Origin of the sequence: Paenibacillus puerhi (assembly GCF_009846885.1) — a bacterium.
In the GTDB taxonomy this organism is placed as follows: Bacteria; Bacillota; Bacilli; order Paenibacillales; family NBRC-103111; genus Paenibacillus_G; species Paenibacillus_G puerhi.
Genome location: NZ_WUWM01000021.1, coordinates 1 through 57,671 on the forward strand (window position 1 = coordinate 1; position 57,671 = coordinate 57,671).

Annotated in this window: 37 protein-coding genes and 4 pseudogenes; 30 read left to right on the top strand and 11 right to left on the bottom strand. The window is 51.2% G+C overall.

What is annotated here, in order from left to right; translation table 11 throughout:
- Positions 1–223: pseudogene (locus tag GSF01_RS29740) on the bottom strand (IS4 family transposase); the annotation flags it as partial.
- Between the two features lie 343 nt (positions 224–566).
- Positions 567–977: pseudogene (locus tag GSF01_RS18630) on the bottom strand (transposase); the annotation flags it as partial.
- 215 nt (positions 978–1,192) lie between these two features.
- Between GSF01_RS18630 and GSF01_RS18635 the strand changes: the two are divergent.
- Complete coding sequence (locus GSF01_RS18635; RefSeq protein WP_159886704.1) at positions 1,193–1,777, top strand: TetR/AcrR family transcriptional regulator; 585 nt, start codon at positions 1,193–1,195, stop codon at positions 1,775–1,777.
- A 499-nt stretch (positions 1,778–2,276) separates the two neighbouring features.
- Entirely contained in the window at positions 2,277–2,735 is a 459-nt protein-coding gene (locus GSF01_RS18640; protein ID WP_159886706.1) for a nuclear transport factor 2 family protein, read from the top strand.
- A gap of 513 nt (positions 2,736–3,248) precedes the next feature.
- Here GSF01_RS18640 and GSF01_RS29745 read toward each other — a convergent pair.
- A pseudogene (locus GSF01_RS29745) lies at positions 3,249–3,488 on the bottom strand (IS4 family transposase); the annotation flags it as partial.
- 147 nt (positions 3,489–3,635) lie between these two features.
- Positions 3,636–4,585 (bottom strand): annotated as a pseudogene (locus tag GSF01_RS30600) (IS110 family transposase); the annotation flags it as partial.
- A 909-nt stretch (positions 4,586–5,494) separates the two neighbouring features.
- On the opposite strand from GSF01_RS30600, the gene GSF01_RS18655 reads away from it, so the two are divergent.
- Positions 5,495–5,836: a PadR family transcriptional regulator gene (locus GSF01_RS18655; RefSeq protein ID WP_159886710.1), complete on the top strand. Its 342-nt coding sequence runs from the start codon at positions 5,495–5,497 to the stop codon at positions 5,834–5,836.
- Positions 5,837–6,595: an HAAS domain-containing protein gene (locus GSF01_RS18660; protein WP_159886712.1), complete on the top strand. Its 759-nt coding sequence runs from the start codon at positions 5,837–5,839 to the stop codon at positions 6,593–6,595.
- 49 nt (positions 6,596–6,644) lie between these two features.
- On the opposite strand, the gene GSF01_RS18665 is transcribed toward GSF01_RS18660, so the two are convergent.
- The 5 genes from GSF01_RS18665 to GSF01_RS18685 all read right to left on the bottom strand — a co-directional run bounded on the left by GSF01_RS18665 (position 6,645) and on the right by GSF01_RS18685 (position 11,823).
- On the bottom strand, positions 6,645–7,481 hold the full coding sequence (locus GSF01_RS18665; protein WP_159886714.1) for a MurR/RpiR family transcriptional regulator: 837 nt from the start codon (positions 7,479–7,481) through the stop codon (positions 6,645–6,647).
- Between the two features lie 89 nt (positions 7,482–7,570).
- Positions 7,571–8,338 (bottom strand): PHP-associated domain-containing protein, encoded by a 768-nt coding sequence (locus GSF01_RS18670; protein ID WP_159886716.1) that lies wholly within the window; start codon positions 8,336–8,338, stop codon positions 7,571–7,573.
- 18 nt (positions 8,339–8,356) lie between these two features.
- Entirely contained in the window at positions 8,357–9,196 is an 840-nt protein-coding gene (locus GSF01_RS18675; protein ID WP_159886718.1) for an energy-coupling factor transporter transmembrane component T family protein, read from the bottom strand.
- Positions 9,197–9,385: 189 nt separating this feature from the next.
- Positions 9,386–10,957 carry an ABC transporter ATP-binding protein gene (locus GSF01_RS18680; RefSeq protein ID WP_159886720.1) on the bottom strand — a complete coding sequence of 524 codons (1,572 nt, stop codon included), beginning with the start codon at positions 10,955–10,957 and terminating at the stop codon, positions 9,386–9,388.
- Positions 10,954–11,823: a cell division protein FtsQ gene (locus GSF01_RS18685; RefSeq protein WP_159886722.1), complete on the bottom strand. Its 870-nt coding sequence runs from the start codon at positions 11,821–11,823 to the stop codon at positions 10,954–10,956. The genes GSF01_RS18680 and GSF01_RS18685 overlap by 4 nt, the downstream gene beginning before the upstream one ends.
- Before the next feature lie 227 nt (positions 11,824–12,050).
- Here GSF01_RS18685 and GSF01_RS18690 point away from each other — a divergent pair, with 227 nt between their 5' ends.
- The 17 genes from GSF01_RS18690 to GSF01_RS18770 all read left to right on the top strand — a co-directional run bounded on the left by GSF01_RS18690 (position 12,051) and on the right by GSF01_RS18770 (position 41,989).
- Positions 12,051–12,803, top strand: a complete 753-nt coding sequence (locus GSF01_RS18690) for a PHP-associated domain-containing protein (RefSeq protein WP_159886724.1) — start codon at positions 12,051–12,053, stop codon at positions 12,801–12,803.
- 596 nt (positions 12,804–13,399) lie between these two features.
- Positions 13,400–13,633 (top strand): hypothetical protein, encoded by a 234-nt coding sequence (locus GSF01_RS18695; RefSeq protein WP_159886726.1) that lies wholly within the window; start codon positions 13,400–13,402, stop codon positions 13,631–13,633.
- Positions 13,634–14,026, top strand: a complete 393-nt coding sequence (locus GSF01_RS18700; RefSeq protein ID WP_159886728.1) for a type II toxin-antitoxin system VapC family toxin — start codon at positions 13,634–13,636, stop codon at positions 14,024–14,026.
- 394 nt (positions 14,027–14,420) lie between these two features.
- Entirely contained in the window at positions 14,421–14,870 is a 450-nt protein-coding gene (locus GSF01_RS18705) for a UPF0158 family protein (protein ID WP_235941598.1), read from the top strand.
- Between the two features lie 481 nt (positions 14,871–15,351).
- Positions 15,352–20,517 carry a cohesin domain-containing protein gene (locus GSF01_RS18710; RefSeq protein ID WP_159886732.1) on the top strand — a complete coding sequence of 1,722 codons (5,166 nt, stop codon included), beginning with the start codon at positions 15,352–15,354 and terminating at the stop codon, positions 20,515–20,517.
- A 70-nt stretch (positions 20,518–20,587) separates the two neighbouring features.
- Entirely contained in the window at positions 20,588–22,240 is a 1,653-nt protein-coding gene (locus GSF01_RS18715; protein WP_159886734.1) for an S-layer homology domain-containing protein, read from the top strand.
- A 196-nt stretch (positions 22,241–22,436) separates the two neighbouring features.
- Positions 22,437–23,756 carry an ABC transporter substrate-binding protein gene (locus tag GSF01_RS18720; RefSeq protein WP_159886736.1) on the top strand — a complete coding sequence of 440 codons (1,320 nt, stop codon included), beginning with the start codon at positions 22,437–22,439 and terminating at the stop codon, positions 23,754–23,756.
- A 100-nt stretch (positions 23,757–23,856) separates the two neighbouring features.
- Positions 23,857–25,923, top strand: a complete 2,067-nt coding sequence (locus GSF01_RS18725; protein ID WP_159886738.1) for an alpha-glucuronidase family glycosyl hydrolase — start codon at positions 23,857–23,859, stop codon at positions 25,921–25,923.
- Positions 25,924–26,084: 161 nt separating this feature from the next.
- A complete protein-coding gene (locus tag GSF01_RS18730) occupies positions 26,085–27,044 on the top strand; it encodes a carbohydrate ABC transporter permease (protein ID WP_201305431.1) in 960 nt (319 codons plus the stop codon).
- Positions 27,041–27,883, top strand: coding sequence for a carbohydrate ABC transporter permease (locus GSF01_RS18735; RefSeq protein WP_159886740.1), 843 nt, complete (start codon positions 27,041–27,043; stop codon positions 27,881–27,883). Before GSF01_RS18730 ends, GSF01_RS18735 begins: the two co-directional genes overlap by 4 nt.
- A 99-nt stretch (positions 27,884–27,982) precedes the next feature.
- Positions 27,983–29,719, top strand: a complete 1,737-nt coding sequence (locus GSF01_RS18740; RefSeq protein ID WP_159886742.1) for a cache domain-containing sensor histidine kinase — start codon at positions 27,983–27,985, stop codon at positions 29,717–29,719.
- A 185-nt stretch (positions 29,720–29,904) separates the two neighbouring features.
- Positions 29,905–31,524 carry a response regulator transcription factor gene (locus GSF01_RS18745; protein ID WP_159886744.1) on the top strand — a complete coding sequence of 540 codons (1,620 nt, stop codon included), beginning with the start codon at positions 29,905–29,907 and terminating at the stop codon, positions 31,522–31,524.
- A 136-nt stretch (positions 31,525–31,660) separates the two neighbouring features.
- Positions 31,661–32,362 carry an RNA polymerase sporulation sigma factor SigK gene (gene sigK / locus GSF01_RS18750; protein ID WP_159886746.1) on the top strand — a complete coding sequence of 234 codons (702 nt, stop codon included), beginning with the start codon at positions 31,661–31,663 and terminating at the stop codon, positions 32,360–32,362.
- Positions 32,363–32,615: 253 nt separating this feature from the next.
- Positions 32,616–40,040, top strand: a complete 7,425-nt coding sequence (locus GSF01_RS18755) for an S-layer homology domain-containing protein (protein WP_159886748.1) — start codon at positions 32,616–32,618, stop codon at positions 40,038–40,040.
- Between the two features lie 172 nt (positions 40,041–40,212).
- Positions 40,213–40,740, top strand: coding sequence for a family 4 glycosyl hydrolase (locus GSF01_RS18760; protein WP_159886750.1), 528 nt, complete (start codon positions 40,213–40,215; stop codon positions 40,738–40,740).
- A 17-nt stretch (positions 40,741–40,757) separates the two neighbouring features.
- Positions 40,758–41,771: an aldo/keto reductase gene (locus GSF01_RS18765; RefSeq protein WP_159886752.1), complete on the top strand. Its 1,014-nt coding sequence runs from the start codon at positions 40,758–40,760 to the stop codon at positions 41,769–41,771.
- Positions 41,768–41,989: a hypothetical protein gene (locus tag GSF01_RS18770; protein WP_159886754.1), complete on the top strand. Its 222-nt coding sequence runs from the start codon at positions 41,768–41,770 to the stop codon at positions 41,987–41,989. Before GSF01_RS18765 ends, GSF01_RS18770 begins: the two co-directional genes overlap by 4 nt.
- 76 nt (positions 41,990–42,065) lie before the next feature.
- On the opposite strand, the gene GSF01_RS18775 is transcribed toward GSF01_RS18770, so the two are convergent.
- Positions 42,066–43,850, bottom strand: coding sequence for a glycoside hydrolase family 36 protein (locus GSF01_RS18775; protein WP_159886756.1), 1,785 nt, complete (start codon positions 43,848–43,850; stop codon positions 42,066–42,068).
- 52 nt (positions 43,851–43,902) lie between these two features.
- Positions 43,903–46,113, bottom strand: a complete 2,211-nt coding sequence (locus GSF01_RS18780) for an alpha-galactosidase (protein WP_159886758.1) — start codon at positions 46,111–46,113, stop codon at positions 43,903–43,905.
- 240 nt (positions 46,114–46,353) lie between these two features.
- Between GSF01_RS18780 and GSF01_RS18785 the strand changes: the two genes are divergently transcribed.
- From GSF01_RS18785 to GSF01_RS18825, 9 genes are all read left to right on the top strand, one after another.
- Positions 46,354–47,535 (top strand): glucuronate isomerase, encoded by a 1,182-nt coding sequence (locus GSF01_RS18785; protein ID WP_159886760.1) that lies wholly within the window; start codon positions 46,354–46,356, stop codon positions 47,533–47,535.
- A gap of 131 nt (positions 47,536–47,666) precedes the next feature.
- Positions 47,667–48,626 carry an ABC transporter permease gene (locus GSF01_RS18790; RefSeq protein ID WP_159886762.1) on the top strand — a complete coding sequence of 320 codons (960 nt, stop codon included), beginning with the start codon at positions 47,667–47,669 and terminating at the stop codon, positions 48,624–48,626.
- A 21-nt stretch (positions 48,627–48,647) separates the two neighbouring features.
- Positions 48,648–49,517, top strand: a complete 870-nt coding sequence (locus tag GSF01_RS18795; protein ID WP_159886764.1) for a carbohydrate ABC transporter permease — start codon at positions 48,648–48,650, stop codon at positions 49,515–49,517.
- 39 nt (positions 49,518–49,556) lie between these two features.
- Complete coding sequence (locus GSF01_RS18800) at positions 49,557–51,122, top strand: type 2 periplasmic-binding domain-containing protein (protein WP_159886766.1); 1,566 nt, start codon at positions 49,557–49,559, stop codon at positions 51,120–51,122.
- 74 nt (positions 51,123–51,196) lie between these two features.
- Positions 51,197–52,168 carry a Gfo/Idh/MocA family protein gene (locus GSF01_RS18805; RefSeq protein WP_159886768.1) on the top strand — a complete coding sequence of 324 codons (972 nt, stop codon included), beginning with the start codon at positions 51,197–51,199 and terminating at the stop codon, positions 52,166–52,168.
- A complete protein-coding gene (locus GSF01_RS18810; RefSeq protein ID WP_235941599.1) occupies positions 52,165–54,303 on the top strand; it encodes a TIM-barrel domain-containing protein in 2,139 nt (712 codons plus the stop codon). Before GSF01_RS18805 ends, GSF01_RS18810 begins: the two co-directional genes overlap by 4 nt.
- Before the next feature lie 107 nt (positions 54,304–54,410).
- Positions 54,411–55,433, top strand: coding sequence for a response regulator transcription factor (locus tag GSF01_RS18815; protein ID WP_159886770.1), 1,023 nt, complete (start codon positions 54,411–54,413; stop codon positions 55,431–55,433).
- A complete protein-coding gene (locus tag GSF01_RS18820; protein ID WP_159886771.1) occupies positions 55,430–57,253 on the top strand; it encodes a cache domain-containing sensor histidine kinase in 1,824 nt (607 codons plus the stop codon). Before GSF01_RS18815 ends, GSF01_RS18820 begins: the two co-directional genes overlap by 4 nt.
- A gap of 21 nt (positions 57,254–57,274) precedes the next feature.
- Positions 57,275–57,622, top strand: coding sequence for a cupin domain-containing protein (locus GSF01_RS18825; RefSeq protein ID WP_159886772.1), 348 nt, complete (start codon positions 57,275–57,277; stop codon positions 57,620–57,622).
- The last annotated feature ends 49 nt before the right edge of the window (positions 57,623–57,671 follow it).

Below are 57,671 nucleotides of genomic sequence, written 5' to 3' on the forward strand. Positions count from 1 at the left end.
CATCTTTCCCCGGGTAATTCGTGGCCCGTTGGCTTTCGAGCAGACGAAACCAATTCTTTTGTTGGAACAGGAGCACAAATATGATTCGGAACAATGTTGCACAGGTGAAGCCGAATTTCTTCTTAAAACCCGCGCTATTTAGGTGTTGGATCACTTTCAGTTCCTGAAAAGCTGGTTTTATCTCGTTTGGTAGTTGATCGAATGGCTGATTTTGCTCTATCATAGAGAGGACACCTCTTCTGTGTGGTAGTGATTGGTCGCACTTTCACTTTACCAAACGAAGTGGTGTTTTTCTATTTTTCAAGCAAGGTACCTCATGAGCCGCTACCATAGAAGGCGCGCGGACTTAAACTGGTTTTTTGGGTGCGAAAGTTGAGTTATTAACTCAACTTTCGCAGCTTGAAATTGGCAGATAAGCCTTGATGTAGTTGGGCAAAGCAGCAATCCATTGCTGGAGTTGACTCTGAATCATTTTCGTGATCTTCTTTCCTGCTTTCGTAGCGACTTCGTTGATCAGTTCAACCAATTGCTGCAGGGCTACGGCCCAATCGAGGGTACCTACTTCAAACGCCTGCCTCAAAGGCACGGTCCAGCATGGTTGCGATCACGTGAGGCGCGGAAAGAAACGCTTCTTGACGGCGCTTGTATCCGATCGTACGTTTGTCGATTCCCTCCATGATTCCGTTAATGCCGGACTTCTTGGAACTAAGCAAAGCAAAGTCCATCGGGATAAAGGAATGGCCGTCCGACCAGCCCATAGTTAACATACGATAGCCCTTGTAAAACGCACCCGTTGCATGATCCTTAAAGCGAGCTAGCATTTCGACAGCCTTACTGCGGTTACGCTCGAACATGGAATCGTCAAAGATGAAAACCGTCTCTCTTCGATCCGACGTCAATTTCTCGACCCGCTGAACGGTGTTGGCACTCAAAGACAACAAAAATCGCCGCCACGAATACCCGGTGTGATTCAGCCAGCACCAAAGCGGCTGATCCGGACATTTCTGTTGTTCGTCCGTTCCATAGTAGTACGCAGCTCTCCGACAGGAAGTTTTTCCTTAGGCAGCTTCTCCGAGGATAGAATCTTAGAACTACTCTTGGGAGCGTACCGTGGCTAAATAAGAGACAATCGCTTATTCTTGACCAAATGATCTATTTTGCGTAATATGGGAATAGAAAGGAGGATAACGTAATGGCAAGAAGCAAGGAGTTTGATACTACTGAGGTCCTTCATAAGGCGATGGAAGTTTTCGGTCATTATGGCTATGAGGGTACAACGCTCCAAAACTTGCTGGATGGATTGGGGATTGCTCGTCAGAGTCTTTATGACACTTACGGGACGAAGAGAGATCTATTCATCAAGGCTGTGAAGCATTATATAGATGAGAAATCATCTGGAGTTGTTACCTATTTGGACCGTGCGGAGTCCGCTAAAAAAGCGATCACCGAAATTTTTCAAACTAATGTATCTGCGCTGCAGGATGAAGAGCGGCGAAAGAAATGTTTGATCTTATACAGTGCCATTGACCAGGTACCTCACGACCTCGAAATCGCAGCGATTTTTGAAAGAGATCGCATGCTACTGGAAAACGCCTTCTATGGAGCATTGCTTCGTGCTCAAAGTCGGGGAGAGATAGGTCAAAAACAGGACTTACATGCGCTTGCGCGATATTTATATCATGCACGAAACGGGTTGATGCAAGTCGCAAAACTATCGAATGACCCTAAAGTTTTAGAAGATGTTTCAGCCGTTGTCCTCTCAACGCTCGATCATTGATGGAGCAAGAGTGGACGCTTTATTCGTCTTTGTTCGTAATGTTTGATTTTAGAATGAAAAGTAATTTTTTACTAATTTCGATTGGCAACTCCCTATGCCATAGGGGCGATTCCATACGCCGGATGAAGCTGCTTATTAACTTTTGAAAAGACTGGTTGAAATATGAGTAAAAAAGCTTTAGAATGGTGAGAAATTTATTATTGACTAAATGGTCTGTAAATGATTAAATTGGACTGAACAGTCTGGAAAACGAATGTGGGATTGGAGGGAATGAATGTGGCAACAATTTTAAAGTTACACAAGCGATTTGTAAGCTGTAGTAATTTCGGAGAAACTTCATTTTTTTGATTAAAACAGACTGTTTAGTCTAGAAAAGAAAGGGGCGATTCAACAATGAGTGTAAGCAAGTATAAAGGTCTATCGTGAACGACCTATTTTTAAGAGTATTGGATCAAATGATCTAATATATATTATTACAAAACGACTGGAGGAAAAAACAATGACTAAACAAGATCTGACACAAGAAGAAATCCAGGCAAGAGCCCAGGAAGCATTTCGGAATCACCTGAAACATTTGTCTGGTGGAGATGCTGAGGCGTGGATGAATTTATGGCAGGAAGACGGGGTACTTGAGTTTCCTTACGGTCCTCCAGGTTTTCCGGCATTTAAAAAAGGGAAGGCTGATCTATTCGAGCACGCGCAGTACTTTTTGAAAAGTTTCGAAGTGCAATTCACGGACCTGGTGTTCCACCTGACAATAGATCCGGAGTTAGTGGTTGCCGAATTCAAATCGGTCGGGAAACATCGGGAAACAGGCAACTCGTACGATCAGGCCTATATCAACGTCGTTCAAACGAAAGACGGTCTTATCGCGCGATATCGCGATTACTGGAATCCGCTTGTCGTGATCGAATCCTTTGGCAGCGTGAATGATGCAGTCCCTGTCTCGGAAAAATAATTCATTACTCTCGACCAGTCAAGGGATTCTGCTCCCTTGACTGGTCGAACTTGTTATGGGCTTTAGCCTGTTGAGCTCGCATAGTGTGCGAAACAATGAACCACCCGCTATGCGGGCAATGTCGTCAACTTAAGGTTCCGCTACATCTGTGGACGGAATATAACTCGGATTTTGAAATCTTTTATCGGAAGCATCTTTTTTGTATCCTCAAGGCACGGCACATCAGTGGAATAGACAATGACCAAGGCAAAAACGACTCCAGTGACTTCGGATCACGGGGATCCTCGAGCTACGGCGATTTCTCGAAAAGATGCATAAGGCACTCAACTTTCGCAGCATGAAATCGGCAGAAAAGCCTTGATGTAACTGGGCAGGCGGAAATCCAGTGTTGGAGTTGACGCTGAATCAGAGCCGAAAGCTTTTTCCCAGCTTTCGCGGCGACTTCTTGGATCAGATCGAGCAGTTGTTACAAAGCTACCGCCCAATCGAGTACCCCCACTTCGTCGCACAACAAATAAAACGGTACACCGAATCTTTACCTGGAAACGACTCGCCCTTCTTACTCTCCAGGAGTCGAAACCAGTTCTTCTGATGGAATAAGAGCACAAACACGAGGCGGAATAAACAGGCACAAGTAAAGCCAAATTTTTTCTTAAAACCCGCGCTACGCAAGTGTTTTAGCACATTCAGTTCCAAAAAAGCCGGCTTAATTTCGTATAACAGTTGATCAAATGACGGTTGTTGGTCTATCATGGAGAAGACACCTCTTCTGTGTGGTAGTGGTAGCTCGACACTCTCACTTTACCAACGAAGCGGTGTTTTTCTATTTTTACAAGAATGTTATCTAATCACTCTCTACCCCAAGCTGCACATAGTCCTATGTTGATTTTCTAGGTGCGAAAGTAAAGCAGTGTAGGGATGAGGAGGGATCTGTTTATCCTTATCTCCATGTAATAAAACTGAAATTTGTTTATCGATGCTTTCGATTGCTTCTTCAATTCGAAGGGCTTCCTCGATAAGCCATGTTTGTCTCTCAATTAAATGTGGTACTTGGACGGCTAAGGTTATGCGGTAAATATTCACTTAAAGTTGCTGAAGCCTTTGTCGCTATCGTTTTGGCTCCAACAGAAATAAGAGCTTTCCGTAGCTCTTCTTGTGTTGCTTGAGACATGTCTTTTGCTGTTGGGTACTGCAAAACTAATTTCATAACAGTTGTTGAGCCAGGCTTTTTAAATGCTCGCTTTAGCTCAGGATTCGTAACTGAAAAAAGCTGTTGTACCTGGTTCTTCCTTCTAGTTAATTGAGTAGAAAGAAGCCATCTATCCCTCGTTAAAGTTCGAAAAAGAATCTGTGTAGGGGTTTGCAGGTTTTACTAATCGTATACCCTTCATATCTGGGTGAAGTGTTTTATGCCAGCCCATGTAGGCCATGATCCTAGCATCGATCTCATCAGATTTTTCATTAAGGCCTAGTTGACGTTCACGAAAATCCTTTACCGATTTATTTTCAACTTGGAACAAATGATACCCTTCGTCCAAAAGAACTTTCATCACTAAATACGAGTAATGACCACCAGTAGGCTCTAACAAAATAAAAAAGTCTGATGGATCTAATCCAAAACCTTCGCGTATATTCCTTAACTGTGCTAGGAAATCAATAATTCCTTTACCATCGGAGTAAAACTTCATAGTCTTTTGCCGTTTCCATTCCTTTTCACTACGGAATTTTTCAAAGGGAATACAAGCAGCAACATGAAAATCTGCACCGATGTCTAAGCCCACATAAAATTGGTACCATTTATTAAGTTCTGATTTGTGCTTTTCAACTTCAATGGAAATTTGTTTGTTCATAACTCCTCCAAAGATTGTTGGAGTTAAGCACTATCTATCCAAGTTTTCTTTAGAGCTCCTAAGGGCCCAATGTAGCATGTCAGGATTTAATGATAGTGCAGTAAAACCCACATTATACAAAGAGGTCATGATATGCCCCAATTATTTCAAGGGTTACTGCATGTTCTTCTATAAGGTTCTTAAATAAAAATAAAACTTGCCTGATTACGGCAAGTTTGGTTTGAATATTGAGGTAAGAGTGCAGTTCCATTAAATGGAGTGCCCCAAATCTATAATAGAAGTCCAGGTATATTAATTAGCCGGCTCCGTGCCTATGATGGTGGCTTCCCTAGAGGTCACTGCACAAATATAATTTCAACATCTATACTATGATTTCCTGCACTACATAGGAAATTGAACCAGTTTTCCGCAAACTTTATTCAGAAGTCTTTTGAGGCTACACGTTGTAGACAGGGGCAAAACTGGTTCATTTATATAAAACATAAACAATTAGAAAATTAAATTTCCATTTTTCAATCTAAGCTTCTACGATAGTAGCATGTAGTTTTTAGTTTGAGCTATAAAGCACTAAGAAAACTTATTTATCAAAAGCTGACGATTCATCAATTCAAAAACCGCGTTAAATCAACGACTCCAGTCTAAAACTTTATTTTCACCGAACAGCCGCGAACACCCGCTTCTTCACGCCCTCGACAGGTGACAGTCGGGGGCTTTACCGCGTAACGGTATACCTTCCGGTGCACCGCCGCGTAATTCGTATACCGTCTCACTCATGGCACTTTTCATTGTTGGGTACCAGAAAAAGCCGAAAAAAGAGGTTGACTTTTGGCTGCTCGACAGCTATTGTGTATTACAAGATACTTAATTATTTTTTTGCTATACTAACTTGCAATACAAGGGAGTGGAACTATGTCGACTTCCACCCAGATGCTGAAGGGTGTTTTGGAGGGCTGCTTGCTTGCCGTTATTGCGCGCGGTGAAACGTACGGGTATGAGATGATCGAGAAGCTCGGTCAATACGGCTTCCATATGGTAAGCGAGGGGAGTATTTATCCCGTACTGCTTCGTATGCAGAAGGAGGGCCTGGTGACTACCGTCATGAAAGCTTCTTCAACGGGGCCCAAGCGCAAATACTATTCGATCACGCAAGCGGGTCTTGAGGATCTGGCTGATTTTCAGACGCGGTGGAGAGAGCTTTCGCAAGCGGTAAATGTCTTATTTGAAACGGATTATACGAAGGAGGATGACTAAATGCTGTCCCAAAAAGCGACCGATTTTTTGACGGATTTGAAGGTTTATCTGAGAACCTACGGCAAAGACGAGAAGGAAATTCAGGAGATTGTAGATGAGCTGGAGGATCATATCCTACAAGCGGAGAAGGACGGAAAGCGTATCGAGGAGATTACAGGAGATTCTCCCAAAGCCTATATGGATCAGCTGAGAGCCGAGATGAAGACTGACCGAAAGGAAATTCAATCCGTGCTGCTGCTCTTCTTCCCGCTGGCCTTGGCTTTTGTTGTACTGCCGGATGCCTTGAGAGGGAAGGCGGCTTACACGCTGCTCGATATTGTCGGAAACCTGGCTGCCTTCTCGATCGGGCTGGGGATGTTCATCCTGTTTCTGCGTATGGAAAGCTCCCGGACGTTGTCAGCCTTCACACGTATCCTGATGTATGGGCTGATCGGCGCCGTCCCGCTGGGGATGTTCCTGGGTATCAAGCTCGCAAACGATTATATGGAGATTAGCCCGGTCTTTGTAGCGACTCCTCTTCAAAATGTGCTTATTGCTGCGGCTTGCGCAATATTTTTAATCGGGTATGCCATCTTCGCCCGCACCTGGGTCGTTATCGTTGTACCCTGCTTGTCTATTGCACCTAACTTCATTGCGGATATCTTCACCTCCACGCCTCAAAATCATGCTATGGTCAGTCTCGGCATTATGTTTGCCGGCATTGCGCTCTTCCTCTGGTATTTATCGGCCCAGAATAAACGTAAATCAAAAGCTTCTTAAAAACGACAAAGCACCGCCTCGGTCGAGACGGTGCCCTTGATGGAAAAGGCTATTTCGGCAATAAAGCGGAATATTGCTTGCGAATCTCATGCAGCTGCTGCAGCTTAAGCATGGCCTTGTCTCCACGCAGGCCGGCTAAGGAGATCGAGAGGCTGTCGATGATCGCCATCGGCGCAACCAAGGAATGAAAGGCATCTCTCTCGCCGCGGTCGACCTGCAGAACGATATCGCTGCCGTCAATCATATCGGAAAGCAGCAGATCCGTTATCAATATGGTGGTATAGCCCGCTGCAGCGGCATGGTCTATAATAACGGCCGCTTCAGGTGACTTTCGGACGAAGCCGAAGAAGAGGACGACATCTCCTGCGCCCGCGTGCACTAAGCTCTCGAGCAAAGCATGGCCGCTCTCAGCCATAATATGCACGTGAATTCCGATCCGATTCAACCGGAACTGGAACAATTGGGCCAGACAGGCTGCGGAGCCATGTCCGTGTATAAAAATGCACTTTGCCTCATGCAGAGCGTCAACCGCTTCCTGATAGGCGTCCAGGCTCGTTCGATGCATCGTTTCAGACAGATTGGATTGAGCGGAAGTGATCATTTTCGCTACGATATCCTGCTCGTTTTTCTCGAGCGCCTGCTTCATTTTGATCGCGGGAGTCGAATACTGGGCTTCTTGCAGATGCTTTTTAAAAGATTTTAAATTATCAAATCCAGTAATCGTCCAGAACCGGGAAACGGTTGAAATGCTGACGCCTGATTTTCGGGCAATATCCTCTTCGGTATAAAAAGGGATGTGCTCCATCGACTTTAGGAGAAAGTCGGCGATCTTTTGCTGGCTCTTGGACATTTGTTCGAGCGGAACAAGAAATTCGATGACGTTCATAGGTATCCTTCCATTATTCGAGTTGTAAACAATGGCGACCATCAGTCGGTTCAGCCTCTATTGTACCGTTCCCTATATCGTTGAATCAACTAAATAGGAGGCAGCAGCACTTCTCCGCGTTCCTTCAGCAGCTTTTTGACGATTGTCGCAGCCTTCACGTGTATAGGCAGGGAATCGGATATCTCCATGCTGTACTGAGCTTGCCGGATGCAGGCTCTAATATCGGCATAGCTTGCGCACTCGTGCTCCAACCGGTTGATCACACAGCCGTACTGCAGAGGATGATGCGTATCGCTGCCGGCCGTGACCGGGATTCCGATCTGCTCCGCCAATGCCTTCACCTCATCCCTCATAGACAGGCCATAGGAGTACAGATCCTTGCCGTTCATATCCAATGCGTCCAAGCGCTTTAGCAGATGAGCCGGATGCTGAGTGAGCGGATTGCTGTCCCGATGCGGATGAGCGCCGATGCGCAGGAGGTCTAGTTCATCGCACCAGTCAAGCAGCTTCTCAAGCGCTATGAAAGCACCCTTCGCCGTAAAGGGCTCCAGCCTTTGCCGCAGCTCCAGGATGGACGCTCGATCCCCAATGACGAGAATATGCCCCTTCTGGTCGACATCAACCTCCATACCGGGAAACACTTTAAATCCGTTTATGTCATAATAGTGATCCAAGTAAGGATAGTGGCGGTCCAGCTCCTCGTAAATATGAAAGAAATGATCCGTATTAAAATGCTCGGTCATCGCGATGGCGTCCAATCCGGCGTCTCTTGCGTCCTGAATGGACTGGTCGAAATAGGCTAACGAAAACGGCGTTTTTTTCGAAAGCTTGACGTGGGCGTGAAGGTCTATTTTCATGGTCACTTTCTCCCTAGATTAAAGTTGATAGAGCTGTCCCAAAATAAATAACAAGCCTAAATAAACCGTTGTAACCGCGAGGAAAACGTAATCGCGAAGGCAAATCTTTAAATACGATAATTTGATTTTTTTTACCTTCGGGTTATTCATAGCGTATGTGAAGCCTTTAATCTCCAAAGCCTCGACCGTCGTACGCGTTCTTTTGGCCGTATTCAAGATGAGCGGATAGAAGGCAAGTATGGACAGCTTACCGGTATAAAGGATCATTCTCCAGCCTAAAAAGCCTTTTCTTTCGGGAGCTTTGCCGCGCAGGCGATAGGAATACAATATATTGTTGTACTCTTCAATTAAGATCGGCAGCATCCGATAGCCATAGGCGACACCGAAGCTGAACTGCGCGGGCATGCCTAGACTTAAGAGGCCGTCGCTCAGCTTCTCGGGGTCCATACTGGAGAAAATCGCTATACTGGCGAGCGTAATAATAAGCAGCTTAAGCGTAAGCGTGCTAAGCGCCCAGGCAGCAGACAGGCCGCCTCCGAACAGCAGCGACACAACGAGCATATAAGCGGCATCGGAGACAAGACCTAAAGCGAGCACCAGCAAGACCAGAATACTTGGCTTGGAGGTATAAGTTAGGATAAGGATCGGCAGCAGCATGCCTAGCAAAATGACTTTGTTGTGGATGAACCAAGGCGCAATAGCGAAGAAAGAATACCAGGCTATTAATATACGCGGATCGAATCTGGACAAAAAGGTCAAGGAGTGGCCATATGCGGTCCGCAGCAATTCTACCTTGATCCGCTCCACGCTTATTTTTTCCCATAAGGTAGCTTTAGGCGCTGATTTCGTTAACTCCACGGTATACCTCCTAAAGTTCTAAGCGTATTAATATGGGCAACAAATTCAGATACGGACAAGCATGCCGGTGAAATGCCAGCGACATGGCACAATTCTACGATTTGCGGCGGTAGGAGCGCAGCGAGCTTTAATACGTCCTTCTGTTCAAAAACGGCTCTGCTGTTCGTATCCAGAACGATGGTTCCTTCATTACATCACGATAACCCTTGTGGCCCAGTCTGCCACTAATTGCATATCATGGGTCGCGACGACGATGGCCTTGACATGGTCTCTCAGCTCATCGAAGAGTTGGGTCATTTCGCGGCGGCTGGCAATGTCGAGGCTCACGGTAGGCTCATCCAGCAGCATCACGGCCGGCCGCATCGCCATGCCGATCGCAAGCGTAGCCCGGCGCTGCTGTCTGCCGCTGAGCAGACGACCGTCGCGCTGCTGCAGGTTCTGCAATTTGAACGTTTGCACAATACGATCGACGAATGGCCCGATAGGCTCCCGCTTTCTAGCCTTCAGAAAAAACTCGATATCGGAACGGATGTTATCGGCGATAAACATTTCCTCGGGATTTTGAACAATAAACGAAACATGCTCCGACAGCTTCTCCGGCGACGTCTGCTTCGTGTCGGTATCGCATACCGTAACCGTGCCTTGCCATGGACGGCGAATGCCCGCTATGAGACGAAGCAGGGTCGATTTGCCCGCTCCGTTATTGCCGATAAGCGCAATCCGCTCGCCCTCGTGGATGTGCAGGTTAATATTTTGCAAAGTAGGCCGCTGCTTGCGATCCATGCTTGGATAGCCGCTGAACACTCCGTCAAAATGAACAAGCCGTTTGCCCTTCGCCGTATTCGTCTTCTCTGCGCCCAAGTCAATCTCATGCTTTCGATAGTCCGGAAGCGAAGCCAGGTGAAGTGCATGAGCTGCTTCCTGGATCGTAACGGGGTACACGCCGGGCTTCTTTGATTCAAACAGGTGCCCGCGAAGCTCATGGAAGGCCTGAGTAACCTGCGGAGGCTGGATATGAAGCGAAGCAAGCTCCTCCACAGCGGACAGCCCTTCCCGAACATCCTTTACCCATCGAACCCTTCCGCCTGCCTCCATTAAAACAACCTTGTGGCAGAAGTCTGCGATATACTCGGTGTGATGCTCAATGACGATAATGGTCTTGTTATACTTTTGATTAAGCAAGGTCAGCTTTTCATAGATCATGCGGGCATGGGCAGGGTCCAATTGTGCGACGGGCTCGTCGATGATAATAATGTCCGGATCCAGGGACAGCGCAGCCGCGAGGGCGGTCATATGCTTTTGTCCGCCGCTCAGCTGCCAGATCCATTTTCCTTGAAGGTCTTCCATCTCAAGCATTTGCAGTGCTTTTTTTCCGCGTTCCTGATAATCCTCGTAGCCAAAGTTCAGAGGAGCAAAGCAAACCTCGTCAAGCACTGTCGGACGAACCAATTGGTTCTCGAAATCCTGAAACACATAAGCGACATGCTTGGAAAGCTCGGCAATGCTTGTTTGACTGGTGGGGAGTCCGTTAATGGCAACGCTGCCCTCCATATCGCCGGCGTAGTAGGTCGGAATAAGGCCGTTCAAGCATTTGCAGAGCGTAGACTTGCCGCTGCCGTTGCTTCCGATAATAGCCGTAAAATCGCCGCGCTCCAAGGTCAGGCTCACTTGGCTTAAGGAGTCATAGGCAGCGCCCGGGTAGCGGAACGTCACCTCTTTTATATCGATGATGGGCCCCTTATCCCTCTTCGTTTCGGTCATGCTGCCGTATCTCCTTTTTTTGCGAGCTTTCTTTTGTTTGTCGCCCAAACCATCGCCGCGATGAAGATAAGGGCAGCAACGGCTAAGCTCATCCAAAACGCGGTATTGCCAAAGTCAGCCTCCCACTCCCACGAGAAAAACGTAAGGTCAGACTCGGATAAAAATTCAGCAGCACCGGCAATGACGAACAGTACGATGGCCGTAATAATTAAGCGAGGCGTAACAAAGTCGCCCATCGAGCCGGCTGCGCGTCCGTCGCGCGGCTTCATGCCGAGCAGGGGCTCTACTTTTCCATACAAACGGGGAACTAAATATAAAATCGGCAGCAGCGAAAACAGTGTTCCGGAAATAATCATAGCGTTGAGGAAGGAGAAGCCTTCGATGGCAAGGATGCTCTCGGGCAGTCCAGGCACAGTCTCCAGGTCTTCGATGCCCACATATACTTTTGCAATATCGACAAGCGTTCCAAGCAATTGGTCAATACCGATAGCGACGTAAGCGGCAATTGCAAGCTGGCGCCTGTTTCTTGGATCGGTAACCAGCATGCCGGCTGTGAATATAGCAAGCGAGAATTCAATAAATTTCTCCAGCTCGCTAATACCGCCGAATTGTCCCAGCAGCAGCTCTCCGAACACGATTTCACCTACGCACGCTCCTAAAGCCGCATAGAGCGGATTAAACAAAATAGCGAACAGCAGTGGAATAAAGATGAAATATTCAACCTTGATTTCGACAGGTCCTAATCTAAACTCGGGAAGCAGCTCGGTAATCATGTTGGAAATTCCGTACAGCGACATCGACAAGACAAAGATCATAAGCTTCTGCTGCGAGGTTAATACCGGGCGTTTCGATGCGAGAGCTTGCATGTTTCATTCCTCCTAAAGGTTATTGAGATTTGGTTGGCAATGGCAATGCTTGGCCTATGAAGTCTGGATGAAGAGCTTTCAAGTATAAGCATAGGTTCGAATTGTTAGAGCAGTGTTATCGCTATGTTGATTATGAGTTAATTATTTTCAAAAATATATAAATGATAATTAATTTTCATATATAATAGGAAGGCTAGAATGAATAAGGATTGCAGGAGGGGCAGCGGATGAGAATTGACTTTCATACCCATGGCAAGTGGTCGAAACATATAGCGTTTTCCTATTCGTATTATTCGGAGATGATGAAGCAGGCGTCCCGCTATTTGGATGCTGTAGCACTGACGGAGCATTTTAATACGATTAACTTCCATCATATCTTTGAGGTGCTGGACACAGAGGCTCTCTATGAAGAGGGATATTATGTAGTAGAAGGCGTTAAGGTTTTTCCGGGGATCGAAGTGGATGTAGCGGAGAAAAGTCACATTCTTGTAATTGGCGGGCGTGAGAGCATTAGGGCGATCAGCAGCCAGTTGGACAGCTTTAGAGCGTCAGGTGACTTCATGCCTTTAGAGCAATTGATTGATTTATGCGATGAGCACCGCTGTCTGAAGATCGGCGCGCATCCGTATCGGGAAGAGAATCCCTTGTATCAGGTAGACAAGAGCCTGCTCAAGCGTTTAGATGCTCTTGATATTAATGGAAGAGATCTCCATAAGTACGGTTTGGATATGGAGCATCGAGTGAAGCAATTGGCGGACGCTTTGGAATTGTCGGCGGTTGCGGGCAGCGATACGCACCAGCCCTTGCAGTTTGGCTGCGTCACCAATGTGCTGGATGACGAATGCGCTAATGCAGCTGAGCTGAAGGAAGCGATTAGAAGAAGGCAGTACCGCTGTACTGTCTCAGAGGATTTGCACGCTAAAGTCAGCAGCGCCGAAGAGGAGCAGATGAAGTATAAGAGAGGGCTGCTGCTGCGATAGTTGAGTTAATAGTTTTATTGGTTAGGTAGTAAGCAGTAGCTCCGGACGGAATATGATCCTATGGATGCATCGGGAACAAAATTTGCCATGTATTGTTGGATATCCAACGTGCAAGTGCGGTAGTGGATTTGCTTCCATTGCCCGTATCTATTCTTAATCTGCTTAAGAAAGAATCGATGGAAAAAACGGTCATTTTGGCATATCTGGATGAAGCCGAAAGAAGGAAGCTTCCGGTCACAGAGGAATTTATTAAATAGCTGCATGCCATTATCAGCGGTTTGTTAGGTGAGGATGGACGAGCTATATGGGGGGATAGGCCGGTCCGGTTGGGCCGGCTATATGCTTTATATGAGTTCATGGTGGTGTATGTTATACTGTTGATAACACTATATGAACACACTGCCTAGCATGCTCCCAATAGGAGTGAAATGTTATCGAAGAGCTGCGATTCATTCAAGCCGATGTTGAAGCGAATCCGGAACTAAGCTTCATGATTGAACAGAGCAGAATCGTTTATAAGTCTGGCAAGGCCTTGTGCACGTCGGAAATATTGAAATTTCTTGAAACTCTTTAATCGGAAGGTTGGTGTTCAACCCATGTCTTTGCCCAAAAAGATGGATCAACAAACGGCTATGGAACTTCGCTCCATACTGACAAAGATGAATATTACGCAAAGCAAAGTAAGAATCAACTTAGAGAATGATACGATTGAAGTCGAGGATGACTATTCCATTGATGACATCCTTGAGTCGGCTGGGGTCCTAACACCGGAACAAGCAAAACAGTTAGCGAATGAAGTTAAGAAAATGCGCGAGGAAGAGTGGAACTAAATGGGCGGTTATTTACTCGATACGAATATCGCGATTGCACTGCTTGCTGGGGAGCATGCCTCGTTGAATTTTGTCAGGCAGGCCAGTGACGATCGGATGTCGATTTATTTCTCTGTAATTACGGAGTGTGAAGTATTCAGCGGGCTGGAATCCGCTTATCGCTTGCAAGGAATCAAGCTGTTTAATTCACGAAGATGTATTGAGGTAAGTTCCGGTGTTGCTCGACTTGCCGGAGACATACGTAGGGAACAGAAATCGAAAGGACGGAAGCTCAAAACTCCGGACACAATTATTATTGCAACTTCTATTGAGCACCAACTTGGTCTTGTATCAAGGGACCACGATATGAGCTTTGTTCGGGAAGCATTCGGTTTGCCGCTGTTTACTATTTAGCCAACCCATTGTAATTCCGTCCGGGATACAGTGGTTTTTTTATTTGCTCGGAATACTAATGGAAACTGACGATCGTCATTAATAACTGGCTCAATGCACGGAGAGAAGCCGTTGTTCCGAAAACAGAAGGGATCGGCCAAGGTTTTCATGCAATTTGGCTGAACTGTATGCTCAAATACGTTGGATATAGGTGAGGGGCTTTATGCGCGGCAGGAAGAAAAAGAAGCGGACCGATCATAAATCGGAGTCAGCGGAGCTGTTGGAACAAGACGAGAATTTCTACTCTATCGCTGGACATACGGATGGCGGCTTCCCCTATGGGTTCACGTCGGAGGAATATGAGACTGAACTACGTGCCGAGTCGATAAAAGTGATAGCAGCTGGAGGAGAGCCTATGAAAGAATTGAAATTGTCCAAGCAGCAGCTTCAGGAGATCGTGGATGCCTACGATATGTACGTAGAAGGAATAGAGTCCTTCCTGAATATTGAAACCGGCGAAGTTGTCATATTGAGAACGTTTGATAGGGATGATGAGGACGAGGAGTTAAGCGAAATTATTGAGGAAGGCTTCAATGACGTATACTTTCGGATCCCTGGGCGGGAGTCGAATGAAGGGTACGAGGATATGATGGATTTTGCAGTAACGATTGAAGATGCGAAGCTGCAGTCCCGTCTGATGCACATATTAAGCGGCGGTAAGCGAATATTCCGAAGATTCAAGGATGCATTATCTTCCGATGGCGAGCAGTTAGAGCGATATTACCAGTTTGTAGAAGAGCGGAATCGCAAACGTGTTTCTGATTGGTTGAAATCCATTGAGGTGAAGTTGATTCTCGAGCAATAAAGAAATGTTTAGGTAGGGTTAGGTTATCCCAATGTTCAAGCTAAAGACGGAGTATCCCATAGAACGACCAATCAGCCCCCCGACTAGTCGGGGGGCTGATTGGCGATCCGTTCTGATATAGGGTTATGCGCAACCGGGCGAAGCTCATCGCTTGCCGAAGCATGCTTCTGACGCATGCATATTCGGTCTATATTATAACAAATCGTGCATCCTTCATATATAAGTCTTATTCCCAAGTTGCTACTATAGGAACAGGCAAGATAAATGAATAGAATATGCAGGAGGGGTGAAAACATGCTGGTTGAAAGCGCTCTCTGATCGCTTTGACTGTAACAGCTGCTTTCCGCTATCCGAGGGCATCTAGAATCAAGTCAGAACTTCCTCGCTTAATGAAAGCGTATTCAAATTGAAATGAATTTCGTAAGGAAATCTGCTCCATGCATGAAAAAAGTTAAATGAAGGCTAAGGAGGAACACGAAGAATGAGTAGAATGATCTGGCGAAAGACACTTGGGATCAAGATGGCCAGCGCGCTGTTGCTCTCCATGATAACCCCGGTGATGACTTCCACTCCCGTTCGGGCTGCAGATCAAGTCGCTTCAGCAACAGCCAACTGGTACACGACCTATCAGACGATGGATGGTGTAGGCGCCGCCTATGCATACACCGATTCCATACATATGATGCAGCTTGCTTCTGCGGGTCATCAGGACAAGGTAAGACATCTGCTTAATCTGACCTTCAGTGAGAAGGACGGTACCGGCCACGATATCGTGCGTGTGATCATCGGCGATAACGGCGGTCTCACCACCTCTGGCGCCACAGCGGCGAGTCCGGGCTTCAACCCGGTTACGGGCTTGCTTGCGGACGTCGCCAAGCCCGGCTTCGACATCCAGGGGAATCCTATTCCCATGAGAGGATCGGCCGGCCAGTACGGATATAAGATCGAAGCGGAGAACCGTTACTACGACGGCAATACCGATAGTATCTGGCCCGTCGAGCCCGAGCATGCTCCAGGTACGCTGGTGCCCGTGGAGGGCTTCGTATGGGATTACCCGTCTTGGAACCAACCGATTGCCAATGATGTCGGCGGCCCTACCAACCTCCTCAGCGCAATCGGCAGCGATCCTGTCGTGATCAAAAATGGTCCGCGTACTCGTAAAGAGCTGTTCGACTTTGACCAGGTATGGACGATGCGCCAGGCGATGCAGTATGGCGTTAAGCAATTCTACGCCTGCACGTGGACAGTGCCTTACTGGATGAGCAATTCGTCGACCAATACGCCAAACAAGATTATACGCGGCGACATAGCCACAATCGACGGTAAACAAGTCAAGATATACTATCAGGCTTATGCGGATTATCTGGTCAATTATATCCGGGGCATGTGGGAGCAGTGGGGCATTCCCATTACCCATATCAACCCCTTTAATGAGGTAGACCTTGCAGGCGGAACCGCTGCATATGTCACCGAGCTTATTAATGGCTATATCGGTCCTACTTTGAAAAAATCCATGCAGCCGGGCGGAGCGCTCTACGACATCCAGAATCCGGACGGAAAGATCATTGACTTTATCCCTCAGCTTGCTGCCGTAGACGGCACCAATCTCAGTGCTTCTCTAAGCCGAGGCGGCGAGGTTTTCTCGCAAACGGACCCGGATAATGCCTTGGATAAAAACCCGTACCTCGACGTGTTCACTACCCACTTGTATGGTACGGTCGGCATCGGAACGGATGAAAATAAGCTGTACCATACGGGCGACTTTTCCCAGGCTCCTTTGGATTACACGAAGGATGGCTCCAAATATCCGGAATATTTGACCAAGTATAAGCTCTGGCAGGCAGAGTTCATGAATCAGGATACCGCCGACGGATCAGCCGGTGCTTATACCAACCGGTACGGCAACCAGAATATCAATGATTCCGTGCGCTGGTCCAACCTGCTGACCAATATGTTCACCAGCAATCCGGGCTTTAACGGCTTCGTCTGGTGGAGCATGTGGGACAGCAACGGCGTAGACGGTTCCGACCTGATTCGCTTCGTAACGACCAACTCCCAGCAGGAGCCCGGACGCATCAGTACGCTGACCGGCGAATACCGGATATTCAAGCGCTTTTACGGCTATGGCCATTTCTCCCGCTTTATGAATCCGGGCGACGTGCGCTTCGATGTAACACGTGTACCCGCGCAGGATCTTAATGTCGTCGCTTTCAAGAACCCGAACACGAATGATTTCTCCATCACCATCACCAATGCCAGAAACGATGACAGCATCCAGCCTCTGGAATTCACGCTGAAGGATTTCCCTGCCGGTACTGCGAGCGTAACCGTGTTCCGTACCTCAGGCAGCGAGAACCAGAAGAAGGTGGGCACAATTCCTGTAAGTAACGGCAAGTTCGTTATAGACATCCCATCGGCCAGCACCGTCACCGTCGTACCGTCCCAGGGCACTTTTGCAACTTTTAACGGTCTTGACGGCGAGCGAGACATCTTCTCCTCCCTGGAGGCGGAAGGCAATGACAACAGTGTGCCAGGCGACGCTGCTGGACGTGCCGGTCGTGCCAACGAGGCTGTCACACTTGCCGACGGCGGATACCTTGCTTATAAAAACATTAACTTTGCCGATGGCTCCGCTAATGGCGGCGTTGTCCGCAGACATCTGTTATACCTGACCGCGCTGACGAAGTCGGCAAAGGGCGGCGAGCTGCATGCCTACGTCCTTCCTGTGGGCACTGCCGTAAACAGCATGGCCGAACTTATATCCAAGGGTACGCGTGTAGCTGGAATCTCCGTACCGGCCAATCTGAATTACGGCAACTATCAGAGTAGGGTAGAAACGGGCGACCTTAGCGCATATGGCCACAAGGATCTTTATATCGTAGCTGCAACGAACGAACCCGGTGATGCGATCACCGTGGACCGCTTCTTGTTCGGGGCTAACGATTCCGACTGGAGTACCGCTGCCAACAACTCGACCGTATCCATACCGGGCAATCTATTGCTCAATGGCGACTTTGACACGACTACGGCTTCCAATACCAATAATTGGTCCACAGGTCGTTACAAGCAGGGAACGTTTGAACCGTCCGTCACAGGACCGGTTTTAACAGCAGATACCATCCAGAGCTACTCGGGTCTTTCTCGTTACTTGAAAAACAACTCCACATCGAAGGTTGCCGGTTCTGCCAAACTATCCGGCCGCATCGAGGCCGCGGACCAGTATGACGGCATGTGGCAGGATGTCACCGGGAAGCTGACCCAGGGGGAGAAGTACAACTTCAAGGGATACTTCCTTGCCATGAAGAGTCGTCCGGAGAGCTACGACGTGGCTGCCGAAAACCCGGGTGACGTGGAAGTCGCACTGGTATATTACGACAGCAACGGCAATCAGCTGGGCATGACCCCGATCAACGGTCGTGACATGCCTGAACCTTACGCCGCTCGCGAGGGGGGAGATCCTGCTTATTGGAACGCAAGCGGTCAATTCATCGGCCGCATTCTGGAAGGCGGACCGATGACCTTATCCTCCTTCCAGCCTGTATACGTCAAGGTGGCAGACTGGCATGAGACTCCGAACCAGCCGTTCACCTATCAGGAGCCCGCTGGCACGGCCAAGGTGGTTTTGGCGCTATATGCGAAGGATTCCAACATCCTCTACGCCGATCAGCTTTCGCTAACGCCTGAAGCCGTACCCTCCTATAATATCTTCGTGGATGGCAAGCAACCGTCAAATTTTGATGTCAGCAAGACGGAATATTCGTATACCGTAACGGGAAGCGCCATCCCCGTAGTCACGGCATCTACGAGTGATAAAACTGAACAAGTAAGTATTACGCAAGCTGCCAGCGCTCAAGGGACGGCTACTGTACGGTTTATTAAAGGGCAACAGGTGAAGACGTATACAATCGCATTTAGTACGCATGAAGTCATCAATTTTGCGAACGGTCTTCCGGCGGGCTGGCAGATCGTAAACCCGGTAGAGCCTGATACTGCTGTAACCTATGGTGCAGCCGGGGACGTAACGATTGCTACCGCTAAGGGGGATGCCGACTATCCCAATAGCCGCAATGTGCTGCAATTCCCGGGTTCAGCGAAAGGCAACTGGACGCTTACCGCGAGACTTACCGTGAATAAACCACTGAATGATGCTACGATCGCTGAGCTTTCGCAAGCAGGTCTTGCTATCCATCGAGCTTCAACCGGCGAGTTCTATAGAATCAATGCGAGAAAAGTGGCGCCTAATATTAAGGTGAATTATTCGGGTAAAACCGGCAGCACCCCATACTCCGGCAATACCAATCAAACCAATTTGACGGGTACAAACTATGATCTGCGCATTGAGAAGAATGGAAATATCGTTCAAGGGTATTTCTCGACGAATGGCGGTATAAGCTGGCTGGCTATGGGCAGTTCGACGACGTTTACTCCCGCATTCTTCGAGGATGCAAAGGTGCAATTGTATGGAACAAACTTTAGTGCCACAACTGACTTGACCGTGAAATTCTCTAATGTAACTTTAGTGAAGACATTAGGGGAAGCTGGGGAAGACACAGCTCCGCCGACATGGGCGCCAGGAAGCGCGCTTCAGGAATCCAATGTGACAAGCACGGGACTCACCTTAACGTGGCCGGCGGCTCAGGATGCAAGCGGGGTAACGGGTTACCGGATCTACACGGGAGCAGATGGTACACCGATTACGGTAGCTGGAACGGTAACTAGTCATGTTATGACTGGATTATCGCCGCATACTTCCTATACCTTCAGGGTTGAAGCCGGAGATGCAGCGGGGAATTGGAGTACGAACGGACCCGTGAAATCGATTACCACCCTGCCTTCAAACGAATTTTCGGCGACATTAACCGGCCCAGGCAGTGTGACTATTGGCCAGTCGTTTAGTTTGAACTACGGCTTGGTAAACGTAACCCAAAGCGTATATGCCCAGGATATGACCGTGAACTATAATGCCTCCCAGCTCGAGCTTCAGGACATTCAATCCCTGAAGGCCGGATTCGCCATAGTTGATAAGCATGAAGTGGCGCCTGGCCAAGTGCGAGTTCTGGCTTACTCTCAAGGGGCGGAGAATGCGGTGAGCGGCAGCGGGGACCTTCTTCAGCTTCGGTTTACGGCACTTCCTTCGTCCGGCACGGTCACTAGCTCCGTGTACCTGACGGATGTGAAGGTATCCGACGATAAGGGGGCTGTCACGATCGTAAGCGGCGGTTCCGCGCATAACGTTGTCATAAGCGCGATAGCAATCGATTGGACCGCTTTGAATGGCGCGATTGAAACAGCAGTCGCGGCCCTGGTCGATGCAACGGAAGGCTCGCTATGGGGACAATATCCTGCCGGCTCCAAGGCCGTCTTGCAGGCCGCGGTCAGCGCTGCACAAGCGACGGCCTCGGATAACGCCGCTACTCAAGCGCAGGTGGATCAGGCCGTCTTGAAGCTTAACAGTGAACTGCAAGCCTTCAACAGTTCCTTTAACACTGAAGCTACAATCGGCGACTTGGGCGTCCTGGCTAAGTACTACAATCAAACATCCGCTTCACCGGACTGGAGCCTCTATAAGCGTTACGATACCAATGGCAACAGCCGGATTGATATCACCGACCTTGCGTCTATCGCAAGACTTATCTTGAAGAAATAAACAGTCATTTCCGAAAGGAAGGTAGCCCTTACCTTCCTTCCGGTATTTTGGCGGAGAGGACGGAGAAGCTATGCCTAGAAGACAAGGCTTGTTGGGAAGGGTTCTTGCGATCATGTGCTTTTTCACCATAAGTATGAGTTCCCTGTCTCTTGCACATGCAGAAGGCTCACCCCAATTTATTTTGACAACGAGCGAGGGCTCGACTGCGGTTGGCAACGAACTGAAGGTTAGCGTCAAAGGATTGCAACTGAACGACTTATATGCCAAGGAGATAACCCTTACTTATGATTCGACGAAGCTGCGCTTCAACAGTGCCGTAAGCGATGTGTCAGGCGGATTTACAGTCGACCCCATCCTTGAGGGCAATAAGCTCCAGCTCGCGCATACAAGCTTAGGCGACCAACCGGGAGTGAGCGGGGATCGTAGCCTTTTTACCCTTAGCTTTACAAGCATTGCCGCTGGAACAGCCGACATTGAGCTTGACAAAATCATATTGGTGGATTCTCGCTTGCAGTCTTCGGAAGCAGCCGGGGGCGCTCGGGCAAGCGTCAGCATTGGGAGTGGCAGTAGCGGCGGAAGCGGTGGCAGCAGCGACAGTTCGAGCGGCCCTGTCAGCCCTGCCAGCCCGACCCCTGATCCTCTAAAAATTACCGATAATGGTCAGGGCAAAAAAACCGTAGAGCTTCCGCCTGCTGCGAATGGGGTGAAAATCGCGATGAGTCAGATTGGTTCGGACCCCAAAACCCGCCTAGAAATCAAGAAGGAGGGTCTTAGCGTGGAGATTCCTCCTGAGGTACTGCTGCAACTGAGAGGAACAGTGTCCGAGGAACAGCTGAGTAACAGTATACTCTCCTTTACTATGAAGCCGCTGCCTCTCCGTGACGCCGACACGCTGATCGACCGGGCACGGCAGTTGCATCAGGCTGGGATAAAGCTGTCCGGCCACATCTACGAATTCAGTTTGCAATTGATCACGGGTGAGCATCAGGCCGCTTCCTTGACCGCTTTCACAAAGCCAATCACGTTGCGATTGAAGAGTGATCCTTCTTTAAACGCCAAGCTGGTCTCCATGTATTACATAGCGGATGACGGAAAGCTTGAGTATATCGGGGGAACCTACGTAAATGGGGAACTTTCAGCCGAGATCTATCACTTTAGCAAGTATGCCGCCTTGGAATATACCAAAACGTTCGCGGATGTTCCCCATAATCATTGGGCGAAGCCAGTCATCACGGAGCTTGCTGCCAAGCATATTGTATCGGGCACAAGCGACACGGATTTTGAGCCGGAACGGATGGTCACTCGGGCTGAATTCACCGCCTTGCTGGCGAGAACCCTTCATCTAACCGCCAAAGGAAACGTCGACTTCACGGATGTCTCGGCGGCGGACTGGTTCTACCCTGAGGTCGCCATGGCCGTGAAGGCGGGAATTGTTCAGGGAAAAAGCGAAACGACCTTCGCGCCCGAGGCCTCGATTTCGCGAGAAGAAATGGTCGCCATGCTCGTACGCGCATACCATATGCAGCATAAAGAAGCTATCCTGCCCTCGGGAGCCGCATTTGATGACGAGGATGCCGTATCGCCATGGGCCCTAGCCTATGTCAAGAATGCCAGAGCTCTGCGTCTGATCGAGGGTCGGGAGGCTAATCTATTCGTACCTCACGGAGTCGGAACACGAGCGGAGGCCTCTCAGCTTATCATGAATTTCTTGGGGCTGCAGTAGCCCCGGCCCGAAGGATGCACCGGAATATCCTCTCAAGCCTCGCCGGCAGTCGGTGAAGAAGAAGAAACTGTCGGCGTGACCAATTTTCGGTCTATTTTATAACAAATCGTGCATCCTTCATATATAAATCTGATTTCCTAGTTGTTACTATAGGAACAGGCAAAACAAATATATACGACATACAGGAGGGGTAACATTGATTAAATGGAAGCGTTCTCTGACCGTTTTAGCTACAACAACGGCATTGGTAGGGTCGCTGGCCGCTTGTGGCGGCGGAGGCGGCAAAGAACCCGCAAGCACTCCGGCATCGCCATCAGCAGCGCCGTCGGCAGGGGCATCCACGGAACCGGTTAAGCTGCGCATTATGTGGTGGGGGGCGCAGAATCGTCATGACGCAACACTGAAAGCACTTGAATTGTACACCAAGAACAACCCGAACGTAACGTTCGAGCCTGAATACTCCGGTATGGACGGTTACCTGGACAAATTGTCCACGCAAGCGGCTGCCAACAACGCGCCCGATATTGTGCAGCTTGATCCGGGCTGGACTCCTGACTGGGCTGCCCGCAAACAATTGGCTGAATTGACTCCGGCTGTGGATGTAAGCAAGTTCGATACCAAGCTGATGGCAGGCGGACAATCCGGCGGCAAGCAATACGGAATTCCCCTTGGTTCTGTTGCCTTCGGTATGATCTACGACAAAGCGGCGATGGATAAGGTGGGCATCAACAATCCTGCCAATGGCTGGAGCTGGGACGATTTCTTTGCGCTAGCCAAGGAATCCAAGGCGAAGCTGCCTAGCGGAACTTATTTCACCAAGGATTACGGCGGCAATTACTTTGTATACTCCGCTTATCAATATGCAAAGGGGAAAGGCCCGGTAGTCTCCACGGACGGCAAATTTAATGTGGATCAGGCTACTTACCTGGAGTGGACCAAAAAATTCGAAGAGCTGCGCAAGGAAGGTCTTGTTCCACCGGCTGACGTGAACGCGTCTGACAAAGAAAATGATCCGAAGCTGGACCTGATGGTTTCCGGTAAAATTCTGGTGCGCTATGCCTTCTCCAATGGATATGGCACCTATGATAGCCTGAAAAAAGGCGCTTATGCCCTGGTGACGATGCCCCGTTCCTCCGATCCGGGCGGCTGGCTTAAGCCTTCCATGTACCTGGCTGTGACTGCAGGCTCCAAGAAGCAGGAAGAAGCCAAGAAGTTCGTAAACTGGTTCGTCAATGATCCTGAGGCCGCTAAGATTTTGGGAACCGTACGCGGATTGCCGGCTAACAAGGACATTTCCAGCCTCCTTCAAGCCAGCTTCAGCGATGCGGACAAGATCGGTTTGGAGCTGCTCCGCGCTACGGAGAAGGACGGCCAAACTTGGGATTCTACAAGCGGCTGGACCAACTTCGTGGACAAGGATTGGGCTCTGGTTGGCGATCAGCTCACCTTTGGCAAAATCACCCCTCAGCAGGCCTTTGATCAATTGAAGTCTGCTTCGAAGTCATACGAGAAGTAATCCATACCAGATGCTCTGGAACAATCCCTTGTTCCGGAGTGTCTTTTAATTTTGGGTACCGTACGTAACTCATAAGACGACAAGGGAGGATTTACTTTACATGGGCACATTATCTACCTTTCAAACCGGCAGCGGCTATGAAGCGTGGCTGGGCTACCGCCGGTTGGCTTCGGGAGAACACGGCAACTCCTATGCCATTTTTAACCGGATTGTCGTAACGGAAAAGGATGAGGTTATCCAAACCGCCGTATCTGAATTGACCCGGGGCCTGGAGGGGATCCTTGGCATTCAGCCGGAAATAACGGACCATGGGGAGCATGCTATTGCCCTTGGAACCTTCGGCAACCATCCACTTATAGACCGTGTATTCGGAGCGGAGATCATCGCACAGGTCGGGCCGGAAGGCTATGTCATCAAAGCCGATAAAGAAAAAGGCTGTTTGGCAATCGGCGCCGTTTCCCCCCAAGGCGTGTTGTACGGAGCCTTCCATCTGCTTCGTCTGCTTGGGATAGGCATGTCCGTCGATGAATTGGAGCTTGTCGAGAATCCGTACAATATGCTGCGGATGATCAACCAATGGGATAATATGGACGGCAGCGTGGAGCGGGGCTATGCCGGTGAATCCATCTTTTTCAAGGACAACCGGATTACCGAAGATTTGGACCGTATCCGGGACTATGCCAGAATGCTTGCTTCCGCAGGGCTGAATGCCATTGTTATCAACAATGTGAATGTTCACAAAGTGGAAAGCAAGCTGATTACGGAATTTTTGCCGGAGGTGGCCAAGCTCGCTGCTATTTTCCGCCGGTATGCGATCAAGCTGTTCCTATCCGTCAACTATGCCAGCCCGATCGAAATCGGGGGTCTGGAGACGGCGGATCCCCTTGACCCGGGAGTCCGCCAATGGTGGAAGGAACAAACCGCCGGCGTTTATGCGCATATCCCTGATTTCGGCGGCTACCTGGTCAAGGCGGATTCGGAAAACCGTCCGGGGCCGTTTACTTACGGCCGGGATCATGCTGACGGCTCCAACATGCTGGCAGAAGCGCTGAAGCCATATGGCGGCATCGTAATTTGGCGCTGCTTTGTTTATAATTGCCAGCAAGACTGGCGCGACAGAAAGACGGACCGTGCCCGGGCCGCTTATGATCACTTCAAGCCTTTGGACGGGCGTTTTATGGATAACGTCATTTTGCAGATCAAAAACGGACCCATGGATTTTCAGGTCCGGGAGCCGGTTTCGCCGCTGCTTGGAGCCATGCCGTCCACCAACCAGGTGCTCGAATTCCAAATTGCCCAGGAATATACGGGACAGCAGCGCCATGTGTTTTATTTAATTCCGCAATGGAAGGAAATCCTGGACTTTGATACTTACGCCAGAGGCGAAGGCTCCTCCGTCAAGCGCATTGCCAGCGGTTCCCTTCATGGCAACCGGCTTGCAGGCATTGCCGCTGTTTCCAATATCGGCGATAACAGCAACTGGACAGGCCATGTGTTGGCACAGGCGAACTTATACGGCTATGGCAGACTGACCTGGAATCCGGACTTGACTTCCGAGACGATTGCCGATGAATGGATCAGGCTTACCTTCGGCGATAAGGAGAACGTTGTTGCGGCCATCAAGAGCATTCTATTGGAATCGCCTGCCATTTACGAATCGTACACGGCGCCGCTCGGCGTCGGCTTCATGGTTACTCCCCATTCTCATTATGGCCCTGATGTGGACGGGTACGAGTACTCCAAGTGGGGAACTTATCATTATGCCGATTGGCAAGGAATCGGAGTTGACCGAACGCTGGCCACAGGTACCGGATATACGTCCCAGTACAACGCTCCGAATTTCGAACGGTATGAATCCCTCGCGGATTGCCCGGATGAGCTGCTGCTGTTCTTCCATCATGTTCCCTATACCCACGTCCTTCAATCGGGCAAAACCGTTATCCAGCATATTTACGACACTCATTTCGAAGGGGCGGAGAAGGCCGAGCAGCTCATTAGCCTATGGGACAGTCTAGAGGGATCCATAGACGAGGGGCTGCATAAGCAAGTCGCCGAGCGTATCGCGGGGCAAGCGGAGCATGCTAAAGTATGGCGGGACCGGATCAATACGTATTTCTACAGAAAAAGCGGGATTGCCGACCAGGCCGGACGTTTGATCTACGCCTAATTCATGTCCAAACCCAACGGGGAAGCGGCTCAGCCGGCTTCTCCGTTTTTCGTTATATTTTATAATAATTCGATGATTTCCCTACTATAGACCGGGGGGCGCGACTTATATAATAGAGCTATATCATACAGACTATAAGGAAAGTGCAGAGGTGATCATACTTGGACCATTCTACAGCCGCTGCTGCAAACGTCGCAGAACGGAAAAAGAAGCGCAGGTTTCTCAGCCGTTGGGATGCCCCGATCGCAGGCTATATGTTCATTGCCCCATGGTTAATTGGATTCTTCGGACTGACGGCATATCCCATGTTCTTGTCCCTGTATTATTCGCTTACCAATTATACGTTGCTGGAGCCGATCAAATGGGTTGGTCTTAAAAACTATACCCGCATTTTTACGGATGATACGAGATTTACCGAATCCGTCAGCGTAACCTTTCAATATGTGCTGGCCTCCGTGCCGTTAAAGCTGATCGCAGCCTTGCTGGTAGCCGTTGTGCTGAATAAGGCTATGAAAGGGATTTCCTTTTACCGGACAGCGATTTATTTCCCTTCCCTTATTGGCGGAAGTATTGCCGTATCGATTCTGTGGCGGAATATATTCGGGGTTGACGGAATCTTCAACGAGATTCTTTCCATGTTCGGTATCGCGGGTAAGGGCTGGATCACGAGTCCGGATACGGCGCTAGGGACGCTTATTCTCTTGACGGTCTGGCAGTTCGGTTCGGCCATGGTTATATTCCTTGCGGGCTTAAAGCAGATTCCAAACGATCTTTATGAAGCATCTTCGGTAGACGGCGCGAATAAGCGAGTCCAGTTCTTCAAGGTTACGCTGCCGATGCTTTCACCGATTATTTACTTTAACTTGATCATGGGTGTCATCAACTCGTTCCAAATGTTTACCTCCGCTTTCGTTATTACCAACGGCGGTCCGATGAATTCCACCTATGTGTACGCCTTGTATCTGTATGAGCGAGCCTTCAGCCGGTATGAATTGGGCTATGCTTCCGCTCTGGCCTGGGTCATGCTGATCATGATCGTCATAGTAGCGGTCATTATTGCCGGCACCTCGAAGTATTGGGTCTTCTACGAAACGGAGACAGGAGGTAAGAAAAGGAAATGACCGTAAAATGGAGCTCTTTCGCCCGCCAAATCTTCATGTTCGTGTTCAGTGTGATGATGATCTATCCCTTAATCTGGTGGGTGGGCGCCTCGCTTAAATCGAATGAAGAGCTTGGATCGCCTGGAATTTTCCCTTCCGAACCGAAATGGAGCAACTACACGGACGGCTGGAATGCTATTCCCGGACGCACCTTCACCGACTTTTACTTGAACACCTTGGGTCTTGAAGCGATGGTTCTGATCGCAACGCTGATTTCTACCACCTTGGTTGCGTTCGGCTTTGCCCGTCTGGATTTCCCGTTAAAGAAATTTTGGTTCTCCATTCTCATGATGACCTTGATGATGCCTGGTCAAGTGCTGATTATTCCGCAGTACGCCATGTTCCACCAGCTGGGTTGGGTGAACACTTATCTTCCGTTCGTGGTTCCTCACTTGGTAGCCAGCGGCGCGGGCGGTACCTTCTTCGTCTTCCTGCTGATTCAATTTATCCGGGGGATCCCGAAGGACCTGGACGAGTCCGCCAAGATCGACGGCTGTTCCTGGTTCGGAATATTCTGGCGGGTAGTACTGCCGCTGACCAAGCCTGCTATCATCACGATCATGATCTTCTGCTTCCTATGGAACTGGGACGACTTCCTCGGTCATCTGCTGTACCTGAACTCGGTTGACAAGTACACCGTAGGCTTGGCGCTGCGGATGATCAACGACGCTCAATCCGCTCAGGAATGGGGTCAATTGCTGGCCATGTCCCTGGTTTCCGTATTCCCAGCCACCTTGGTATTTATGTTCCTGCAGCGCTATATCGTGGATGGCATTGCAACGACTGGCATTAAAGGTTAAGATGAACTTGAATATGGACATGGCAAACGGTAACGCGACGAATCTCCTTCGCGCTTACCGTTTCTTTCACATGAATCCAAGGTTAGGGAGACGCCCAAGATGACGAACCCGTTCAAGAAGTTTCGAATTGAGAGCTTATTTTTTCGCAGCTTTTTCGTTCTCATCGTGGCGGTTCTCGCCTGTATTGTTTGGACGAGCTACCATATTTCCTCCAATGCTCTGGTAAAGACCACCTCTCATTATCAGCAGCAGCTGCTGGATGAATTGAATAATGAAATTTCGACGCGGCTTACGATGATTGAGCAAATTTCCTTGTCCACCACCCGGGACAACGAATTAATTAGACTTCTTCGCAACATTTTGGATGAATTTGACCGGCACCGCCAAGCCGATAATGTCCAAAATACGATGGCTAATCTGACTTATTCCATTCCGCTCATTCAAGGGATAGATTTGTATATGGAGCGTCCTTTCCGCAAAGAGGAGAACAGCTACATTCAATTCTGGGATTTGAAGGACCTGCCTGCGCAAGGATGGGACCAGTATTTGGCCAAAAATGATTATGCCTGGACCGCAGAGCATGAAATCCCGAGCTTTCAGGGGAATGTTCCGGTTCTCAGCTTTGGGCGAAAAATTTTATTTAACGATACTTTGCTCGGCGTTCTAGTCATTCATGTGAAAGCCAAGGAAATCCGGACCTTGTTATCGGGTCGTTCAACCGACTCCAATCGGATCATGTCAGACAGCAACGGTCAGGAATTCCTAAAAATCGGCGAAACGCTGGAGCAGCTGGAACTGAGCCAATGGGTGAATCGAACAACCGAGCAATCCGGCTATGCCCACATCCGCGGAAATTCTCAAATGGGAGATTCCCTTTTGGTGTATTCGAGGCTAGCCAATTCCAACTGGACCTTGGTGGAATTGACATCATGGGATCAGATTACAGCCAGCAGCTTTCATCTGGCAGAGGTGATCGGACTCATCGGCGCCGCCGCCGTCCTGCTGATGCTGATGCTTACCCTATATCTAAGCAGACAATTTACGAAGCCCATCCATAAGCTGGTCTCGGCCATGAGCTCCTATTCCATCGGAGGCAAAAACGTGGAGTTGCCTGGCGATTACGAGAACGAGTTTGGCTATTTATTTGCCGGCTACCGCAAGCAGAACGAGCGAATCGAAGAATTATACCTGTCACTCCAGCGGCGTTATGAGCAGCAGCGCAAAGCCGAGATCGAAGCGCTCCAGGCCAACATCAACCCGCACTTTCTGTACAACATGCTGGACCAGCTGAACTGGATGGCCATTGAGGCGGGACATGACGAGCTTAGCCGGATTCTGGAGCTGATGGGACGCATGTTTCGGATCGGCCTATCCAACGGCGACAGCTTCATTACGATCGAAAAGGAATTGGAGCATATCGAATGCTACCTGGAAATCCAGCAGCTCCGCTGGGGGAGCGGGCTTACTTATTCCATCGATGTGCCGGCCGATATGCGGGAACTGTATATCCCCAAGCTGACCTTGCAGCCCTTCGTGGAAAATTCCATCGTACACGGGTTTAACGCAAGGCTGACCGGCAATGTCCATATCCGGATGAACCGGATGGAGAACCTGCTTCAGATCATCATCGACGATGACGGCATCGGTCTTCAGCAGGGGGCGGAGAATAAGAAGAAGCGCCATACGGGAGGTTACGGCATCCGCAATGTTAAAGAAAGAATTGCTGGCTATTTCCGCGATATTTATGGAGTGGAGCTGTCTGAGCGGGAAGAAGGGGGAACCCGGGTCGAAATCACCCTTCCGTTGTTGACGGAACCTCCGGTGAACGAGCCCTGAGAGATGGAAATTGGACGATATCGTGATATTTTATAATAAATGGTGCATCCTTCGTATTTAAACGTTGCCGATAGGCAGGTATTATGAAGATGGTAGAAGCCCGGGATTCATATGTTCCGGGCCATACGTCTTGGGCGTATCACTCAGGAATGCGGATCGTTGTTCCCAGCTAAGGAGGTAAAAATGTGTGGAAGATCGCTATAATCGACGACGAACGTCAGGTGCTTCAAGGTATGAAGCGCGCCATCCCCTGGGATGACCTGCAAGCGGAGTGGGCCGGGGAAGCCTTGAACGGCGCCGACGGGCTGCAGTTGATCCGGAGTACGCAGCCGGATATCGTGATTACCGACATTTATATGCCGCTTATGAACGGCTTGGATATGATTGAGCAGTTGAGAAAAGAAGGATTCGACGGCAAAATTATCATTTTGAGCGGCTACTCCGACTTTGAGCATGCCAGACAGGCTCTGAGGCATAACGTCAGCGATTATGTGTCCAAGCCGATCAGCGTGCCGACGTTGAAGGTGATTCTGCACAAGGTTATCCAGGAACTGATCGATGAGGAAGAAAGACGGATGAAGCAGGGCGAGCTGGAGCAAAAGCTGATGCTGTACGAGCCGTTTATTGAGAAGGAATGGGTGCGTTCAGCTGCCGTAGGCACATTGGACAGCTCTTACCGAAACGGAGAGCTTCTGCCTCAGCCGTACCGTTTTTGGTCCGATACTAACCATGCGGTGATCGGGATCGAGCTGGTTCGCGATGAGCGGGCCCGTCAATATTCCGTGTCCGACTGGAACCTGTTCCGCTTCGCTGTGGGCAATATCGTATATGAGCTGACCCGCAAAGTATTTCCTTTCGTGGAGTATACGGAGCTTCACAGCACCCGGGCCGTCTTGATTATCCATCCCGAAGCAGACAACAAGGAACAGGCGCAGAAGGCCATTGAAGACTTGGGTATTCGGATTATGGAAAGCCTTGTAAGTTATCTGAAGCTGAATAGCCGCGTAGGGATCGGCAGCATCAAGCCTGCCTGGAACCAAATTCCGGATTCGACGGAGGAAGCATTCCGTGCCATCGATATGAGACAGCTGCGCGTGTCCCCCGCCTTGGAGTTGTTTGTTTACCGAGGGGAAGTGACGAAGGAGCAGGAGCAGGTCGCCCTGTTTCCGGTAAAATTCTCCTACGAGCTGGCCAACGCCATGAAGGCCGTCCAGGAAACGAAGGCGCAGCAGCTGGTTGCCGATTATATCGGCGAGCTGGAGGATCAGGCGGGGATTACGCCTTATTATGTTCAGATGCTGGGCAGCGAATTATGGGGCATTATCTCGTATTGTCTTTATGAAGCTGGACATGTGCTGGACGATCTCTGCACGAACGATCAGATTGCCAAGGAGATCAAGGGCTTGACCCAGCCGGATCAGCTGCAGAACTGGCTCTCGGAGAAAATCTCCATGATCTGCGGCAGCAGGCAGTGGAAGGGCAGCAGCAAGCACCGCCAAGTGGTCGATTTTATAACGAACTACATTCACGAGCATTATGCGGAGGAATTGACGCTGGCTGATCTGTCGGATAAAGTGTATATTTCCCGGAACCATCTGTCCATCATTTTCAAGAATATGACCGGTGAAACCTTCAACACCTATTTGACCCGCGTCCGGATTGAAAAAGCCCGCGAGCTGCTTCTGGAGCGGAATATGCTGGTCTACGAGGTTGCCGAAAGCGTCGGTTACAAAAACATCCCCTACTTTAGCATTCTCTTCAAGAAAATGACCGGCATGAACCCGACAGACCTTATAAAACAGTAACATCGGAGCAGAATTAGGGAATTTTAAGAGAAATTGTCGAACTTGCTCGTAAAAAAGTTTCTTTTTTATGAAGACAGGCACAAATAGGCCAATACCCACATATGATTGAGTAATCTCAACTTTGGGGGTGGCATTTGTGCCTGGATTTTTTTCAGCAATAGCTCTATTCATCAAAGAAATCATGCTGTTGGTATCCTATGTAAAAAACAATGCGTTTCCCCAACCGCTTGCGGAAGCTGATGAAGAAAAACATCTTCGATTAATGGCACAAGGAAACCAGCACTCTCGAAACCTATTAATTGAGCATAACCTCAGACTGGTAGCTCATATCGTCAAAAAATTTGACAATACCGGAGAAGACCTGGAGGATCTGATATCTATAGGTACAATCGGCCTGATCAAAGCCATCGAGTCGTTCTCGCCGGATAAGGGGACGAAGCTGGCCACATTCGCGGCGCGCTGCATCGAGAATGAAATCCTGATGCACTTGCGGTCGCTAAAAAAGACAAAAAAGGATGTCTCGCTTCATGACCCCATCGGTACGGACAAGGAGGGAAATGAGATATCATTGATCGATATTCTCGGCTCAGACGCCGATGAAGTCGCGGATAAAGTGCAGCTCAAGATTGAGAAGTCGAAGATCTATAAGAATCTGGATATCTTGGATGAGCGGGAGCGGGAGGTTGTTGTCGGCCGCTTTGGGCTTGAGACTGGCGGAGAGGAGCGGACCCAGCGGGAGATTGCGAAGGAGCTGGGTATTAGTCGGTCCTATGTGTCGCGGATCGAAAAAAGGGCGCTGATGAAGCTGTATCATGAGTTTTATAAGGCGAAGCGATAATGAAATAATTTATTATGGTCTACTTTACGGTAGGCCATTTTTGTTTGTTCAGCTTTTCGCTTGACGGACTGCTCCTCGTTAGATGAAACGGGAGTGAATGTTTGATCACTGCGATGGTTCTCAACAAACTGAAAAAAACACATATCACCATAATTAACTCCATTGTATGTTTCCATTATCAGGACTAAAGTGGAGGTATCCGGATTAAAGTAAACGCTTACATTTTTTTACACTATCGTTAGGAGGCTCTAGGATGCTCACGCAGCAGGTTCTGAAAAAAATCGGAAGTTCTATTCTTTCATTTGCTATCGTACTTTCGCTTTTGAACCCTTTTGGGTTCTCATCAAAGAAGGCGTATGCCGCATCGGGAGAGGGTTTAGCGCTTTTTGAGGTCAAAGTCAACAAGCCGGTAAACGCAGTCGTAGACGTTCCTAACGCAGCCATCGGAATTTCGTTGCCCTACAGCGCTTCTTACCAGATGCTGAACGTCAAGACGAATCCCAGCGTTACTCCAGTCGTTTTCAGAAGTGACGAAACGACCCCCATTCCAGTCGCCGCCAGTGGCATCAACGAGGGCGATGCCAAGCTAGATCGGTTTTCGCCGGATGGAACATCCTTGTACTATCTGGTGCTGACCGATAAGAATGACAGCAGCAACAGCCGGAAATACACGATTACGGTTAAGGTAGAGAAGGAGCTTCCGGCTTCCATAGCAAACGATATGGGGCCTAACGACAAGTTTTCTCCGCTCAACATTAAAGCGGGCGAACACGCATGGGACGTGCTTGGCGCTTCCAAAATCGGTTATGGCGGCACAACAGGCTCGATTGAAGGCCCCGGCAAAGCCTCCTCTTACAGCGGGAAGGACTGGTTTGAATCGGTCTACGACCGTTCCGGAGACTATCCGGCTGCTCAGACAGTCCCCGACTCCTGGCTAGGGGATAACATGTACCTGCAGACGATCGGCAGAACGGATGTGAATGCGCTTGCGAAGTACCGGATCGAAGATAGCGCCGGTCTGGATAAGCTCGGCACGGACATTTTGCGATTTCATGAGTTTTTACCATTCAAAGCTCCGGGCGGGGTGAGCCGGGACGACGGTGACCGCGGCGCGGTGAACAGCGACCGTCAGCGGCTCGAGATTAAGAGCAACACCAGCTCGTCAAATATCGACGCCAACAGTAGGGGCGGGGACATCATGACCCACCATTGGAAGCTGATGCTCCCTTCGGAAACGATCAAGTATCAGATGGATACGGCAGAGAAGGAAATCGGCGACTTTATAGCGCCTCGCCGATTTTTTCACATTTTCCAGTTGAAGGCTATCGAAGGGGATGAGGCCGGGCAGCCGGTGACGACCCTTACGATAGTTTCCGTCGATGGCAAGGGCTACCTCGAATTCAGAAATAATCCGGACGGCCAAGCTGCGGACCGGATCAAGCCGCTGTTTACGATCCCGCTGGAACAGGTCGTGGACCGTTGGCTCGATATGGAAGTGACCATTCTAAGCGCGGACAAAGGCTATGTTTATGGCGAGCTTGTCGACGTGGCAACAAATACGCAGCTTTGGAGCGGCGGCATGACGGCTGAAACCTTTAGACGCCCCGAGGTCTTGAATCCGGATACGGGCAAAAAGGAGCGGGCCGATCTGCCTGCCTTACCTGGACAGCAAAACCGTTCCAAATGGGGGCTGTACCGTGGTATGTACAATACCGTGAACGAATCGGTCTATGCCGATGAGTTTCAGGCTGCAACCATGTATTTGTCCGATATTTACCTAATCAAAAGGGATGAATCCACCTATGTATTCCCTGACGGCTGGAATCCGAACAGCCAGCCTAAGGATATCGTGGCATGGGAACGGCCTTCGGTCGTTTCGGCGACACCAGGCACAGCGTTCGACAGTCTGGAATTGCCTGCGCAGCTGGATGTAACCCTGAGTACGGGTAAGGTCGAAAAGGTCAATGTCACGTGGAGCCCGGAGGGCTATCATCCCGAGGGCACGGGGACCTTCAGAGTCTATGGAGCATTTGACGGAACCGTAATCACCAACACTAAAGGTATTAAGCCGTATGTCGACATTAACATTTCCGGGATCAAAAACTGGGCGGTAGCTCCCGGTGCCGAAATCAAGGTCGTTTCTCAGAGCGGAGGCACGAAGAACCATTTTATCGACGACAGGCCGGATACGGCTTGGCAGGCGCATAGCTCACTTGCCAGGACGGAAGGTTATCAATACTGGGCGGCCGTTAAGTTGGAAAAGAAAATCGAGATCAGCCGAATCCAGCTCGAATGGTCGAGCAACAGCAAGTTCCTGAAAAATTATCAGGTATACTATACCAACAATGCTGCGGCATATGAAGAGCTGAAGGAAGGCGCCACCTTATCGGCGACCTCATCGGCAACCCGAAATCCGCTATTGACAGAGCATGGCTCCTCCTGGATCCGAATTCCGGGTGCGGGGAAAGCGACGGATTTGAGCAACAACGAAACGGCCGATTTGATGCTGAACGAAACGGTAGACGGCCAGTATGTGCTGCTTGTTGCCGATCTCACGCTCGATAGCAGCGCCGGTGGAATCAAAAGCAATGCCTTTACTATTATCGGGCAGCCTTCTCGGCCTACGGCTCAGCTCGAAGACCTGAGAGTGGACGGAACGAGCCTGGCAGACTTCTCGCCAAGTCAAACCGGTTACTCCCAGGTCCTGTCGGGCAATGCGATAACCTTGCCTAACGTGACGGCAGAAGCTCCTGCCGGAATCGAAGTGAAAGTCGATTACCCGGACGACTATCGGGTTAGTCCTGTAACGATTACGGCCTATGACCCTAACGGAACATTCAAGGCTGCGAAGTATACGATTGCCTTTACATCCGCATCTCAGGATACAGTCGCGGTAAGCTCGATCCATCTCAGAAACGTTCACAGCCTTGCCCTCGGAAAAAAGACGCATCTTTTGGCTGAAATCCTGCCGCAGGATGCGACCTTTAAGACGGTAACCTGGGAATCGGATAACCCCGCGGTAGTTACTGTCGATGCCAACGGACGAATAAGCGGTGTAAGCAAAGGGACGGCCGTGATCACTGCCCGTATTGGAAGCTTGAGTAAAACGAGTATGGTTACCGTCAAGGGTGCCGCCGATCTTCCTACGGCGACCGGTTCGGTAAATCTCTTGGCTCCATCCCGCTTTACAGCACAACCGGGTGTGAACCTCAAGGTAAGCTCGGAGCACCCGGAGCATCCGGGCACAGACGCTCTGAAATCGGGCGGCACCGGGTATTGGCGGAATTCCAGCCCTAATGTATATAAGGATAATTATGCACCATCCTCCTTGGCGCTGACACTTGACTTGGGCGCTGCCAAGACCGTTGATAAATTGTACCTTGAAATTCCGAATGCCATTTCCAATATACAAAAGAATGCTACACGATTCGAAGTTTATTACTCCAATGATCCTTATGCTTGGGCCAGCGCGCCGACGGCCTCGGATTTGGCAAACAGCTACGACTGGGAAGGCAGCGGCTGGAAGCTGGCCGGAGGAACGGAAACGGAAGGCATGTGGTCATATGTGACCTACAACGGACAACAGTGGGGCTTCGATACGAAAACATTCCTGTACCCGTTCACGGCCCGATATGTGATGATCAATACGGTATTGGTTGGTCCGCGCGACCGACGTACCGATGAGCATCTTTCGGTCATGGGGTTATCCGGATTGGTCATCTATGGGAAAGATCCGGTATCGAATGCAACGGCCCTTACTCCGGCCAAATCGGTCTACAGTACATGGGATCAGTCCGAGCCGATCAGCACCACAGTGAGTCTCGCCGGCGGGCAGACGATCATGGCAATAACGAATGGTCAAGACAAAGAGCTTGTTTTGAATACCGATTATAAAGTAACAGGCAATACGCTCACTTTCGAGCCTTCATTGCTTGCCAAGCTGCCGCTGGGCACGAATGAATTTACCATTCAGTTCAATAGCGGAGCCCCGTCGGTCTTCGCCTTGGACGTGACAGCACGAGGACTCGGGGCAACTAGTAAAACGATCAAGATGAACGCCATTGAAGGAGTTTCTCCTTACCATGTACTGGGCGGCGCGATGGGCACCGATGAACCGGTCGAAGGCGCAACCAAGAGAATTCGTGATGCTTATCACGAGTATTATGGCGACCGTCCCGAGGCAACACTGGCAGACGATCATATTCAGAGCGTTTGGGACAGCACCCTGCAGAAAAATGTGTTCAAAGTCATGACCCAAGGCAGGGGCTTGAATAATGAATTCGAGGATAAAGTTCGTGACGGCGAATACGCTCACAAAGGTGTTTTTGACGGGGAAAAGGGTTATGTAGTCGGAGGCGCGGCCATCAACGACAGGCAACGAATCGAAATTCGCCCAAGCGAGGATTCGACCCAGGATTTTACGGCGTATGACGGCGATATCGTTTCCTATCAATGGCTGTGGAACATTCCGGACGGCAGCCAGTGGAACCAACCGAACTTCAGGCATATTTTTCAGCTGAAGGCGACGAATGCCCAAGCGGCCGATACATTGGCAGGCGGCAACAGTGGCGGTGAGAACGGGGCGTATATCCTCGCGATGTCGATTACCGGAAGGGACACCCGAGAGCTTGTCGTCAACCATAACCGATATGACGGCGATAAGACCCTCATGAGAATCCCGCTGAAGGATATCGACAGTCACTGGCTTAAGGTCGAACTGAACGCTTTAATATCCGATTCTGGCTGGCTGACGATTAAAATTACGGATACGGTCACCGGAAAGGTTTATACCTTCGATAGTCCCGATGTGTACCAGGTGTTTCCTAAGCAAGGGGCCGGCGACGGTGTGAAGGACTTGTGGCGAAGACCGGAACGCAGCGTCAAGGTCGGCAGCTCCAATGTTACCATCGAGACCGAGTATCCGGCCGCCTTCGATCAATACTTGCGTCCAAAGTGGGGGATTTACCGCAGCTCCAACGGTACGACCAACGCCGCTTACGACGCGGAGCTTCAGCTTTCCGACATCACCATTACGAAACTGGCATCAGGCGTATCCCCCACCAACCTGGCGCTGAACAAAAAAGTGTACAACTCAGGCTCGACGGAAGGTGCCAACGCGATCCAGCTTGCATCTGCGAATGCCAACGGGTACGGCAATGCAAACAAACTGACGAACGGTGTCCTTGAAGATCCGATCGTCCGGGACGTAACCAACGTTACCAGCTTGGACCAAATTGGAAATTATGCTTGGCTGGGCACGGACGGAGCTAGAAAGGGCAGCTTCGTCATTGACCTTGGCCAGCCCATGGACTTCAGCCAAATCAGGTTGTTTGCCAAATCCACCCGATTGAAAGGCGCCACCGTTTATGTATCCGATGAATTCAATGATCCTGCATCGCCTGCCGAATGGGATGCCATGAATTTTAAGCAAGTGGAGCTCAAAACTGCAGAAGGCTATACCTTCGCTACAGGTAACCTCAACGGCGGAGACGATACGGTGGATGCATCCTATGCGATAAATCTCGGCAGGACCTATCATTCCAGGTATATTAAAATGACGGTAGAGAACGCTTCGGGCGGCAACGCAGGCACGGATCTAACCGGACCTCCGCGGCTTACCCAGGTTCAAGTTTTCAATGCACCGGCACCGCCACAGCATGTTAACATCGGAGCCGCCGGTTCGGCTGCGGTTCTGACGTGGGATTCAAGCGATCGGAGCGAGGGCTACACGGTCTATAACGGGGCAACGGCCATTGCCGAATTGCCTGCAGACGCGACAAGCTTTGCGTTACCGGCTGATTTGTCCGACACAACCAAGCTCTCCGTAAGATCGAAGGGAACGGACCCGTATTCCCGTAAATTTATGATTTCGGCTCCGGCCTTTCCGGCAATTCCGGAGGTGATACCTCACATTGTAAGCATTGCACCGGAAAACATTGTGACCGAAGCGGGGATAGCGCCCGTAATGCCGACCGTAGTAAGCGCAGTATACAGCGACAGCTCGACCCAACAGCTGCCTGTAGCTTGGGATAACATCGATCCGTCGCAATATGCAGCCCCTGGAAGCTTTACCGTTGAAGGAACGGTTACCGGCGCCACGTATAAAGCAGTGGCAAACGTTGCCGTTACCTTAGGTACGATCACCTGGCCGGCTCAATCCCAGCTGTCCGTTTCGGAGGTGAGCGAAACAACGGCAATGCTGCGATGGACTGCGGCGCAAGCTGCAAGAGGCGTAGCCGGATATAAGCTTTACAGCGTAACCGGCAGCACTTATACCGAATTCGCCTCGGTTGGCGATGTTCTTACGTATAGGCTGACTGGCCTGACGGAGGATAGCCAATACACCTTCACGATTCAAGCGGTAGACAAGGATAGAGTTAGCAGCGTTTACGGGCCGGTGATCAGCTTCCGGACCAACGAGGATTCGAGAGATGCTGCCGAACCCCCGGCATCATCGGGACCTGTGCCGGTACCCGCACCTTCCAATGGCTCCAATGCGAATCCTGGCATCATCGATCTAGCTAAGGATACCCTAGTAACGAAAGAAACCGCAGCCGATGGAAGTACGATAACCAAGGTCGTTGTGGATGCTAAAGTGCTGGAAAAAGCATTAGCCAATCCGGTTGTTGTCATCGAGGTGAAGGGCAGTGACCCGACCGTTCATGTTGAACTATCAGGCAATGCCATTCTCAAAGCGCTAGATCCGCAAAGCAGATTAGTCATTCAATCGAACGAGGTTCGCTACGTGCTGCCTGTTGCTTTATTTGCGAATATTCGGAAGGATTCCACCGTAGTCGTCTCGATTGCGAAAGTAACCGGCAAGGCCGGAGACGAGGTGAATGCAGCGGTAAATCAGCTGAATGCGAAGCAAGTGATTCCAAACCCGATCGAATTTACGATCACGGTTAACGGCTCGGAATTTGAGGACTTCGGCGGATTATATGTCGACCGTACCATTGACTTGGGGCAAGTCACGATTAATCCCGCCCATATGACTGCGGTATGGGTCGATTCGAACAACCGGCTTCATTTTGTACCGTCTATTATGGAATTTAAGGATGGCTCCGCACAAATGACGATCCGTTCGCCGCATAACAGCGTTTATACCGTTATCCAATCGGAAAAGTCGTTCGGCGATTTGCAAGGGCACTGGGCCAAATCGGATATTGAGCTCCTTGCAAATAAATGGATTCTCAACGGTATGACCGATCAGCATTTTGTGCCGGAAGCGAAAGTAACGCGTGCCGAGTTTGCAGCCATGCTGGTTCGTTCGCTTGGTTTGGAAGAAACTAAGAATAACGCGTTCCGTGATGTTTTGTCATCAGACTGGTTCGCCGGAGCGGTAGGCTCGGCATATAAAGCCGGATTGATCGACGGTTACGAAGACGGCACCTTCCAGCCAAACGCAATCATGACTCGCGAACAAATGGTGGCGATGGCGATCCGGGCCATGAAGGCCGGCGGAAAGGTAATCCAGGCCGACAGCTCGGTATTGAACGGATTCACTGATCGTTCGGATATCGGGCAATGGTCGAAGGAAGCCGTCTCGCAGGCAGTGAAAGCCGGGGTCATTCAAGGCATGTCCGACAACGTCTTCGCTGCCAATGAGTCTGCTACCCGCGCCCAAGCTGCCGTGATTTTGAAGCGTATGCTTCAGTCACTGCAATTTATTAACTGATTTCCCTAATAGAATGCTACTATGCAAAGCGACTGCTCCTGGGAGTTCCCGAGAGCGGTCGCTTTATTATCACAATATAATCACCGTAAATAACGACAGGCCGCCGTAAATTAATCAATACCCATAGTAAGGAACAACAAGTATGCTGTGATTATGGTTTTTGTAAGCATTTATGCCTCCTTGGTATCTAAAGGACCCCGAGACGGCGCACAAGTGGAAGCTAGGCTTAACGACCGTGGACAGCCGAATCGCTAAGCAGGCGGAGGTTGAGCGCTTATACGGCAGGCTGCTGCGAGGCGAGGAGAAGCTGACGCTGAAGCCTTCTGGAGAGGAGGAAGTGCGGCAGCTCAAAGGGCTGGTCGGCCTGCAGTCCTTCGTGACGAATGTGAACCTGCCGAACGCGGGCCAGCTTCAGGGCATTCCATTCGGGGCGGTTGTGGAAACGAATGCCGTATTTTCGGGCGACAGCCTGCGCCCGGTGTTGGCCGGAGAGCTGCCCACGGAAGTGAACAGCCTCGTGCTCCGTCACGTACTGAATCAGGAAACGACGCTTCAAGCGGCGCTAAAGCGAGACCCGGCAATGGCCTTCAGGGCGTTCATAAACGACCCGCTCGTCACGCTGCCGCCGGATCGCGCGGAGGAGCTGTTCCGGACGATGCTGCTGAACACGAAGGCTTATTTACCGGGCTGGAAATTATAATCGGGAGGTTACAGAGTATGGTATACGCTGCACATGAAGAGCGATATTCTAGGATGCCGTATCCCCGCTGCGGCCATAGCGGCTTAAAGCTGCCGGCTATTTCGTTAGGCTTATGGCATAACTTCGGCGGCTCGGAAAGCTATGAAAATAGCAAGCAACTGGTGCGGACGGCGTTTAATTTAGGAATTACACATTTCGATCTAGCTAACAATTACGGGCCTCCGCCGGGCTCGGCCGAGGAAACGTTCGGAAGGCTGATGCGAACGGATTTGGCGCCTTACCGCGATGAACTGATCATTGCAACGAAAGCGGGCTACCGGATGGGACCCGGTCCTTACGGAGAGCGCGGCTCGCGCAAAACGATGTTATCGAGTCTCGATCAAAGCTTGAAGCGGCTCGGCCTCGAGTACGTCGACATTTACTACTCTCACCGGTTTGATGCCGACACGCCGCTGGAGGAGACGATGGGTGCGCTCGACCAGGCCGTCCGGCAAGGCAAGGCGCTCTATGCAGGCATCTCCAATTACGATGCGGAGCGGACCGAACGGGCGGTCGCCATATTAAAAGACCTGGGCACGCCTTGCTTAATCCATCAGGTTCACTATTCCATGTTCGAGCGCCGATTGGAAGGAGACCTGCAAGCGGCGCTGGCCAGGGAGGGCGTCGGCTCGATTGCCTACAGCCCGCTCGCAAGAGGCTTGCTTACCGATCGTTATCTGGAAGGGATCCCGGCGGATTCGAGAGCGGCCGGATCAAGTGAATTCTTAAGCGAAAACGATATTACACCGGAGAAAATCGCCAAATCGCGCAAGCTGCAGGCTTTGGCGCGTGAGCGCGGGCAAAGCCTCGCCCAGATGGCCGTCGCCTGGGTGCTTCGCCAAGGAAGGGTGACCTCGGCCTTGGTCGGAGCGAGCAAGCCACAGCAGCTCCTCGACCTTGCGAAGGCGCCGGAGCAGGCCAGCTTCAGCGAAGAGGAGCTTGCAGTTATCGAGGATATTCTTCAGGCGTCGGGAACGGAAGCGGAGCGATGAGCTCTGCAGAACGAGCGAAGGCCCGCCTCGGCGAAGCTGCCCTGGTCGATCCGAAGGATGAGCAGGGGATTCGGGTCGTTTTCAGCCTGGTGCTGGTTTACGCCCTCGGGTGGTGGATGGCGGGATTGTGGTGTGCCGTCGCGACGGACCAATTCCTTAGATCCTATCTTATTTATCAACGGTTTAAAAAGGGACTTTGGAAGCGGATAAAGGTGTGATTGCAAACCCCAGTACTATATTGAAGACAAACTAGCCTGGGCGCTTCTCGCGAAGCCCCAGGCTTGTTTGTTTGATTTAAAGGACACGGAAGGATGCCGTTCCTGAAGCAGGGATGCCGAGGTGCCGCACGCCTCCGGCGAGCTCCCATTGCTCGGTTCCCGCCGGATCTCCCGTCGCGGAACGAAGCTCGATCAGCACTTTCTTACCGGCGTGCCGCTCGGGAACATTTAGGTAGACGCCTTCTTTCAATCTGCCGTTGACGAGAATCCATTGGGACGTCGGATCGTTCCCAAGCACGAAGGGGATCAGCTCGTCGTGATAGGTCACTACCACCGTCTTATCAACGCCCTTCGCCTCTACCAGCGGGTAGTTCAGCTCCGGCCGGCTCGGCTTCAGTTCGCCGTGCAGCAGGACGTCCCGGTGCTCGGTCCAGAAGCTCAGCCAATACCGCAGCATGCGCTGATGCTCGTAAGGAAGCTTCTCCAGAAGGACGGAAACCTGCGGCACGGCAAATAAAATATTGATGAACTGTAGTGCGGCGCTTTCGGCGGGTTCCCCGGGATGCCACATGATCATATCGGCATGCGCCGCCGTATCGCCGCAGAGTAGCCTTAGATCGAGCGTGCGCAGACGGTTCTGCAGCGCGTCGTTCGGGCAATCCGCCGCACGGAACATGTTGCCGTATTTACGCATGGCGGGACCGATATAGTTTTGGCGGAATTCGACCATCATGTCCGGTTTCAGCATGCGTAAATGGGCGATCGAGTCCGTAAGGAGCCGATCGACGGCGGCGGGAACCGAGACGTAGTCCATTCGGTCATCGGGCTTCGGCACTTCATAATCGGGCGCATAAAAGCTGTCGATGAAGTCAAGCTTGAAGCCGTCCACGCCCCATTCTTGTACGGCACGAGCATAGGTGGCGATCAAATATTCACGCACTTCGGGGTACCTCGGGTCAAGCACGCCCGCGCCTAGATTGTCGATCACCCTTAGCATCTGGTCCTTAAAGCGTTCCCAGGCTTTGCTGTGCTTTCCTACAAAGGGAACCGAGTACCATAGAATAAATTTGAGCCCTAGCGCATGCACTCGCTCCACATGCGAATTCATCTCCGTAAATTTGCCTGCAAAAGGCTCCCAGTCGCCGCAATAAGCATACCCGCGACGGTTATCGCCGGTCTGCCAGCCGTCGTCCACGATGACGGCGTCCATGCCTAGCTCCTTGGCCATAGCGCATTGCTGCTCGATCGCCTGGGCGGTTACGTTCTGGTGCATGCTGTACCAGGTGGAGTACATCGGACTTCTGGCGACATCCGGCGTCCATGCCGGAGAATATTCGGGAATCGCCTCCCACCATCGCTGCACATCCCGCAAGCTTTCATAATACGGGATTTCGCGGGTATCCACATAAAGACTTCCTTCAAATGCTTGCAGCGGCGCGGTAGCCTCGGTAAACAACTCCACCGCGCATTCAAACTCTGCGCTCTCCTCTCGGATCCCCGCCCAGTACCTGACGGTGTTCAGCGCATCGGAGAAGGCAAAGGTAATCCGGTTGGAACCGTTCTGATTAAACAATGAGGCTACCGGCGCGGAGGCGGCTGCATTAGAGCGCAGCTTCCGCATCCAATCCGCTTTCAAGGCACGGTTGCGGTCGATGGCCGGATGCCAGAAATTTTGAATATCGTTCGCTGCGTGTGTCCAGCACAACGAAAAAACAGGCGGGATGTCCGGGGAATCTGCGGATATCCGGATTTTAATAACGTGCAGGTCCTCTTGCAATTCGCAAACCTCCAGCTCGGAGGTAAACGTTTCATTATCGCCGGTGAGTGTGAAGCGATGCTGATTCGAATCTGCGGTTTTCATAGCGGTATCTCATCCTTCCTTTCAATTCCAATTCGAGATTTACTTTTATCGCCTATTGCTGTACTCGCAAACGGTACAGCTGGCTTCGGAAATCGCCCTTCCAGCGCGGGAGATGGAAGCCGGCGTACATGAGCTCATCCCCTCCGTACAATAGAGGCGGGCCCTCCAGGCCGCCGAGCTCCTCAAGCACATAGTCTCGTTCCGGGAGCAGTCCGCGCAGCTTCAGCTTGCGGTTCGGGGGATTAGGCTCCGCGAGCACTTGAAAATAAGCGACGAGCGCCTCGGAGCTGTCGTCGGATACGAACAACCAGGCCGTCTCATTGCCCTCGAACGGGCTTAAGAGCCGATAAAATTGGCCGAATTGAATTAACGGACGGAGCTCCTTGTACAGCTCGATTTGCGCTTTGACCAGACGTTTCTCCTCTTCGTTGAAGGCTGTCAGGTCCAGCTCATAGCCAAAATTGCCCGACATTGCAGCGTGACCGCGCATCTCGAGAGAGGTAACGCGGTGAACCTGATGATTCGGAACCGCGGAAACGTGAGCGCCCATCGTACTGATCGGATATACGATGCTGGTGCCGTATTGAATTTTCAGCCGTTCTACGGCATCCGTATCATCGCTCGTCCATACCTGCGGCATATAATACAGCATGCCCGGATCGAATCGGCCGCCGCCGCCGGAGCAGCTTTCAAACAAAATATGGGGGAAGCTTGCAGTTAACCGCTCCATGACCTCATACAGTCCGAGCATATACCGGTGGGCAGTCTCCGATTGCCGCTCGGGCGGAAGAGAAGCGGAGCCGATCTCGGTCATATTGCGGTTCATATCCCATTTCACGTAAGTGATCGGGCAGGAGGACAGCACCTGGGATAGAACGCCGATAATATACTCGCGAACATCGCTGCGCGAATAATCGAGAATCAGCTGATGCCGCGCTGTCGTCCGGCGGCGGTCAGGGACATGCAGGCACCAATCGGGATGTCTGCGATACAGCTCGCTGTCCGGGGACACCATCTCCGGCTCGAACCAAAGTCCAAACTGCAGGCCGAAGCCTCGGACGCGTTCGACGAGGTCCTCCAGTCCCTGTGGCAGCTTGCGCTTGTCGACGAACCAATCCCCCAGGGAGCTCTTGTCGTTATCCCGTTTCCCGAACCAGCCGTCGTCCAGCACGAGCAGCTCCATGCCGAGCTCCTTGCCGGCCTCGGCAATGCTGACAATTTTATCGGCCGTAAAATCGAAATAAGTGGCCTCCCAATTGTTCACAAGTACGGGACGCGTCCGATCCCTATGGACGCCCCTGCATAAACGGGTGCGGTACAGACGGTGATACGTTCTCGACATGGCTCCAATCCCTTCGCTGGAGTACACCAACACGGCCTCCGGTGCTTGGAACCGTTCTCCCCGTTGAAGGAGCCACTCGAAGTCGAAGGATTGGATGCCCATGACGACTCGGGTCGTCCCGTAAGGATCGACCTCCGCTTGAGCTTGAAAGCCTCCGCTGTACACGAGACTGAAGCCGTAAGTCTCACCGTGCTCCTCATCCGCATCCTTGGAAAGCAGCGCCAAAAACGGATTTAACGAATGGCTGCTTGCCCCTCGGCGGCTTTCGATGACCGTGGCGCCGGCGGCGAGCGGTTTGCGTACGATGTGACGCTCGCGCGCCCACGTACCCGAAAGATACAGCGCATCGAAGCCGGCATGCGGAAAGTCGATCCCCATGCTTAACGCCCGGGTCAGCCGGAGCGGCCGCTCTCCGATATTGACGTATTGCACCGAGCGGGTAATGACGTCCAGCTCGCGATAAACGGTATAGCTCAGTACAGCCTGCAGACCGGCAGCCGGGTCGCTCAGTACGATTTCCAGCGTATCGGCCTCTTCGTCATGCTCGACATAGGTGGCGGGCAGCCCTTCCAATGAGGGCTTTCCCGGATATATGCGGTGTGACGCATAGGTTAGCTCGCTTACTCTGCTGCCGCTCTCGAGACGAACCTGATAGGCCGGGACACGAAAGTCGCTTGCGCCGTAAGCCGGGAGCTCCTGAGGCAGCGTATCCAGCGACAGGCTCAGGTCGGACGGGTCGGTCGACGGAGAAAAGGAGCAGCGCCGCCGTAAGGACAGCAGCGCTCCCGGACTCGTGCCGCGGAGCGCTTTGCCCCAATACGCATGGGCTAAATAACGGGACTTCACCAGCTGCATGATATAGCTGGAATTCGGTGCTCTGAGGTGAAACGTCTGGGTCGCCGAATCGAACGTAATACTCATTTTGACCTCCACAGAAAAAATTAGTTTTCTATATCCTTCTAAGCTTTAAGTGTAGCCTTAACGCTGCAGTTATTGTATGTGAAAACCCCGCATCGGCATGGAGAAATTTACGATGGGCCGCGACTATCCCGAGATCGTAAAAGAACACAACATGTTCGTAATATTCTCAATTCCGGCTTGGGCCGATGCTGATTAAGATGAAAGCATACCCAGTGATTGAAGGTAGGAGGCTTGATCAACATGAACAGAGAGATCTGGATCGATAAGGTCATGGCAATGGACGTGCTGGATACGCACACGCATTTGATCGGCTACCGCCTCGTTGCAGGGGATTTTTGGGAAATTGCCCATTATTTTTGGTTCTTTCGGGAGCTGCAGAGCGCAGGGTATCCGTCCGGAGCAGCAGAGCTGGAGGAGGAGTCGCGGATTAACGAATTCCTCAAGGCTTACCATGCGTCGCGCAATACGCTGATGAATTGGACGTTTACCAGCATCATGAGGGATCTTTACGGGGTAGAAATTTCCGATCCCGATTCTGTCCGCAGGGCGGATGCGGCCGTGCGCGAGAAGGCCAAGCGCAGCGATTGGGCACAGGCGGCAGCCGACCGGCTGAGCATTCGGAGGTTCGTCGTCAATTACCCCGAGCATGCCGAATTTCAAGGTATGCGCGAGCCGGCTGTGCTGATTCCTCGGATTGACGGCAACATCTCCGAGTGGGCGAAGGCAATTGCGGAATCCGAGACGCCGGAACGTAAGCTGGAAGAGATCGAGACCGTCATTGCTGGTCTGTTCAGCTCGTATAAGCGCAATGGCTGCGAGGGAGTTATGACCACACTGCCAAGATACGCCTCTTCCGCGAACAAGCAATACGTTCTGGACGCCGGGACCTCCAAGGATGAAACGTTGATGCGGGTGCTTCATGCCGTAAGCCATGCGGCCGAACGGGAAGGGCTACTCGTCCAGCTGTTTCTCGGAGTGGAGCGCTCCTGGTGCGGTACCGCGTTTCCGGCGAACGACCCGGAGCGGATTTTGAAGCTGGCCGGTTTGTTCGAGCGTTATCCTTCCTGTACCTTCGAGATCGTCCTTGCATCGGAGATTAATAATATGGACGCGGTCCAGGCAGCGTGGAACTTCCCGAACGTGCACGTGGGAGGCATGTGGTGGTTCAACTTCCGCTCCAGCACGTACCGTCAGAGCATGCAGTACCGTATTGAGGCGATTGCAGCGTGCAAAAGCTCGCTTGTCGTTTCGGATGCCCGATGCATGGAATGGAGCTACGGCAAAATCAAGCTGATCAAGCGGCTGCTTGGGGAATTTCTCGCCGACCAGGTGGAAGGCGGCTGGCTGGCCCCGGAAACGGCGGAAGCCGCAGCGCGAGAATGGCTGTATGAAAGCGCAGCCCGGCGGTATGGTGTGATCTGAGCACCGGCACCGGCTCCCGGCTTAAAAAAACACAGGTGTGAAGCAACTTACGACATGGTCAATAGGAGAGACGACTTGTATGATGATAATAGTTAGAATGCATCAGGAGCTCGCAGCAAAGGAGGGGGAGCATGGCTAGCAAGCTAAAGGCCGCGGACCGCAGCACACAGTTCGAGTTTGCCGGCACGAAGGAAAAGATGGCTTTCATCCGCAAGCATTGGGCGCTGTATGTATTGTCCATCCCGGGTATATTGTTTTTTATCGTGTTTAAATACATTCCGCTGACCGGCTCTGCCATAGCTTTTCAGAACTACAATATATTTAAAGGGATCACGGGAAGTCCCTGGGTAGGCCTGGAGCATTTCAAGCGCATGTTCGCCTACACCGAGTTTTTGACCATTTTGAAAAATACGATTCTCATCGGCGTGTACGATCTCGTATTCGCTTTCCCGGTGCCGATCGTGCTGGCCATCCTGCTGAACGAAATCCGGCTGGCGGTCTTCAAGCGAATCGTACAAACCGTCGTTTACATGCCGCATTTCTTGTCCTGGGTCATTGTAGGCGGCATATTGGTAGGCGTATTGTCTCCGACGACCGGCTTCGTCAATACGGTCATTTCGGCGCTCGGTTTCGAGCCGATCTATTTCCTAGGGGATAACAGCTACATTCGAACGATCTTGATCGGGTCGGGGATCTGGAAGGACAGCGGCTGGGGCACCATTATTTATTTGGCGGCTATCGCCGGGATCAATCCCGATCTGTACGAGGCGGCCCAGATCGACGGCGCAAGCCGTTTGAGGCAAATACGGTCCATCACCATTCCGGTCATTTTACCGACTATTATGATTTTGTTCCTGCTGCAAATCGGCAATTTCCTTGACTTCGGCTTTGAGCGCGTGTTTGTATTCCTGAATCCGCTGAACAGCGAAAATGGAGAGATCATCGATACCTACGTGTACCGGGCAGGACTTGTAGATAGGCAGTACAGCTATACGACCGCAATCGGATTGTTCAAATCCGTCGTCGGACTGCTCTTGATCATGCTCGGCAACACGCTTAGCAGAAAAACGACCGGCGAAGGTTTATTCTAGAAAGGCGGGGTGACGATTTCAATGGTAATCAGCAAAGCCCAGCGGACGTTTAACGTCTTTAACATGATCCTGCTGTCGCTTCTCGGGCTGACCATGATTTTGCCGATCATTCACGTGATCGCACAATCGTTAAGCAGCAACGCTGCAATCAATACCGGGTCCGTAGCTTTCTGGCCGGTTGGTTTTACACTAGCGAACTATCAGCTCATTTTGAAGGACATCTCCATTTGGCTGGCCTTCCGGAACAGTCTCATCATCACAGTGTGCGGGACATTAATTAATTTGATTGCAACCGCTTCCTTGGCATACCCGCTGTCCAGGCCCGAGTATCTTGGCCGTAAAGCCGTGTTGCTCATGGTTCTCGTGACGCTCATTTTCAGTGCGCCGCTGATTCCGAATTACCTGCTCATCAAGCAGCTGCACCTGCTGGACACGCTTTGGGCATTAATGCTGCCCACGGCGATCAGCGCCTTTAATTTATTCGTTATGCGTTCATTTTTCCTGAACCTGCCGAACGAGCTGTTGGATTCGGGCAAAATTGACGGCTGCGGCGATTTTCGCACGATCTGGTATGTCGTGCTTCCGCTTTCCAAGCCGGCTCTTGCCACCATGGGGATTATGTATGCGGTGGCTAACTGGAATACGTACTCTGCGGCCGTCTACTATATCAACAATCGGGCATTAATTCCGCTGCAGGTGCGTCTTCGAGAAATCGTTTTTACCGATATGTTCGGCAATTCCGATCCCACTGCGGAGATGATGCTGTACGTATCGCCGGAAGGGATTAAGATGGCGGTCATCGTTGTCGCGACCATTCCGATTATGCTGGTGTATCCGTTCCTGCAAAAGCATTTTATCCAAGGGATGCTTGTAGGATCGATCAAATCATAACATCAAATTCATAATGCGAAGAAAGAAGGGGACGCTGCAATGAAGAAAAACAAAATGATTTCATTATCCCTAGTGACCGCTTTGGCGGCAGGCTCACTCGCCGGCTGCTCAGGGGGAGAATCCGGCACCGCGACGGTGGGTGACAAGACTGCAGAGAACAAGAAAACGGCTTTCTCGATCTCTTATCCGACAACCGTCAACACGGGATATCATGCCCGCGTGCCGGACTTGAATAAGGATAAGTGGGTCATCAAGCTCGAAGAGCTGACTAACACCGACCTTGACGTCAAGGTCATTGAGGAAGCGAAGATGAGCGTCATGTTCGCTTCGGGCGACGTGCCTGACGTCTTCGGCAATCTCGGTACACCGACAAATAAGGTCATGTCGGGATCGGTGGAAGCGGGCGTTTTCTTGCCGCTGGACGATCTGCTGAAGCAGTATGCGCCGAATCTGATGAAGAAGGTGCCGAAGGCGGCGTGGGATGCGGTCTCGTATCAGGGCAAAATTTACGGGATCCCGGAATATTTGGACAATCCGTCCCGGCGGGCCACGTTCATTCGGTCAGATCTACTGGCTAAAACGGGCTTGAAAGCGCCGACAACCGTCGATGAGTTTCTGACCGTGCTGCGCGAATTTAAAAAGCTTGGCGTCGAAAATCCATATCAAATGCGTGAAAATTTCAAGTATGCGGACGTCATTCTCGGCGCCTTCGACGTGCTTCCGTATAGGGATCAGTTCGAGGTCGTGAACGGAGAGGTCGTACCGAAGTTTTTCGACGTGGAAAATATGCAAAAGGCGCTGCAGGTATACAAAACGATGTATGACGAAGGCTTGATTCCGAAGGATTTCGCCACGATCACTTCGACGGATTACACGAAGAATATTAACGGCGGCAAAGCGGGCATCTGGTCGTCGAACGCTACCGGACTCGTCGGCTTCCGAACGAGTAATAAACAGGTCGTACCGGAGGCAAAGGTGGACATTATCGCTTCACCAAAGGGACCTGAGGGCAAGGGCGGATATTTTTATTACACGCCGGTCATCCGCTCGTTTTACATTAACAGCAAGGTCCCCCAGGAGAAGGCCATCGGTATCATGAAGTTTTTCGATTGGATGGCGACGGAAGAAGCGGAGAAGTTCTTTACGTTCGGCATCGAGGGCGACACCTACACGGTTGAAAACGGCGCCATCAAATACAAATTCCCGGCCACAAAGGAAGAGACCGAGGAGGAAGGCTTCCGCAGCGGCACGCTGTGGGGCTCACAGAACGCGACATATAACAAGGCGCGCCTGTCTTTGGACGAGAACGGCCGCGATACGATCAAAGCCTTTGACGAGGTGCTTGCCAAGGAGGGTCTCGGCGGCATCGGCTTTTATCCGGACCTGACGAGTGCCGCCAAATATCCGGATCTGGCCGCCCCTTCGCAGGACGTTGGTCCGAAGCTGATCATCGACCATATGGTCAAAATGATCTACGGCAAGGAGCCGATCTCCGATTGGCCGAAGGTCATTGAAGAATATAAAAGCAAGGGCGGCAATGAAATCATTAAAGAAGCGACGGAACGCTACAACAAGAAGCAGGGCGTCATGGTGCTGACCAAATAAGCAATCTGTCAAATAAAACGAAGTCCTCCTCCTGAGCGAGGGGGATTTCGTTCATATGTGGGGAGGACATACGGGTGAAAGCGATACTTGTCGGTTTGGGGACTGCCGGCTTCAGCTGGTATAAACGCCTGAAGGCGCAGGGCATGCTTACTGCCGTCGTTGAAACGAATGCTGCGATGAAAACGAAGCTGGGGGATGACGAGGTTCCGTTCTTTACGTCGCTGGATACGGCGCTAAACGAGCAAGCGGCCGATTTCCTCGTCAATGTGACGACGCCTGCAGGTCACACGGCGGTCAATCTGGCCGCCTTCGACCGCAGGCTCCCGGTGCTTTGCGAGAAGCCTATTTCCTCTAGCTACGACGAATCGGTTCTGATCGTCGAGCGTGCGCAGCGGGAAGGCATCCCCTTCATGATCGCGGAAAATTACCGCCGGTTTCCATATATCCGCAAGCTCAAGCAGCTTATCGAGCAGGGCTCCATCGGCCGCTTGTCGGCGCTAAGCATCGACTTCCATAGATATCACCGGGTGCAGAGGAACTATTCGGTCAGTCTGCTGGAGGATATCGGCGTACACCATTTGGATCTGCTCCGCTATTTATGCGGCGAGGAAGGCGAGCGCATCCTTGCCCGGCTGTACAACCCGCTGCATGGCTGGGAGGAGCGGGGGGCGGTGCTTTCCGCAGAAGTGCTGCTTCAATTCCGCAACGGCATCCATGCCACGTATACAGCCTCCATCGCTTCGCGCTGCAAGCCGACGCCGTGGTGCGGAAATATTCGTGCGGAGGGTACGGAGGGAGCACTAGAGCTGACGGATATGAAAATTACACATCATCACCGCGATCAATCGGTGCTGATCGAGGACTTAAGCGGCATCGATACGACGGATACGCTGGCGGAGTTCCTGAACTCACTTCGCGAGCAGAGGGAGCCGGAGTCCAGCGGGCGCGATTATATCCAAACCGAGAGGCTTGTCTATGACGCACGCCGCTCACACGAGCAGCAGCAATTTCTCGATCTAGGGATGGGAAGGGAAGAAACGAAATGATGATGACGATGCTACACTGGCGGCAGACTGCTCCGGGAATATGGTCCGCGACCGCAGGAGAACCGTCTGATTTCACCCCCCTTGGGGTACTTGAGCCGGCACCGAAGGTCGAGGCGCTTGAGGCTATGGGCGGGACCGAGCCCCCATTTGCATGGAGCGATGTGCAAATCACAGTGAACCAAAGCAATATGATTATTTCTTTCCCCCTGGAAGAGGAAGAAGAGATCTATGGAACCGGCCTCCAATTCATGCGCATGAACCAACGGGGCCGCACACGGTATTTACGCGTCAATAGCGATCCGAAGCAGGACACGGGTGAAACGCATGCGCCGGTACCCTTCTATGTAAGCGGAAAGGGCTATGGCGTTCTGGCGGATACCTCGGCCATCGTCACGATCTATTGCGGCTCCACGGTCCGGTATGAAGACAGCAAGCTTGAAACGGTGAAAGACCGAAATACCGATAAGAGCTGGAGAGCGACGCCGGTATCGTCGCGAGTAGAAATTCGACTGCCTGCGGAGGGCGCCCGGCTCTACGTGTTCGGAGGCCCGACAACGGAGGACGCCGTTCGGCGATATAATCTGTTCTGCGGCGGTGGCACCCTTCCGCCCAAGTGGGGGCTCGGCTTCTGGCATCGGGTACCGACGATGTACAATGCGGCGCAGGCGCTGGATGAAGCAATGGAGTTCCGCAAGCGCGGATTTCCGTGCGATGTGATCGGGCTGGAGCCCGGCTGGCATACGAAGAGCTATCCGGTAACGTATGAATGGGACCCGGGCCGTTTCCCCGAGCCGTCTGTTTTCGTTCAAGCCATGCGGGAGCAAGGCTTTCGTATCAACCTATGGGAGCATCCGTTCATATCGCCGGAGGCATCTATCTATCAGGAGCTGAAGCCGTTGTCCGGAAGTCATACGGTATGGGGTGGCTTAGCTCCGGATTATTCCCTTCCTGAGGCGCGTGAGCTGTACATGAAGCAGCATGCCGAACAGCATGTCGCGATAGGCGTATCCGGGTACAAGCTGGATGAATGTGACGGTAGCGATTTGACGAACCACTCCTGGATGTTCCCGGCGCATGCGTCCTTTCCCTCCGGTCACGACGGCGAACGGATGCGGCAAATGTATGGCCTGCTTCTCCAAAAAATGACGGCTGATGTATTCCGACGCGAGGACCGCAGAACTTACGGATTGGTACGCGCTTCCGGGACGGGAGCCTCGGAGCTGCCGTATGTGCTGTACTCGGATTTGTACGACCACCGGCAATTTGTGCGCGCCCTGTGCAACGCATCGTTCTGCGGCTTGCTGTGGACTCCCGAGGTCCGGCGTGCCGCTACTCCGGAGGAATGGGTCCGGCGGATGCAAACCGTCTGCTTTTCTCCGCTGGCCATGCTGAATGCTTGGGGGGACGGGACGAAGCCCTGGTCCTTTCCGGAGGTCGAGCCGATTATCCGGCACTACATTCGCTTGCGCATGAGGCTGCTGCCGTACCTGTACACGGCGTTTGCGCGTTACCGGCACGAGGGGATTCCTCCATTCCGTGCCATGCCGTTTGCATTCACTACGGCTGAACGGTTCCGTGAAGCTGCTGGCCGTCTAGCTGAGGGCGAACAAGTGCTGAATACGACTGACGGAGCCTACGGCAAGCAAAAGGCCAAGGAATGGGATGACCAATATATGGTCGGAGAGGACTTATTAGTTGCTCCGGTCTTTACAGGGGAGTCGGCACGTGAGGTGCTTCTGCCGCCTGGGGGCTGGTACGGTCTTGAAACCGGGCTGCGTTACGAGGGCGGCCGTATTATACGGGTAGAGGCGCAACTCGATCAAATCCCGGTATTCGTGCGGGATGGTGCGGTCATTCCGACGATGAGAGCAGCTTCGCATGTACCTGGAATCGGAGAACCAAACGAGCTCATATGGCTTCATTTCGGGACGGCGCCGGGGAGCGGCTGGCTTTACGACGACGACGGGGAGACGTTTGCCTACGAGCAGGGGGAATATGCCTGGACGACGGCACAGGTGACGGCCTCCCCGGCGGGCGAGCCGGAGCTGAATCTGACGAGGACCGGCGCTTCGATTGAGACGTTCGACAAGGTGAGCTGGAGGCTTGGTTTATCTAAATTGCCTCAAGAATCGTAAAAAAACACAGCTTTAAATAAGCTTTGCCATTGCATGCCTTCCATCGTCCGAGTATGATCGAGGCAGGACTACTATATATTCCAACGATGGAAGGGGTTTGTCCAAATATGCGGCTGCTTATTGTTGATGATGAGCCGGTGATTCGGCTTGGTTTGGCAAAAATGGCCGAAGCTTACGAACCGCGCTTTACGCAAATACAGACGGCGGAGAACGGGAAACAAGCTCTTGAGCTGATTGCGGAATCAGAGCCTGATCTTGTGCTGACTGATATCCGAATGCCCAAAATGGACGGTTTGGCATTGTGCCGTACCCTTTACGAGGAGCATCCGGTCATTCGGGTGGCCATCATCTCCGGTTACAACGATTTTGAATACGCACAGCAGTGTATGGAATACGGGGTTAAGCATTATGTGCTTAAGCCGATTGCAAGACCCGATCTGCACGAGCTATTGAACAAAATCTTGAAAGCCTCCGTCCGCGGATATGTTCCAGTATCCCATCATCTTGAATGGATCGATCGCTTGGAGCAATGTATTTGGTCGATTCAGCTCGATGAGCTGCACCAAGCGGTAAGGCAATGGAGTGAACAAGCCTTCTCGGTCGATACGACTACGAGTCAAGCAAAATCGTTGCTAGAGGATTGCTCCGGACTGCTTCTAAAGCGGTTACAAAGCCGCAAGTACGTCCCCGCTGACGCTAAATCTTCCTTCTCCGCAATCAGCAGTGTGAAGGAGGCGATCGATGAATTCGAGCGTCGGCTGTTTGTCTGGACAGAGGGCTTACTCACAATAAGGAACGGTAACTTCAAGGACCCGATGGAGGAGGCTAGGGCCTATATTGACAGCCACCTTTCGCAAGATATATCCCTGGACCAGGTCGCTCAGATGGTAGGGCTTACGCCGAATTACTTCAGTGCGGTATTTAAAAAGATGACCAACGAAACTTTTGTTCAATACCGAATTCATAAACGCATGGAGCGCGCAAAGGAGCTCTTGTCTACACCGCATATCCGTATCGTAGATGTGGCTTCCGAGGTCGGGTACGAGGACTACCCGCACTTTACGAAAACTTTTAAAAAGATAGTCGGAAGCTCTCCTTCCGAATACAGGACGGGACTCGGCATCCGATGAAAAGAAAAAGTTTATTTCGTAAGTTGCTCATTTATTTCTTTGCCGTTATTATCATTTCGCTTACGTGCGTAGGCTTATTTTCCTACCGAACAGCGTCCGAAGAACTGGACGTGCTCGTTGAAAATCAAATGACGCAAATCGTTAACAACGCGTTGTACCACACGGACTTATATCTGAAGGCTTACGGCCGGTCCATGGTCTCCTTATTAACGAACCGGGAGCTTAAAGAATTTATCGATCTTCCGGAGCAGCCGGAGGAGTATGAATATTACCGCCTGCGAAAATTGGTGCGAGAAATAGGCATCGATCCGCAATTTATCCGGAGTCCTGAGATCGCTGCGATCTATATTATTAGCTTTAAGGGCAACGCGGTTTATTATTATAACGAGGTCCAGGAGCAATCCTACTCGGAGGAGGAGATCCTTCAGCAGCTATCCTACTTTCGGGAGCATACGAGCCCTACCGGAACGATGAGTGTTTTGAACCATTCCATTTTGCCAAATCAAAACAATCAGATGCTCACCTTCGTTCGTCAAATTCGCGGTTTGTCTTCACCGGAGCCGCAAGGCATATTAGCGATTGAAATTAAGTCCGCAGAGCTGTCCGATCTATGGAAGGGCATAGAGCTTCGCGGCAACAGCTATTTCTTTATTTCCGACGCCGAAGGAAAGCTAATTTATCATCCTGAGGGCTCTGTAGTAGGGACTAGCTTACCTTCTGCGCTCAAGAATGACATCTGGCAGGCAAACAAGGCCCTATTTGAGAGTAAGGAAACCGGCGGAGACCGCATGTACATGTCCCGCAAGTCCAATTATTCCGGCTGGAGCTTGACGGTATCCATGCCCATTGACCAGCTTCGAAAACCGGTCTCCAATATACGGGAAACAACTCTGATCGTAGGTCTGCTCACCTTGATTGCCGCGCTGCTGATCGCCTATCGTTTGGGAAAATCCATCACCGGTCCGATTCGTGTGCTCCGTAACGGTATGAAGCAGACCGAACAAGGGAATTGGGTGACCATTCCGCTCCCCGAACATACGGATGAAATCGTAGAGCTTATGGCAAGGTACAATGTGATGGTAAACCGCTTGTCCGAGTTGGTTGAGAAGGTATACCAGACCGAGCTGAATAATCACGAGATCCGACTGGAGAGACAGAAGGCGGAGTTCCAGTCGCTTCAGCTGCAGATCAATCCGCACTTCCTATACAATACATTGGAAACGATTATTTGCTATGCAAGCATACAAGAATCCGAGGAAGTCTCGGACATGGTTCAGTCATTGGCGTATATGCTTCGCTATTCGGTGCAAACCAACCTGGAGGAAATTACGGTAGCCAACGAGCTAAAGCACGTCATGTTTTACCTTGTCATTCTGCAGCACAGAATCGGCCGTCCGTTCGAACTCGACGTAGCCGTGAAGCCCGAATTCCTTCTATACAATATGGTGAGGTTAACGCTGCAGCCGCTTGTTGAAAATGCATTCCAGCACGCTTTTCCGGACGGAGTGGAAGACTATCACTTTATTCGGATCGATGCGGGAATCGAGGACGAGTTGTTCTGGGTCAGCGTGGAGGATAACGGCTCAGGGGTGGCGGAACCGCGCCTGCTGGAGCTGCGGGAGAAGCTGGAGGCGAATCGTTTGGCCGATTCCACAGATCAAGAGGCGGGAAAGAAGGGCGGCATTGGCGTTGTGAATGTGCATAGGCGAATTCAGATGGTGTTCGGCAACGATTACGGTTTGCGCATTGAGAGTGAGCTGGAGCGCGGAACGAAGATCACGATGTTCATGCCGGCCATTCCGCCCGTCTTCCCGACATAACCATGCTTGGAGGTTAAAAAAATGATTATTCGGAACTTTTACGAAGCTGAGCTGAAGCTGCAGTCCAGCCACAAGGGCGAAGGGCTGGTCGGCAATGTCCGTTTATTCGACAAGGCCGATTTTGAAAGCTCCTTACGTTTTTTTTACTATACCGAAATCCCCCCGCAAGCGTCTATAGGTACCCATCGGCATGGACAGGATGAAGAGATCTACGTAATTCTGGAAGGCATGGGAACGATAACGGTGAACGGACAGTCGCAGGAGGTCCGGCGAGGCGACGTCATTTTGAACAAGCCCGGCTGGAGTCATGGACTAACGAACAACACGAACGATCCGCTGCGTATGATCGTATTCGAGGCCGCTTTGTAAGCGGCTTTTTAAACGTGCTTGCTAAATTACATTACTTAGAATAAAGGTG

Bases quoted from the DNA above. Each gene is read 5' to 3' on its own strand.
- GSF01_RS18635 (WP_159886704.1), top strand. From the start codon at position 1,193: ATGGCAAGAAGCAAGGAGTTTGATACTACTGAGGTCCTTCATAAGGCG.
- GSF01_RS18825 (WP_159886772.1), top strand. From the start codon at position 57,275: ATGATTATTCGGAACTTTTACGAAGCTGAGCTGAAGCTGCAGTCCAGC.
- GSF01_RS18800 (WP_159886766.1), top strand. From the start codon at position 49,557: ATGAAGAAAAACAAAATGATTTCATTATCCCTAGTGACCGCTTTGGCG.
- GSF01_RS18815 (WP_159886770.1), top strand. From the start codon at position 54,411: ATGCGGCTGCTTATTGTTGATGATGAGCCGGTGATTCGGCTTGGTTTG.
- GSF01_RS18820 (WP_159886771.1), top strand. From the start codon at position 55,430: ATGAAAAGAAAAAGTTTATTTCGTAAGTTGCTCATTTATTTCTTTGCC.
- GSF01_RS18670 (WP_159886716.1), bottom strand. From the start codon at position 8,338: ATGAAAATAGACCTTCACGCCCACGTCAAGCTTTCGAAAAAAACGCCG.
- GSF01_RS18665 (WP_159886714.1), bottom strand. From the start codon at position 7,481: ATGAACGTCATCGAATTTCTTGTTCCGCTCGAACAAATGTCCAAGAGC.
- GSF01_RS18690 (WP_159886724.1), top strand. From the start codon at position 12,051: ATGAGAATTGACTTTCATACCCATGGCAAGTGGTCGAAACATATAGCG.
- GSF01_RS18735 (WP_159886740.1), top strand. From the start codon at position 27,041: ATGACCGTAAAATGGAGCTCTTTCGCCCGCCAAATCTTCATGTTCGTG.
- GSF01_RS18685 (WP_159886722.1), bottom strand. From the start codon at position 11,823: ATGCAAGCTCTCGCATCGAAACGCCCGGTATTAACCTCGCAGCAGAAG.
- GSF01_RS18725 (WP_159886738.1), top strand. From the start codon at position 23,857: ATGGGCACATTATCTACCTTTCAAACCGGCAGCGGCTATGAAGCGTGG.
- GSF01_RS18790 (WP_159886762.1), top strand. From the start codon at position 47,667: ATGGCTAGCAAGCTAAAGGCCGCGGACCGCAGCACACAGTTCGAGTTT.
- GSF01_RS18660 (WP_159886712.1), top strand. From the start codon at position 5,837: ATGCTGTCCCAAAAAGCGACCGATTTTTTGACGGATTTGAAGGTTTAT.
- GSF01_RS18795 (WP_159886764.1), top strand. From the start codon at position 48,648: ATGGTAATCAGCAAAGCCCAGCGGACGTTTAACGTCTTTAACATGATC.
- GSF01_RS18695 (WP_159886726.1), top strand. From the start codon at position 13,400: ATGTCTTTGCCCAAAAAGATGGATCAACAAACGGCTATGGAACTTCGC.
- GSF01_RS18775 (WP_159886756.1), bottom strand. From the start codon at position 43,850: ATGAAAACCGCAGATTCGAATCAGCATCGCTTCACACTCACCGGCGAT.
- GSF01_RS18700 (WP_159886728.1), top strand. From the start codon at position 13,634: ATGGGCGGTTATTTACTCGATACGAATATCGCGATTGCACTGCTTGCT.
- GSF01_RS18740 (WP_159886742.1), top strand. From the start codon at position 27,983: ATGACGAACCCGTTCAAGAAGTTTCGAATTGAGAGCTTATTTTTTCGC.
- GSF01_RS18655 (WP_159886710.1), top strand. From the start codon at position 5,495: ATGTCGACTTCCACCCAGATGCTGAAGGGTGTTTTGGAGGGCTGCTTG.
- GSF01_RS18810 (WP_235941599.1), top strand. From the start codon at position 52,165: ATGATGATGACGATGCTACACTGGCGGCAGACTGCTCCGGGAATATGG.
- GSF01_RS18680 (WP_159886720.1), bottom strand. From the start codon at position 10,957: ATGACCGAAACGAAGAGGGATAAGGGGCCCATCATCGATATAAAAGAG.
- GSF01_RS18705 (WP_235941598.1), top strand. From the start codon at position 14,421: ATGAAAGAATTGAAATTGTCCAAGCAGCAGCTTCAGGAGATCGTGGAT.
- GSF01_RS18770 (WP_159886754.1), top strand. From the start codon at position 41,768: ATGAGCTCTGCAGAACGAGCGAAGGCCCGCCTCGGCGAAGCTGCCCTG.
- GSF01_RS18760 (WP_159886750.1), top strand. From the start codon at position 40,213: ATGCCTCCTTGGTATCTAAAGGACCCCGAGACGGCGCACAAGTGGAAG.
- GSF01_RS18640 (WP_159886706.1), top strand. From the start codon at position 2,277: ATGACTAAACAAGATCTGACACAAGAAGAAATCCAGGCAAGAGCCCAG.
- GSF01_RS18755 (WP_159886748.1), top strand. From the start codon at position 32,616: ATGCTCACGCAGCAGGTTCTGAAAAAAATCGGAAGTTCTATTCTTTCA.
- GSF01_RS18715 (WP_159886734.1), top strand. From the start codon at position 20,588: ATGCCTAGAAGACAAGGCTTGTTGGGAAGGGTTCTTGCGATCATGTGC.
- GSF01_RS18765 (WP_159886752.1), top strand. From the start codon at position 40,758: ATGGTATACGCTGCACATGAAGAGCGATATTCTAGGATGCCGTATCCC.
- GSF01_RS18785 (WP_159886760.1), top strand. From the start codon at position 46,354: ATGAACAGAGAGATCTGGATCGATAAGGTCATGGCAATGGACGTGCTG.
- GSF01_RS18710 (WP_159886732.1), top strand. From the start codon at position 15,352: ATGAGTAGAATGATCTGGCGAAAGACACTTGGGATCAAGATGGCCAGC.
- GSF01_RS18780 (WP_159886758.1), bottom strand. From the start codon at position 46,113: ATGAGTATTACGTTCGATTCGGCGACCCAGACGTTTCACCTCAGAGCA.